65 protein-coding genes and 1 riboswitch (1 of these 66 cut by a window edge) are annotated in these 56,425 nt (G+C 44.8%); of the genes, 4 read left to right on the top strand and 61 right to left on the bottom strand.

What is annotated here, in order from left to right; all coding sequences use genetic code 11:
- The 23 genes from AB4Z45_RS27055 to AB4Z45_RS26945 form a co-directional block, all read right to left on the bottom strand.
- A protein-coding gene (locus AB4Z45_RS27055) for a hypothetical protein (protein ID WP_441912620.1) crosses the window boundary here: on the bottom strand, positions 1–175 show its start. 578 nt of this gene lie to the left of the window's left edge; only the first 175 of its 753 coding nucleotides appear in the window; the start codon lies at positions 173–175; its stop codon lies beyond the left edge, outside the window.
- Positions 176–302: 127 nt separating this feature from the next.
- Positions 303–650, bottom strand: coding sequence for a 2Fe-2S iron-sulfur cluster-binding protein (locus AB4Z45_RS27050; protein WP_441912619.1), 348 nt, complete (start codon positions 648–650; stop codon positions 303–305).
- Complete coding sequence (locus AB4Z45_RS27045) at positions 638–1,252, bottom strand: nucleotidyltransferase domain-containing protein (RefSeq protein ID WP_441912618.1); 615 nt, start codon at positions 1,250–1,252, stop codon at positions 638–640. The genes AB4Z45_RS27050 and AB4Z45_RS27045 overlap by 13 nt, the downstream gene beginning before the upstream one ends.
- A gap of 32 nt (positions 1,253–1,284) precedes the next feature.
- Positions 1,285–1,581: a 2Fe-2S iron-sulfur cluster-binding protein gene (locus AB4Z45_RS27040; RefSeq protein ID WP_441912617.1), complete on the bottom strand. Its 297-nt coding sequence runs from the start codon at positions 1,579–1,581 to the stop codon at positions 1,285–1,287.
- A gap of 55 nt (positions 1,582–1,636) precedes the next feature.
- Positions 1,637–1,816 carry a DUF2768 family protein gene (locus AB4Z45_RS27035; RefSeq protein ID WP_076271353.1) on the bottom strand — a complete coding sequence of 60 codons (180 nt, stop codon included), beginning with the start codon at positions 1,814–1,816 and terminating at the stop codon, positions 1,637–1,639.
- Positions 1,817–1,952: 136 nt separating this feature from the next.
- Complete coding sequence (locus AB4Z45_RS27030) at positions 1,953–2,228, bottom strand: stage VI sporulation protein F (protein ID WP_076271354.1); 276 nt, start codon at positions 2,226–2,228, stop codon at positions 1,953–1,955.
- 81 nt (positions 2,229–2,309) lie between these two features.
- Positions 2,310–3,344 carry an NAD(P)H-dependent glycerol-3-phosphate dehydrogenase gene (locus tag AB4Z45_RS27025; protein WP_441912616.1) on the bottom strand — a complete coding sequence of 345 codons (1,035 nt, stop codon included), beginning with the start codon at positions 3,342–3,344 and terminating at the stop codon, positions 2,310–2,312.
- Positions 3,345–3,354: 10 nt separating this feature from the next.
- Positions 3,355–3,951, bottom strand: a complete 597-nt coding sequence (plsY, locus tag AB4Z45_RS27020) for a glycerol-3-phosphate 1-O-acyltransferase PlsY (protein ID WP_076271355.1) — start codon at positions 3,949–3,951, stop codon at positions 3,355–3,357.
- A 12-nt stretch (positions 3,952–3,963) separates the two neighbouring features.
- Entirely contained in the window at positions 3,964–5,286 is a 1,323-nt protein-coding gene (gene der / locus AB4Z45_RS27015) for a ribosome biogenesis GTPase Der (protein ID WP_441912615.1), read from the bottom strand.
- A gap of 77 nt (positions 5,287–5,363) precedes the next feature.
- Positions 5,364–5,543, bottom strand: a complete 180-nt coding sequence (locus AB4Z45_RS27010; RefSeq protein ID WP_076271357.1) for a capping complex subunit for YIEGIA — start codon at positions 5,541–5,543, stop codon at positions 5,364–5,366.
- Complete coding sequence (locus tag AB4Z45_RS27005; RefSeq protein WP_441912614.1) at positions 5,536–6,453, bottom strand: YIEGIA family protein; 918 nt, start codon at positions 6,451–6,453, stop codon at positions 5,536–5,538. The genes AB4Z45_RS27010 and AB4Z45_RS27005 overlap by 8 nt, the downstream gene beginning before the upstream one ends.
- On the bottom strand, positions 6,453–7,097 hold the full coding sequence (locus AB4Z45_RS27000) for a YphA family membrane protein (protein ID WP_441912613.1): 645 nt from the start codon (positions 7,095–7,097) through the stop codon (positions 6,453–6,455). The genes AB4Z45_RS27005 and AB4Z45_RS27000 overlap by 1 nt, the downstream gene beginning before the upstream one ends.
- Before the next feature lie 195 nt (positions 7,098–7,292).
- Positions 7,293–8,528, bottom strand: coding sequence for a 30S ribosomal protein S1 (gene rpsA, locus AB4Z45_RS26995; protein ID WP_076271360.1), 1,236 nt, complete (start codon positions 8,526–8,528; stop codon positions 7,293–7,295).
- Positions 8,529–8,609: 81 nt separating this feature from the next.
- Positions 8,610–9,188, bottom strand: a complete 579-nt coding sequence (locus tag AB4Z45_RS26990; RefSeq protein ID WP_339203291.1) for a lysophospholipid acyltransferase family protein — start codon at positions 9,186–9,188, stop codon at positions 8,610–8,612.
- A gap of 3 nt (positions 9,189–9,191) precedes the next feature.
- The gene (cmk, locus tag AB4Z45_RS26985; protein ID WP_441912638.1) at positions 9,192–9,860 is read right to left on the bottom strand and encodes a (d)CMP kinase; all 669 of its coding nucleotides are present in this window, start codon (positions 9,858–9,860) and stop codon (positions 9,192–9,194) included.
- Between the two features lie 171 nt (positions 9,861–10,031).
- Positions 10,032–10,229 (bottom strand): hypothetical protein, encoded by a 198-nt coding sequence (locus AB4Z45_RS26980; RefSeq protein WP_076271362.1) that lies wholly within the window; start codon positions 10,227–10,229, stop codon positions 10,032–10,034.
- Between the two features lie 53 nt (positions 10,230–10,282).
- Entirely contained in the window at positions 10,283–10,939 is a 657-nt protein-coding gene (locus AB4Z45_RS26975) for a flagellar brake protein (protein WP_441912612.1), read from the bottom strand.
- A gap of 58 nt (positions 10,940–10,997) precedes the next feature.
- On the bottom strand, positions 10,998–12,350 hold the full coding sequence (ypeB, locus tag AB4Z45_RS26970; protein WP_441912611.1) for a germination protein YpeB: 1,353 nt from the start codon (positions 12,348–12,350) through the stop codon (positions 10,998–11,000).
- Between the two features lie 103 nt (positions 12,351–12,453).
- Positions 12,454–12,615, bottom strand: coding sequence for a hypothetical protein (locus tag AB4Z45_RS26965; RefSeq protein WP_179089937.1), 162 nt, complete (start codon positions 12,613–12,615; stop codon positions 12,454–12,456).
- Between the two features lie 74 nt (positions 12,616–12,689).
- Complete coding sequence (gene prsW / locus AB4Z45_RS26960) at positions 12,690–13,385, bottom strand: glutamic-type intramembrane protease PrsW (protein ID WP_076271365.1); 696 nt, start codon at positions 13,383–13,385, stop codon at positions 12,690–12,692.
- Between the two features lie 15 nt (positions 13,386–13,400).
- On the bottom strand, positions 13,401–14,651 hold the full coding sequence (locus tag AB4Z45_RS26955) for a Glu/Leu/Phe/Val family dehydrogenase (protein WP_076271366.1): 1,251 nt from the start codon (positions 14,649–14,651) through the stop codon (positions 13,401–13,403).
- A gap of 136 nt (positions 14,652–14,787) precedes the next feature.
- Positions 14,788–15,402 (bottom strand): genetic competence negative regulator, encoded by a 615-nt coding sequence (locus tag AB4Z45_RS26950; protein ID WP_339203296.1) that lies wholly within the window; start codon positions 15,400–15,402, stop codon positions 14,788–14,790.
- 203 nt (positions 15,403–15,605) lie between these two features.
- Positions 15,606–15,929 carry a hypothetical protein gene (locus tag AB4Z45_RS26945; protein WP_339203298.1) on the bottom strand — a complete coding sequence of 108 codons (324 nt, stop codon included), beginning with the start codon at positions 15,927–15,929 and terminating at the stop codon, positions 15,606–15,608.
- A 177-nt stretch (positions 15,930–16,106) separates the two neighbouring features.
- On the opposite strand from AB4Z45_RS26945, the gene AB4Z45_RS26940 reads away from it, so the two are divergent.
- Positions 16,107–16,964 (top strand): polysaccharide deacetylase family protein, encoded by an 858-nt coding sequence (locus AB4Z45_RS26940; protein ID WP_441912610.1) that lies wholly within the window; start codon positions 16,107–16,109, stop codon positions 16,962–16,964.
- Here AB4Z45_RS26940 and AB4Z45_RS26935 read toward each other — a convergent pair.
- Positions 16,954–17,187 (bottom strand): hypothetical protein, encoded by a 234-nt coding sequence (locus AB4Z45_RS26935; RefSeq protein ID WP_076271370.1) that lies wholly within the window; start codon positions 17,185–17,187, stop codon positions 16,954–16,956. The genes AB4Z45_RS26940 and AB4Z45_RS26935 overlap by 11 nt on opposite strands.
- Positions 17,184–17,777 (bottom strand): CPBP family intramembrane glutamic endopeptidase, encoded by a 594-nt coding sequence (locus tag AB4Z45_RS26930; protein WP_441912609.1) that lies wholly within the window; start codon positions 17,775–17,777, stop codon positions 17,184–17,186. The genes AB4Z45_RS26935 and AB4Z45_RS26930 overlap by 4 nt, the downstream gene beginning before the upstream one ends.
- A 111-nt stretch (positions 17,778–17,888) precedes the next feature.
- Between AB4Z45_RS26930 and AB4Z45_RS26925 the strand changes: the two genes are divergently transcribed.
- Entirely contained in the window at positions 17,889–18,809 is a 921-nt protein-coding gene (locus AB4Z45_RS26925; protein WP_430057898.1) for a hypothetical protein, read from the top strand.
- A 15-nt stretch (positions 18,810–18,824) separates the two neighbouring features.
- Here the strand turns inward: AB4Z45_RS26925 and AB4Z45_RS26920 are convergent, their stop codons facing one another.
- A complete protein-coding gene (locus AB4Z45_RS26920) occupies positions 18,825–19,151 on the bottom strand; it encodes a rhodanese-like domain-containing protein (RefSeq protein ID WP_339203303.1) in 327 nt (108 codons plus the stop codon).
- Positions 19,152–19,391: 240 nt separating this feature from the next.
- On the opposite strand from AB4Z45_RS26920, the gene serA reads away from it, so the two are divergent.
- Positions 19,392–20,984, top strand: coding sequence for a phosphoglycerate dehydrogenase (serA, locus tag AB4Z45_RS26915; RefSeq protein WP_441912608.1), 1,593 nt, complete (start codon positions 19,392–19,394; stop codon positions 20,982–20,984).
- Between the two features lie 131 nt (positions 20,985–21,115).
- On the opposite strand, the gene AB4Z45_RS26910 is transcribed toward serA, so the two are convergent.
- From AB4Z45_RS26910 to ald, 33 genes are all read right to left on the bottom strand, one after another.
- A complete protein-coding gene (locus AB4Z45_RS26910; protein WP_441912607.1) occupies positions 21,116–22,582 on the bottom strand; it encodes an ATP-binding protein in 1,467 nt (488 codons plus the stop codon).
- Positions 22,583–23,299: a response regulator transcription factor gene (locus AB4Z45_RS26905; RefSeq protein ID WP_053376699.1), complete on the bottom strand. Its 717-nt coding sequence runs from the start codon at positions 23,297–23,299 to the stop codon at positions 22,583–22,585.
- A gap of 27 nt (positions 23,300–23,326) precedes the next feature.
- On the bottom strand, positions 23,327–24,586 hold the full coding sequence (gene ccsA / locus AB4Z45_RS26900) for a cytochrome c biogenesis protein CcsA (protein ID WP_339203306.1): 1,260 nt from the start codon (positions 24,584–24,586) through the stop codon (positions 23,327–23,329).
- On the bottom strand, positions 24,583–26,241 hold the full coding sequence (resB, locus tag AB4Z45_RS26895) for a cytochrome c biogenesis protein ResB (protein ID WP_441912637.1): 1,659 nt from the start codon (positions 26,239–26,241) through the stop codon (positions 24,583–24,585). Before resB ends, ccsA begins: the two co-directional genes overlap by 4 nt.
- A gap of 17 nt (positions 26,242–26,258) precedes the next feature.
- A complete protein-coding gene (locus AB4Z45_RS26890) occupies positions 26,259–26,789 on the bottom strand; it encodes a redoxin domain-containing protein (protein WP_441912606.1) in 531 nt (176 codons plus the stop codon).
- Between the two features lie 88 nt (positions 26,790–26,877).
- On the bottom strand, positions 26,878–27,624 hold the full coding sequence (locus AB4Z45_RS26885; protein WP_054026970.1) for a pseudouridine synthase: 747 nt from the start codon (positions 27,622–27,624) through the stop codon (positions 26,878–26,880).
- 54 nt (positions 27,625–27,678) lie between these two features.
- On the bottom strand, positions 27,679–28,182 hold the full coding sequence (locus AB4Z45_RS26880) for a spore maturation protein (RefSeq protein WP_179089938.1): 504 nt from the start codon (positions 28,180–28,182) through the stop codon (positions 27,679–27,681).
- A 25-nt stretch (positions 28,183–28,207) separates the two neighbouring features.
- Complete coding sequence (locus AB4Z45_RS26875) at positions 28,208–28,870, bottom strand: nucleoside recognition domain-containing protein (RefSeq protein WP_441912605.1); 663 nt, start codon at positions 28,868–28,870, stop codon at positions 28,208–28,210.
- 70 nt (positions 28,871–28,940) lie between these two features.
- A complete protein-coding gene (locus tag AB4Z45_RS26870; RefSeq protein WP_441912604.1) occupies positions 28,941–30,137 on the bottom strand; it encodes a D-alanyl-D-alanine carboxypeptidase family protein in 1,197 nt (398 codons plus the stop codon).
- Positions 30,138–30,266: 129 nt separating this feature from the next.
- Positions 30,267–30,749 (bottom strand): GerW family sporulation protein, encoded by a 483-nt coding sequence (gene ytfJ, locus AB4Z45_RS26865; protein ID WP_441912603.1) that lies wholly within the window; start codon positions 30,747–30,749, stop codon positions 30,267–30,269.
- Entirely contained in the window at positions 30,722–31,414 is a 693-nt protein-coding gene (locus AB4Z45_RS26860; RefSeq protein WP_441912602.1) for a DUF2953 domain-containing protein, read from the bottom strand. Before AB4Z45_RS26860 ends, ytfJ begins: the two co-directional genes overlap by 28 nt.
- A 58-nt stretch (positions 31,415–31,472) precedes the next feature.
- A complete protein-coding gene (scpB, locus tag AB4Z45_RS26855) occupies positions 31,473–32,075 on the bottom strand; it encodes an SMC-Scp complex subunit ScpB (protein ID WP_076271382.1) in 603 nt (200 codons plus the stop codon).
- Positions 32,044–32,823, bottom strand: coding sequence for a segregation and condensation protein A (locus AB4Z45_RS26850; RefSeq protein ID WP_339203315.1), 780 nt, complete (start codon positions 32,821–32,823; stop codon positions 32,044–32,046). Before AB4Z45_RS26850 ends, scpB begins: the two co-directional genes overlap by 32 nt.
- A gap of 35 nt (positions 32,824–32,858) precedes the next feature.
- Complete coding sequence (ribH, locus tag AB4Z45_RS26845; RefSeq protein WP_053376708.1) at positions 32,859–33,329, bottom strand: 6,7-dimethyl-8-ribityllumazine synthase; 471 nt, start codon at positions 33,327–33,329, stop codon at positions 32,859–32,861.
- A gap of 22 nt (positions 33,330–33,351) precedes the next feature.
- Entirely contained in the window at positions 33,352–34,587 is a 1,236-nt protein-coding gene (locus AB4Z45_RS26840; protein WP_441912601.1) for a bifunctional 3,4-dihydroxy-2-butanone-4-phosphate synthase/GTP cyclohydrolase II, read from the bottom strand.
- 915 nt (positions 34,588–35,502) lie between these two features.
- A complete protein-coding gene (ribE, locus tag AB4Z45_RS26835; RefSeq protein WP_430057908.1) occupies positions 35,503–36,162 on the bottom strand; it encodes a riboflavin synthase in 660 nt (219 codons plus the stop codon).
- Between the two features lie 95 nt (positions 36,163–36,257).
- Positions 36,258–37,355: a bifunctional diaminohydroxyphosphoribosylaminopyrimidine deaminase/5-amino-6-(5-phosphoribosylamino)uracil reductase RibD gene (ribD, locus tag AB4Z45_RS26830; protein WP_441912600.1), complete on the bottom strand. Its 1,098-nt coding sequence runs from the start codon at positions 37,353–37,355 to the stop codon at positions 36,258–36,260.
- Positions 37,356–37,574: 219 nt separating this feature from the next.
- Positions 37,575–37,783, bottom strand: a riboswitch (FMN riboswitch).
- Between the two features lie 33 nt (positions 37,784–37,816).
- Positions 37,817–38,248, bottom strand: coding sequence for a peptidylprolyl isomerase (locus tag AB4Z45_RS26825; protein WP_441912599.1), 432 nt, complete (start codon positions 38,246–38,248; stop codon positions 37,817–37,819).
- Between the two features lie 53 nt (positions 38,249–38,301).
- Positions 38,302–39,633 carry a diaminopimelate decarboxylase gene (gene lysA / locus AB4Z45_RS26820; RefSeq protein ID WP_076271388.1) on the bottom strand — a complete coding sequence of 444 codons (1,332 nt, stop codon included), beginning with the start codon at positions 39,631–39,633 and terminating at the stop codon, positions 38,302–38,304.
- A gap of 131 nt (positions 39,634–39,764) precedes the next feature.
- Positions 39,765–41,411 (bottom strand): spore germination protein, encoded by a 1,647-nt coding sequence (locus AB4Z45_RS26815; RefSeq protein WP_441912598.1) that lies wholly within the window; start codon positions 41,409–41,411, stop codon positions 39,765–39,767.
- Between the two features lie 25 nt (positions 41,412–41,436).
- On the bottom strand, positions 41,437–41,865 hold the full coding sequence (locus tag AB4Z45_RS26810) for a stage V sporulation protein AB (protein WP_441912597.1): 429 nt from the start codon (positions 41,863–41,865) through the stop codon (positions 41,437–41,439).
- Positions 41,858–42,508 (bottom strand): stage V sporulation protein AA, encoded by a 651-nt coding sequence (locus AB4Z45_RS26805; RefSeq protein WP_076271391.1) that lies wholly within the window; start codon positions 42,506–42,508, stop codon positions 41,858–41,860. The genes AB4Z45_RS26810 and AB4Z45_RS26805 overlap by 8 nt, the downstream gene beginning before the upstream one ends.
- 114 nt (positions 42,509–42,622) lie before the next feature.
- The gene (sigF, locus tag AB4Z45_RS26800; protein ID WP_054024324.1) at positions 42,623–43,378 is read right to left on the bottom strand and encodes an RNA polymerase sporulation sigma factor SigF; all 756 of its coding nucleotides are present in this window, start codon (positions 43,376–43,378) and stop codon (positions 42,623–42,625) included.
- 19 nt (positions 43,379–43,397) lie between these two features.
- Complete coding sequence (gene spoIIAB, locus AB4Z45_RS26795) at positions 43,398–43,844, bottom strand: anti-sigma F factor (RefSeq protein ID WP_076271392.1); 447 nt, start codon at positions 43,842–43,844, stop codon at positions 43,398–43,400.
- Entirely contained in the window at positions 43,841–44,194 is a 354-nt protein-coding gene (gene spoIIAA / locus AB4Z45_RS26790; RefSeq protein WP_076271393.1) for an anti-sigma F factor antagonist, read from the bottom strand. Before spoIIAA ends, spoIIAB begins: the two co-directional genes overlap by 4 nt.
- A gap of 345 nt (positions 44,195–44,539) precedes the next feature.
- Positions 44,540–45,733, bottom strand: coding sequence for a D-alanyl-D-alanine carboxypeptidase family protein (locus AB4Z45_RS26785; protein ID WP_339209679.1), 1,194 nt, complete (start codon positions 45,731–45,733; stop codon positions 44,540–44,542).
- A gap of 320 nt (positions 45,734–46,053) precedes the next feature.
- Positions 46,054–47,385 carry a pyrimidine-nucleoside phosphorylase gene (locus AB4Z45_RS26780; RefSeq protein WP_441883335.1) on the bottom strand — a complete coding sequence of 444 codons (1,332 nt, stop codon included), beginning with the start codon at positions 47,383–47,385 and terminating at the stop codon, positions 46,054–46,056.
- Between the two features lie 36 nt (positions 47,386–47,421).
- Positions 47,422–47,580 carry an aspartyl-phosphate phosphatase Spo0E family protein gene (locus AB4Z45_RS26775; protein WP_083682665.1) on the bottom strand — a complete coding sequence of 53 codons (159 nt, stop codon included), beginning with the start codon at positions 47,578–47,580 and terminating at the stop codon, positions 47,422–47,424.
- Between the two features lie 109 nt (positions 47,581–47,689).
- On the bottom strand, positions 47,690–48,529 hold the full coding sequence (locus AB4Z45_RS26770; protein ID WP_441912596.1) for a purine-nucleoside phosphorylase: 840 nt from the start codon (positions 48,527–48,529) through the stop codon (positions 47,690–47,692).
- A 57-nt stretch (positions 48,530–48,586) separates the two neighbouring features.
- A complete protein-coding gene (gene deoB / locus AB4Z45_RS26765) occupies positions 48,587–49,780 on the bottom strand; it encodes a phosphopentomutase (protein WP_441912595.1) in 1,194 nt (397 codons plus the stop codon).
- Positions 49,781–49,829: 49 nt separating this feature from the next.
- Complete coding sequence (xerD, locus tag AB4Z45_RS26760) at positions 49,830–50,720, bottom strand: site-specific tyrosine recombinase XerD (RefSeq protein ID WP_441912636.1); 891 nt, start codon at positions 50,718–50,720, stop codon at positions 49,830–49,832.
- A gap of 115 nt (positions 50,721–50,835) precedes the next feature.
- Entirely contained in the window at positions 50,836–51,069 is a 234-nt protein-coding gene (locus AB4Z45_RS26755) for a DUF4227 family protein (protein ID WP_441912594.1), read from the bottom strand.
- A gap of 80 nt (positions 51,070–51,149) precedes the next feature.
- Positions 51,150–52,295 carry an alanine dehydrogenase gene (gene ald / locus AB4Z45_RS26750; protein WP_441912593.1) on the bottom strand — a complete coding sequence of 382 codons (1,146 nt, stop codon included), beginning with the start codon at positions 52,293–52,295 and terminating at the stop codon, positions 51,150–51,152.
- Positions 52,296–52,852: 557 nt separating this feature from the next.
- On the opposite strand from ald, the gene AB4Z45_RS26745 reads away from it, so the two are divergent.
- Positions 52,853–53,704, top strand: a complete 852-nt coding sequence (locus tag AB4Z45_RS26745) for a S8 family peptidase (protein WP_441912592.1) — start codon at positions 52,853–52,855, stop codon at positions 53,702–53,704.
- Positions 53,705–53,754: 50 nt separating this feature from the next.
- On the opposite strand, the gene fur is transcribed toward AB4Z45_RS26745, so the two are convergent.
- The gene (gene fur, locus AB4Z45_RS26740; RefSeq protein WP_441912591.1) at positions 53,755–54,228 is read right to left on the bottom strand and encodes a ferric iron uptake transcriptional regulator; all 474 of its coding nucleotides are present in this window, start codon (positions 54,226–54,228) and stop codon (positions 53,755–53,757) included.
- 92 nt (positions 54,229–54,320) lie between these two features.
- Positions 54,321–54,941, bottom strand: a complete 621-nt coding sequence (gene spoIIM, locus AB4Z45_RS26735) for a stage II sporulation protein M (RefSeq protein ID WP_339203331.1) — start codon at positions 54,939–54,941, stop codon at positions 54,321–54,323.
- Between the last annotated feature and the right edge of the window lie 1,484 nt (positions 54,942–56,425).

Raw genomic sequence — 56,425 nt, 5'->3', positions numbered from 1 at the left:
GATCAATCGCTGACTGAACATTACGAACTGCTTCTTTGGGAGCAACTTGGTTTTGCTTCATTTGACTTTTCGGATACATACAGCCCGATAAAGCAAATAGCAAAACAATTAAAGCAGAGAATGCTGCGAACTGGCGTATGTAACGTGGCAGCCTTCCCATAAATAATCCGTTCATTTTTTTGTAACCTCCTAAAGGTTTGCGAAGCAAACCTGCTTCGTAAGGATATGCTTAGGTTTGCGCAGCAAACCCGCTTCGTAAGGATATGCTTAGGTTTGCGCAGCAACCTACTTCGTCATTCATCCTACCATAGATCATCGTTTTCCTCTGCTTGCTTTGCGAGCTGTCTTGCAACTGCCGCTCGCAGCGGATCTAATGGAATTTCCACATCCACTTTCCCAGCTACCCTAGCTTGGCATGATAAACGCTCATGATTTTCGTCTAATCCAGACAGCTTGTTTCTCTCCACATCACCAATCGGCTGCAGCTGGCTTCCCGGCCTCACAGTGACCTTGCACATGAAGCAAGCAGCTTTGCCCCCGCAACGTGTGCGAATCGGTATATTCGCACGTCTGGCAGCGTCTAACAGCGTTGTGCCTGGCTTCACCTTAATGCTCTTCCCCGATGGCCAAAAAGTAACTACTCCGTCCATGACAAGCCACCGGCCTTTCGATAAGACAACAGCTGATGAAGAGTACGCCTTGCCTCAGCGGTGAATGTATTGTTAGTTTCAATCGCAAGGAATGCACCTTCATGCTGAGCAGGCGCTTTTGCAATCGCTTGAACGATTAAATCAACGCGATCCATCCGATCTCGCAAAAAATTAAACCACAGCTCATGCGCAAGCGGAACGATCGCTACTGAATAATTAGCATCGTTTAACAGCACTTTCTCTGAGAAAGGCATCAGTAATTTATTAACCATCGTCTCATACTTACAGCCTTGAGCACTCACCTCGAACCCGCCGACGAGCTCAACCTGTATTCCTTGTATTATAAAATGGCTAAGCGTTGATCGATACATATCTGTCACGCTTAATGTTGGTTGATCCTGGGCAAAAGGCTTAAGAGCATCATAAATTTCTTGTACATTCTGTTCATCACAATAAATGTCCAAATCACGCGGTTCGTTTGACAGTTCAAGTCCTCGAAGCATTAGACTGGCGCTTCCGCCAATAATCCACTGCGCCTGACTTGATTCTGTCGCTTTTTTAACGGCAGCCAGCGCTTTATGAATGCGTTCATTTTCTGACATCGCTGGCACTTCCTTCATCAGTAGCTTATGCATTAAAAATAAGGCTTGTTGGCTGCTGCGATTTTCGCATCAGTACTTTTGACGATGGCCTGGCAGCCGAGCCGGTAGCCTTCTTCAAACTCCTCCGGCTCAAGACGGTCCCACTCCTCGTCCGTAATGCCTTCAAGATGCTCCATGCCTTCTGTTACCAAGCAGCGGCACCGGGCACAGGTTCCTCTCGCGCAAGAGAAGCTCCAATCAATCTCATGCTTAAGTGCATGATCAAGCAGCGACAAGCCTTCTTCTGCTTTTACAACAGCTGTTTTGGTTCTACCCTTTAATTCAATCATTGTATGTCAAAATCTCCCTTTTGTTAGTGAACGACCGTCCCCTATGTAATAATTTCTAAATAATGGATATAAGTCCGCATACAAAGCCAATGATTAGAACAATAAATGCAATTAACGATAGAATAAATTTCACTGCGCCTTTCGTTTTCAAACGAGCAAACGTAATTAAAAGGGCCGCAATCGCCATCATCCCAATGCCGAATAGCGAAACCCACATTTTTGTCATAGCATCCATAGAAATTCCATTCTCCTAATCTATATCATAATGAATTCTCACCCATTATAACATCGCACAAAAAAAAGGACAAAAGCTGACAGAACACTTTACCGAATAAAATATTCGGGGCGCTCCACGCTTTTGCCGCATTTTTTTATTTTTTTATCATCATTTTCATGATTGCTTCCATGTTGCTGGCGCTCATGCCGCTGGCTTTGACAGCTCTTACGATATCATTAATCGTAGATTCCGTAACCTTGACCTTAGCCACTTCCGACACTTGCTTAATCAGCTTGCGAAGCTCAGCTTCGTCAGTCATCGTCTGTGCTGTAACTCCGCTGGCAAGCTTTTTGACTGAGCTCTCGGAAATTCCTTTGCCCGTCTTTTTATTGATCGAATTGAGAATGTCCTTGGAGAAATCCCTCGCCATACTCTACACCTCCAGCATGCGCATGTGTATTGCTCCATGCATCATATGAGCCGGCAAGAAGATTGGTGTAGGCGCTGGTCCTTAGCCTAACTCTTCGATTTCATGCGTCCGCAGCCTGCCCATCAAATGCTCAACGGCAGTCCTAGGCGCTTTGTTCGCGAACAATACCTCATATAACTGAAACGTAATCGGCATCTCAACATCGTACTCTTTAGCTAAACTGTAAGCCGCACGCGTCGTACGTACACCTTCTACGACCATTCCCATCCGAGTAAGCACGTCATCTAGAGGCGTGCCATCTGCAAGCATGTAGCCAGCACGCCAATTTCGACTGTGCTTGCTTGTGCAAGTAACGACAAGATCGCCGACGCCAGCTAATCCTGCAAAAGTGAGCGGATTCGCGCCCATTGCCGTTCCAAGCCTGCTGATCTCCGCTAGGCCACGGGTTAATAAAGCAGCCTTGGCATTGTCGCCAAACTGAAGCCCATCCGTCAAGCCTGCACCTAATGCAATAATGTTTTTGATGGCTCCAGCCACTTCCACACCAACGACATCCGGATTTGTATACACTCGGAAATGCGTATTCATGAGCGCATCCTGGGCTTGCTCAGCTGCTTTCAAATCAGTTGAAGCAACAACTACTGTAGTAGGCTGCTTCAAAATAACCTCTTCAGCATGGCTTGGTCCTGATAAAACAACAAGCTGTTCCATCGGCCTGCCAAGCTCTTCCGAAAGTACAGTCGTCATCCGCTTCAAAGTATCTGTCTCAAAGCCCTTTGTTGCATGAACAACAAGCGTCTTATCCGATAGAAACGGTGCCGCTTGCTTAGCAACCTCGCGCATAGCGCCAGAAGGCGCAACGAACAAAGCGAGCTCTGCATCCTGCAGTGCATCCTTTAAATCCGTAGTTGCATGGATTAGCTCAGGAAGCTTTACTCCAGGCAAAAACTTGCTATTCTCATGGCTGAGGTTAATGTTCTCCGCTTGTTCCGTACTGCGCGTCCATAGCTTTACATGATAGCCATTTCTCGCGAGTACAGAAGCAAGAGCAGTGCCCCAACTTCCAGCAACCAGCACTGCCGCATTTTTCATTGTTGATGAATCCAGCTTTGTCATGCGACGCTCACTACCCTTTCTTTGCACCTAACTTGTTTTCCGTTCCTTGAAACAGCTTTACAATATTCGACCGATGGCGTACGAATGCAAAAATACATATCAGAAGACTTGCACAAAGTAAAGGAACCGAATAATAGAACAAAGTAATAAATAATGGCGTTAAAGCAGCAAACAATAATGAGCCAAGCGATACGTATCTGGTCAAAGCAATTGTCGCAATGGCAATGGCTCCTGCACAAAGTGCAGGCACGAAAGCAAGGGTCGCAATGACACCTACTGTCGTTGCAATGCCTTTGCCTCCTTTAAAGCGGAACCAAATCGGCCAGTTATGGCCAATGATTGCGGCTAATCCGCACAAAACTGGAATCCAGTCGTTTTCACTAAGAGCGCGGCCAATAAATACAGCTGCTACCCCTTTGCCGATATCGAGTAAAAACACCAGTAAGCCCGGCCCTTTGCCGAGCACCCTGAGTGTATTCGTAGCACCAGCGTTTCCGCTGCCATGCTGACGTATATCGATACCTTTCACCCATTTGGCAATAACGATGCTAAATGAAATTGAGCCTAACAAATAGCTTAAAGCAACCGCGATTACTCCGTATAACAAGCTACTTCTCCCCTAATCTTCTTCGGACTTACGACGCGAGAATATGCGTATAGGAGTCCCTTCAAAATTAAATGCAGCACGAATTTTATTTTCCAAATAGCGCTCATACGAGAAATGCATAATTTCCGGATCATTGACAAAAACAACAATTGTCGGAGGTTTGATCGCTACTTGCGTAACATAGTTGATGCGTAGACGCTTGCCTTTGTCGGATGGCGGCGGATTAATTGCTACTGCATCCGAAATGACGTCATTAAGAAGATGAGTCTGAATGCGCATTGCATGCTGTTCAGAAACATGCTTCACAACAGGCAACAGCTTATGCAAACGCGTTTTGGTTAATGCTGATAAATAAACGATCGGTGCATAAGACATGAACAAGAAATGATCACGAATATTTTGCGAGAAGTTTTGCATCGTCTTCTCGTCCTTTTCGATGACATCCCACTTGTTCACAACAAATATCGATGCTTTTCCTGCTTCATGAGCATAACCAGCAATATGCTTGTCCTGCTCGATGATGCCTTCTTCACCGTTAATCAGCACTAGAACAACATCTGCGCGTTCAATCGCTTTCATCGCACGCATTACGCTGTACTTCTCTGTTGACTCATACACTTTGCCGCGTTTACGCATGCCGGCTGTATCAATGAGCACATAACGCTGCCCATCACGTTCGAAAGGTGTATCAATGGCGTCGCGAGTCGTACCTGCTACATTGCTTACAATTACGCGGTCTTCGCCAAGCAGTGCATTCACTAGAGATGATTTCCCTACGTTAGGACGGCCGATTAATGCAACACGGATGACATCCTCATCGTAGCCATCATCGGTTAGATCCGGAAGCAAAGCGACAGCAGCATCAAGCAAATCACCGATACCTAGTCCATGCGAGCCGGATATTGCGATTGGTTCACCAAAGCCAAGTCCATAAAACTCATAAACTTCATCCATGCGGCCATGATTATCAACTTTATTAACTGCAAGCACAACGGGCTTGCCCGAACGGAATAGCATTTGAGCAACTTCATCATCCGCATGCGTCAAGCCTGTTTTCGCATCCGCCATAAAGATAATTACATCTGCTTCTTCAATTGCGAGTTCAGCCTGCATACGCACAGATTTCATAATTTCATCTTCGCCATCGATTTCAATACCGCCAGTATCAATAATGCTGAACGGTTTTCCATTCCATTCTCCGGTGCCATAAAGCCTGTCACGAGTGACGCCCGGTTTATCCTCAACAATTGCTAGACGGTCGCCGATGACCCGATTAAAAATCGTGGATTTCCCCACATTCGGACGACCGACAATAGCGATAACGGGTCTTGCCATGTTTGTTTTCCACTCCTTCAAAAATACTCACGCTATCCATCATAGCAAAAAAGTGCGTTCTTGGCTAACTTTTCATATTATCGGTGATTGACCAGTATGATTGTACCGTTCTTTAAATCATGCGCACTCGCATCCAAAATCTTCTCGAGCAGAAACGAGGTTTCTTCCAATTTATCTACATTTTCTGCAATAAAAATCGGCGCTCCGCCACTAACCGCATCTGCATGAATGGATACCACAGCTAAGATTTCAGCCATTTTTCTCTGCCCCTTTCTTGTTCACAGATGCTTCTGTCGGCATGCGAACAGCAGATTCCAAAATCGGCACTCGCATGATAACTGCTTTCCCTTTATCTGCATCCAACTCCTGTGGCAATATAAATACAGCCAATCGTCCATCCTTCATATCCAACTTCGCCATAGGTATTAAAGCAGGCTCTCCATCATCGCGGTATACCCCTAAAATCGTAGCCAAATCGTAAAGAATAGCTTGCCGTTGACCAAGATTGCTTAAAGTAACTTTGCCATTTGAGTTGAAGGGAGTCAAAATAAACCCCATGCCACGCGATGCAATGATTTCTTGGTTGCTCTTCAAACCTACGTTCATAATATAAACGTTATCAACAAACAAATCCGGGCCATCCACTCGAACTTTTGCGGCTTGCACCTCAGCAATATGGGAGACAGCTTTGCCTGATTTCAGCTTCTCAACGATTAAGAGCGAGATAACTCCCGCTATCATCCCTACCCATATATTTACTAATATCCCAAATAGACTTGTAAGCAATGCCGTCATAATAACTAAGTAATTTCGCCCTTCAAAAACCATGGCGATTCCTTCAATATATGTCGAACCGCGTCCTACCAGCTCCATACTGTCGATTTTCGTCAACGTTTCGCGTTCCATTTTTCGCACATCTCTAAATTGCTGAGCAGCTAATGTAAGGAAAGTAATTGCAGTGTAATCTTTGTTAAACAGCGCCGGCACAGCAACAGCTCCTAATGCCGCTGCAATTACACCTAATGATATATGGATGATTCGTCCATGAGGATAGGTTGGATACTGGCGATAATCCGTTCTAAGCATGAGCAAGCGTGAGATCAGGCCAAAGGCAATCCCAAGGAGAACACCGACCAAATATTTGTTTTCAACGAGAAAATGCTGCATTAGGATGGACGTCCTCCCTTTATATGCCAAAGTATTACGCTGAGCTTGGAAAACACAAATCGAACCGATTTTAGCAGCAAACTGCAAATCATAGCTGTAGCCAGCGCAATCCAAAAACTGTCCCACCAAGCTAAATTGCCAATATGAGCGGTGTGTGCTCCAAATTGAAGGACAGTGTTAAACGTTTCGCCAAGTACCGCTCCCCAGACGATCATCCCAAATTGATGTTTTACATGCGAGGTAAACGCGCCGCAAAAAATTCCACAAAGCAAAGGAGCATCCCAGCTCGGATCAATCCAATGAAAAACGGGATCAAAGCTATACATTTTGCGGATGAACCCCCATATGACAGCAATCATTATTGTGCACAATATTAAGTACCCTAGATAACTCCAATCCTCGGCTTTCTTAAATGCGAGTATGCCTAACAGCAATAGAAGACAAACACTCATATGAAGCTCAACCTGAATATGGCCTTGTAACGGCTTCCACCAAAACGAAACACCCATCAGTGCGATTAACGCAATGCTAAGAAGCGACAACATACGACGGCTAATATCGGGAGCTATAAACGGCTTCCAGCCTGTCGTAATAAGGATAAACATAATAATCATAATCCAAATCGACATATATCCGGGATTCAACGTTATCTCACCTCTTGTACCCCCTATTATGCACCAAAAAAAAGGAGCTATTCCTGCGAGTTTTCGCAGAAATAGCTCCTTTTTGTAAATATAAGAAAGTATATCGTTTGCTTCTACTTATCTTACATTTCTCCGTCAAAGCTGCCTCAGCATCCAGAGGACGCTGAAGGCGTTTTTGATTGATATAAAATGATATTATTTAAGGTTTTTAAGCTTGTCGCCGAAACGCTCTGCAAGTGAGTAGCTCATGCTCTCATTGCTCAAGCTTACATTCGGGTTATCGATTTTCTCGATTTTTGGTGAACGTGGTGCACGATCAGGTCTAGCGCTAGGAGCTGGTTGCTCAGGCGCTTCTTCTGTTTCTTTGATGCTTAGGCTAACGCGTTTTTCAGCAGGGTTGAAGTCAAGAACTTTCGCTTGAACTTCTTGGCCTTCTTGAAGAACTTCGTTAGGTGTAGCAATGTGACGGTGTGCGATTTGCGAGATGTGAACAAGACCTTCAACGCCTGGAGCGATTTCAACGAAAGCACCGAATGGAACTAGGCGGCGAACAGTACCTGTTACGATATCGCCAATTGCAAATTGACCACCTGCAGAATCCCAAGGACCTGGTTGAGCGGCTTTCAAGCTAAGGCTAATTTTTCCAGCAGCTGGATCAACTTTAAGTACTTTAACCCGTACCGCTTGACCTTCAGAAACAACATCCTTCGGATGTGCAACATGCTGCCATGACAACTCGGATACGTGAACAAGGCCGTCAATGCCACCGATATCAACAAAAGCTCCGAACGGTGTAAGACGTTGAACCGTACCATCAAGTTCTTGACCTACTTCAAGCGCAGCAATAACTTGCTTTTTGCTTGATTCGAATTCAGCGTCAAGCACTTCTTTTTGAGACAAGATCACTTTGTTGTTCTCACGATCGATTTCTTTGATCTTAACGCGAAGCGTACGACCTTTGTAACCTGCGAAATCTTCAACGAAATGACGCTCAACCATTGATGCTGGAATAAATCCGCGAACGCCTACGTCAGCAACAAGGCCGCCTTTTACAACGTCAGCTACAGCAACTTCAAATACTTCGCCGCTCTCAAAACGTTTTTCAAGAACATCCCATGCTTTTTCGCCGTCAACTTGACGTTTTGAAAGCACCAGCTTTTCTTTCTCGTCGTCGATGCTTACAACTTTAAGCTCAACCTCTTGACCGATTTGAACAGCATCCGCTGCGTTTTCAATCTGCACTGCAGAAAGCTCACGAACCGGAATAACACCGTCATATTTATATCCAAGGCTTACATAAGCTTGGTTATCTTCGATTTTGACGATCGTACCTTTAACGGAATCGCCTTTTTTCAAAGACACGAAATTATCCAAAGCGTCTTGGCTTACTTCTTCCGCCACGGATTCTTGCACATTAGTTTCTTCTGACATTGAAATAACCTCCTCAGTTCTAACCACAACTTTATTTAAATCCGCAATCGCCTAGAGCGAAAGCAGCATTTAAAACATAACTTAACGATTGTTTGCAGCTAACTCGCGAATGCGAGCCATAATGGCGTCTGTTACTTGCTCAAGCATATCGGGCGATGATTCTTCAATAATTGCAGTAAGATCAATAGGCTTGCCGTAACAAACGATTATTTTGCTGAATGGTCTATATTTACCGACAATGGCAACAGGAACGACTGCTGCGCCGCTGCGAACAGCAATCATGGCTGCGCCCTTCTTGGCTGCTCCAGACTGATTATTGCGAGAGCCCTCCGGGAAAATACCCATGACATTGCCTTCTTTCAGCAACGTGATCGCAGACTTGATAGCGTCCTTGCTCACACCGCCGCGTTTGACTGGAAACGCGCCAAACGAACGAATAAGAGGCCCAAATACGGGAACTTTAAATAATTCCTCTTTCGCCATAAAATAAACCTTGCGTTTCACCTTGACTCCAACCGTAGGCGGATCAAAGTTACTCAAATGATTTGAAGCGAGAACAACTGGTCCGTCGGCTGGAATATTTTCCGTGCCTCTAGCTTCTAATCGAAATAACACCGTGTAAATAACACGCAGGAGAAACCTAAAAATAAGATATGACATAGTTTACTTCGCCTCCGCCAATTTGGTTCGGCTTAATTTCACAATTGCATGAATGACTTCATCAATTGTCATGGCGGTGCTGTCGAGTACAATAGCATCCTCCGCACATATGAGCGGTGAGATGTCACGTTGCTCGTCCAAACGATCTCGTTCAGCGATCTCCGCTTCCAATTGGGCAAGCGAAATGGTTTGAGTGTCCACTATTTCACGGAAACGGCGAAGTGCCCGTTCCTTAACGGATGCAGTCAGAAAAATTTTCAGTTCCGCATTTGGCAGCACATGTGAACCAATATCACGGCCATCCATTACGACGCCTTTACGCTCTGCAAGCTTACGCTGCAAGTCGCCAAGAACTTCACGTACCGTTTCATTCGCAGCAATATGAGACACTTGAAGCGTCACTTCGCGCGAGCGAATCAATGCGGTTACATTTTCACCATTCACAAATACCGACTGGCCATGTTCACCAGGTTCAAGCTCAATCTCTAATGCTTTTACTAGTTCAGCAAGTTTGGCTGACTGGTCCACCTTTACTTCTGCTCGCTGGGCGCTTAGTGTTACTGCGCGATACATAGAGCCTGTATCGATATACACATAGCCAAGCTGCTCGGCGACTTTCCGTGCAACCGTGCTCTTGCCCGCGCCTGCCGGCCCGTCAATTGCAATGTTCATACGGTCGCTGTCACCTTCGTGATGCACCACCTAAGGTCAACCCCCTTTTAGTAGAGACGGCTGGCCGAATGCATGTAAGAATGCGACGCAAACCTCTCAAGAAAAAAGCAGGCTTTGCCTGCGAACGTGAAAATTATACCACACTATATACGCAGATGCAAAAGCTGAGCGTCAGTTCATATGGGTTCCTTCCCACTGATCTACACCCGTCAGCCAATATCTAACCGTATCATTTTGCAATGCTGCTTGTGAGCATACGAGTAAAATAACGAGCGTAATGATGATTTTCTTCAATACGCTGCTTACTTCATCCGTTAGTTTAATCATTTTTTTGCGGTTTGTTTTTTTATGTAACAAATTTCGTGTCATATGAATAACCCCTCCCTCTTTCTGGGTAGTTTTCCATATTAAACGAATGTTATTCAACGATTGCGATATTCCAGCTGCTTCTCAAAGCAGTACCTGATAACCTTTTGCCGCTCTGAATCATTGATGCTCACATATTTAATCATAGCCTGCTTCCTTCCGGATTCAAGCTGGACAACACGTACGACTTCCCCACGGAAAAAAGCATGTTCAATGGTCCCGTTCTTAAATGGAACTAGCAACCAGCACTCTAGTACTTGTTCAGGTGCGATCTGCCATTTCCCATCACAAATAAAGGAGATTCCTCCACCGCCAACATCATCGGTTTCACATACAAACCGGATGTTGCTTGACATTTTAACAGCAATCTCAAGTTCAGCAGATACGCGCAAGAAGCTGCGTCTTTGAACTTTAGTAATGCGATCCAGTTCAGGCCTGCGAATTTTTATGAGTTTAACAACGCCATCCTCTTTGAATCCAAGGACATGTGAATCGAAATAATTTTTTATGCCATCCTCTGATACAAAATAAACAGAAAGCTCATCTCCTAAAAAAAGGCGCTTGTACCTTCCTGATTTCTCGCTGATTGGAATTTCTATTAGTAAACCGTCCTCTTGCTCATCGGCAATACGGGACTTGTATTCAATCGCTGCTTCCTCTTCGTCTGACGATGCGATCTGATAGTAAAGCATTTGGTTCACTTTTGGCAACAAATTGACTCCCCCCATTTACATGTCATTATAACACGTCGATTTGAGGGGAGCCATATCGTTATTTGTCAGAAGCTGCCTTAGAATCTGCGTGAGACATTTCCTCAATCGATTCTTCCGTGCCGGTTTCTGCATTGATATATACGCGATAAATCGAACCGTTCATTTGCCCCGTATATTCATAGCAAAGAGCCTCTTTGCCTAAATCGTTGAAGATGATCGCCATTTGCTCTGTTTGCACCTTCATCTCCGGATTTAGCGCTTTCCTTGCCTCAGCTTTTGTAATCTTTGGACTAGGGATCTTGCGAGTGTGATGTTGATACACATAATCATTAGCTTGCAAGCCTACCGTCTGCCCTTTATCAAGAGCAACCTTCAAGGTCAATTTATCAGGGTAAATAAGAACCCCGTTCTGCGTGCCTACATAAGTAAATGCACCTGTGTTTTGATATTTGTCGTAGCTAATAGCTTTCATATCCTTAAATCCGTGTTTCTTCAAGAAGGAATCAGCCGATGCTTTTGCCTCTTCAAAAGTCACTTTCGCTTCTCCAATATCACGCGAATTCAAAAAATAGAGAAGCTGGCCGCCTTTTTCAGTAAAATCCATTTGAAGCGTACTGTCCTTGCCTTCTTTAACCGTTGCTGAGAACGAAGCATATTCAGTTCCCTTCGCATTTTCAACAACACGGATGTCAGCATTAGGAACATCAGTAAACTTAGCCGCTTCTTTTTTAATTTCTTCAGCGGTCACCATGTTTCCGCCAAGCATTTTAATCGTACGCTTCTGATACATGCTGCTAACAGAAGGGCCCCAATTGATTTCTGGATATTCACTTACCTTCTTGTCTACCGATCTAAAGCCGTCAATGATAATGTTAGGGTCACTTGCGTTTTTGGCAGCTGCGATTTCAGCGTCCATCCAGCGCAGACGGTTGTTCAGCACATCCTTCTGCATCTTTGACAAATCCTTCGATATTTCCTGTGAATTCGTATAGAGCGTCTTAAGCGTCTTGAATTCATCAGGCGAAAGCGGCTGCTTCGTCAAGTCGCGAACAGATGTCTTATATGCAAAGTTTGCAATGCGCGACAGGAAGTCTTCTGCTTCATTGAAAGGAAGCATTGATACAGGAAGCTGGTTGATCTCATTTTGCGCTTGGCTCGTTAAACGCCATACATTGACAAGCCCTTTGCGATGAAAGGCTTGTGAGGTGGAGTTAACAGCTAGCGTGTTGCCTAATTGCTGATGGAGCTGCTCAACATGGCTAGTCAAATCGTGGAACGCTCGTTGATATTGGTTTTCAGCCTTTATCAAAACTGCGTTTTTCTCTTGTTGCTCTTGATAACCCCAGTAGGCAGCGCCGATAAACAGCACTGTCATAATGGGAAATAGAATTGAACTGAGTCGACGGTACATAATACAAAAGCTCCTTTCTTGTGCAAAACCTGGTTTTAGTTTGGTTTGCCCAAGGGAGCTTTATGCATCCATCTATTTATTTGTCATTGCTGCATGTATTTCCCTAAAATACGCTATGCTCTTCAATTTCCAGATCATTTGCATTGTTGCAAATGCACTGCTTAAAGCCAGTATCAATCGAATCTTTTTCTCTTCGTCCGCGAAGCACAAATTTTTCTCCGCATAGATTGCATCTAATCGTTACCTTTATTCTTGCAGCCTCCATAAGCCCCTCCTTAGCCATTATTCGAACGCCATCATTTCAGGCATTACAATATAATGTAAGTATGGACGGATCGACTACAGTTTAATCTCATCTTCACGGACCATAAATCGAAAGGGCGACCGTGCATTCGCATGACTCATTTTGCGCAAGCCCCATATCCAAAGCACGATCATAAACGGAATAATAAAATACATCCAATTTGTGCGCAACGTAATCATGATCCAATCGTAAGTACCATGTAGAAGCACTGGCAGCAAAAGTGAAATGCCTAAGAAATAGACGGTTTTGTTTTTTGGAGCAAACTTCGCTTTCCCTAAATAATAGCCCATCATTATGCCGAACAAGGCATGGCCAGAAACGGGAAGCAGCGCCCTCACGAGAAGCGTGCCGAACGTTGCAGGCGAGTAAATGGCATACAAGACATTTTCTAAGGTTGCGAAGCCAAGCGAAATGGCTGATGCATAAACGATTCCGTCATAAGGCTCGTCAAATTCGGTATGGTTGTAAATGACATGATACAGTACGAACCATTTTACGAACTCTTCTACGCCTGCGGATTCGCCAAAGGCAAATATGAGCGAGTGATCGCCAAGCCAAAGCTGAAGTCCCCGCTGAATAACCATGATCGGTACAACGACAAGAATGCCTAGCACAAACATTCTTGCTACCATGTGGATAGGCTCCGCTTCATAACGATCTCTCAAATATAAATAAGTAAGCAGCGAAACGCCTGGCGCAACAGCCGCAGTCAAAACGGAAAACAACAGCATTCTTCCCCTACTTTCTTACACCCAGCCACGATAGCGTACAGCTTCAGCCATTTTGCGAACACCGGCCATATAAGCTGCAAGACGCATATCGACCTTACGGGTGCGGTGTATTTCATACACTTGGTTGAAGCCCCTTATCATCATAAGCTTCAGCTTATCATCCACTTCTTGTTCATCCCAATAATAGCCTTGATTATTTTGCACCCATTCAAAATAGGACACGATGACGCCACCGCTGCTCGCGAGCACATCCGGAATAAGCAAAATGCCTTTGTCCGACAGGATTCGCGTAGCTTCCAGCGTCGTTGGGCCATTCGCTGCTTCTACTACGATGGTTGCTTTAATGAGATGGGCATTTTGTTCCGTTATTTGATTCTCGATTGCCGCAGGCACAAGCACATCACAATCGAGCTCGAGCAGCTCAGCATTCGTAATTGTGTTCGTAAACAAGTTCGTTACATTGCCAAAGGAATCTCGACGATCGAGCAAATATTCGATATCGAGTCCTTCTTTATTATACAACGCCGCGTTCACATCGGAAATACCTATCACGCGCGCACCGGCCTCATGCATGAATTTGGCAAGATAACTTCCAGCATTACCAAAGCCTTGAATGACGATTCGCGCATCCTTTATGTCTATATTTTTCATGTTCAAAGCCTCATGGATCATCATAACGACCCCTCTGGCTGTAGCTGTCTCTCTTCCTTTGGACCCGCCAAGCACAAGCGGCTTCCCTGTTATAAAGCCTGGAGAATCAAATTCACGAATGCGGCTATACTCGTCCATCATCCAAGCCATAATCTGTGAATTAGTCATCACATCAGGCGCAGGAATATCTTTGCTTGGTCCTACGATTTGGCTGATGGCCCGCACATACCCTCGGCTTAAATTCTCAATTTCTCGGAAAGACATCGTTCTTGGATCGCAAATAACGCCGCCTTTACCACCGCCATAGGGCAGATCAGCAATTCCACATTTTAGACTCATCCAAATGGACAACGCCTTAACCTCGTTTTCAGTGACGGCTGGATGAAAACGCACACCGCCTTTTGTAGGTCCTACCGCATCATTATGCTGTGCTCGATACCCCGTAAACACTTTTGTTTTGCCATCATCCATCCGAACTGGAATACGGACGGTCAGAAGCCTCATGGGCTCCTTCAATAAATCAATCATATCCTGATCATAGCCAAGCCTGCGCAGCGCTTCTTCAATAACAATCTGAGTAGAATGCAACACATCGTTTGCTTCTTTATCACTCATTCCAATCACCGCCTTTGTCTACATCTAATATGAGCGCCTTTTCCTTCGTATATTCCATTATTATGTCATGCTACATGCAAGAAGAGCATCGTACAGACAAAATCAGCCTGCAGATGCTCTATCCGTGTACATTTGATTAAAAACTAAAATGATTACATATTTCCCTTACCGCTGTTTCGGGTATAATCACTTTTCCGTACTCTTCCAGCATGGCGTAGGTTACCGAAGTTGCTTCACCATACTCAGCGAGCAATGCAATAACAGCGTTATGCCTGGAAGCCTCGATAAGAGCAGGTTCCAGCGCTAATATATATTTGCCATGATAGGAGTACAAACGTCCGTCTTCCGTAAGCGTAGAGCTTAGCAATTGCTTGCAAACCGATATGACATCCTCAAAATCGCGGAAAGAGTACATCACAATATCGCTTTGCTCAAGCGTCACTTCCATCTCGTATATTTCGTCTTCCGTGTCGTCATCTTCAGTTGGCCTATCGCCTGCATGACTGTTCATTTTGCCACGGGTGACAATCACTACCATACCTTGAGCGGGGAGGGCAAACACTTCGACCGCTAATGGGCCGCTGGCATCGAATCCAAGTTCACTATATGCTTGATCCATCATTTCACTGAATAGTTCGTGTACTTTTGGAATTTCGCGCCACATGTCGTCCTTCTGGATCCCCCGTTCCAGCAGGTCGTCGAACGTCAGGAAAATCCGAATCTTATCCTGGCTCAGTCGTTCGATTTTCATGACAGGATCCTCCTCTGCAGCATCTGTTGTAATAGCGTATGAATTTCTAAGTAAGATGTGATCAAATTGACCAAATCATGCTATGTAACTACTTTATCATGTCTTTTCACTGATTGCACTAATAATGAACGAAAAAAAGAATCGTTTGATCGCATCGCATTTCTGCTTTGCGTCCCTACGATTCTGCATGCTTGCTGCTTTACTTAGTGGGAAAAGGCTGACGATTCCGCTTTGATCTTGTCCGCTTCCTTCTTCAATGAGGGATCGCTGTTTACGATAGCCTCAATTTGTCCCCAAGCGGCTTCGGATTTTACGGCGGTATCGTCTGAATGCTTTGGGGAAAGCGCAGACGCATTTTCCTTGACAGATTTACTCATCATTTTCGCAACAGAATTGCGTGCAACATTGGAACAAACGTCAGAAAACGCATGTGCTGCCCATGATACTGCTCCAGGCTTTCTGCGCGAGAGATATACCGTTGCTGCTGCGCCAATTATTCCACCGACTAAAAAGCCACTTAACCTCATGATCTCGAACACCTCTTTCCTAATTCATCTTGCGTATTCAGTTGTTAGTTTGACCGACAATCAGAAGCACCATTCCATATAAAATAAGGAAATCATCCTTATCCTTCTATTAGGCAAATATGATACAATGATGTCGTTTCAGCAGCATTTACATCAAAATAATGGAGGGCAAGCATCATGAAGCGTTACCTGCCTATAATCATTCTGCTTCTCGGGTCGCTTCTAACGGCCTGCAGTGCGCAGCAGCAAAACGAGAGCCTGCAGTCTTCAACTGAAGCCACTGAGACAGCAGCCGTACCCGAGACTTCACAAAGCTCAAACAATGCAATAAACGATGATACAGTCGTAACGAGTGAGGAACCTACGCCAACCGCTTCGAGTGAGCAGGAAACCGGCATAACAGCACTATATCGAATGAGCGAAGCCTATCGCTTCGTACCGATTGAGGAGAATACATCAAGCAAGGTTGTTTTGCTTACTTTCGATGATGGGCCAAAAGACGAAACCGTCTTAACCAGCATGCTCGATACCCTTGATAAACATAAGGCTAAAGCGATTTTTTTCGTAAATGGTTATCGGGTGAAAAAAAATCCCAATTTGTTGAAGCTCATTGATGAACGCGGACAAACAATCGGCAACCACTCTTGGGATCATAATGATTTAAAAAAAGAAGCTAAAGAAGTCGTTGAACAGCAAATCGGCGATGTTCAAACAGATGTCGAAGCTTTAATAGATAAAAAACCATTGTTTTTCCGCCCTCCGTACGGCTCTGGCGGTGATACGGTCAAGGAAATTGCAAAAAACCACGGCATGCTTTACATGACGTGGTCAAATGGTTCCCTTGATTGGGATAAAACGGCTAAAAACAAGCCTGAGGTTGTCATTAAAAATGTGCTGGAGCAGCTGCATCCCGGCGCCAACATACTTATGCATGAACTGCAGTGGACTGCCGATGCTCTTGATGAGTTGCTCACCTCACTTGAAAACAAAGGCTACGGATTCATTGATCCAGCCACCATTGAGGTCACTCGCTAAATTTTAAGCCATACCAAAAAAGTCCACCAACTAAACTTACAAACAATAGGAACAATAAATTGTAATAAAACTTTGTAACCTTATTCATTTGTGTAGGATGTTTCTTTCGCCGAGGCGGCAGAGCTTCTCCCTGATTGGAATCCGTTCCGATGATGGACGGCTCTGCCGTCTCTTCATGCTGTGCTGAAGCTCTCGAATTTCCAAACTTTTCTTTCCTGCTCATGACTCCCTCCTGAATCTTATAATTAAACCCATGATGAAATCGATCAAAAAGTGTGCAATAATCGGTGCCCAAATCGTACCTGATTCCATATAAATCCAGCCTAAGCCATAACTAATCGAAAATACGAGTCCGGTGGGAATCCAATGTTTTAAATACCTTACATGAATAGTAGCAAAAATTATGCTTGTCCAATAGGGACCTATGGCATGCTGAATCGCCCCGCGAAAGAGCAATTCCTCACAAATAGCTACAACTAAGGAAATAACTGCAATATGCCAAACCTTCCGCGTCCGAAAAATACGATCATTTACTCCGCCATCATCGCTTGCTTCTTCTGGAACAAAGCGCGAAATAAGCAGGTCGACTATGATAACTGCTGCTGCCAAGCCTGCACCCCAAAAAACAAAAACAAGCTCCTTTGGAGGCGTAAATAAAGCAATCACATTTTGATGCTGAAATAAAACCCATATTAAACCGATAATAAAAGTAAATGCTTGCGTAGCATATAAATTGATTAACAGCATGCGGTCATCAAGCTCATCAACGGACACCTTTCGAATGCGAATATTGCGAATATCAAATTTCTTCATAGCTTCCCGCCTGTCTGGAACGTTCATATTTTCTTTTTCGACCTTTTCACCTATACTGGTAGAACAAATCGACAGAATTATTTTTTTACATAGAAGGAGATAGAGATAGAGATGGAAAAAAAATTAACGACAACCGCAATGTTATTCAGTGTTGGATTTGTATTTCTACTTATTTGTACCGTTGGAGCCTTTTTCTATGGCATTCAAATTGGCACTGAAAAGACTAAAGCCCGCTATGTGAATGAAGCAGATGACGCAAAAACAACAACCGCTTCAGCAACCCCTTACCAGCAACAAGACTTGGTATCGTTCTATCATACTGTATTTCTTCCTTATCGTGAATTTCAAAACGAATGGTTCGCAGCTATGAACAAATTATCGCAAGGAAAGTCATTTGAAGCAACTTCTATGTTTAAAGATTTGGCAAGACTTGCTAGCGCCAAAGCAGATGAAGCAAGCTCGATTGATATGCAAAAATCTCCACTGCTCGGAGAAGCTCAGGTTAGTTACATACGAAGTCTTAAACTATTTAATGAAGCTGCTGTCAACGCAGCGGCTAGTGCAAAGAAATTATCCTTTAATGAATTAATGAAAAATGTCGAACAAGATAAAACCTATCTCTCTGCCGCTCAATTTGCACTAAACGCTCAGCAGCAATATTACTCCGCTATGCTGAAATGGTCAGCAACGGTAGATCTTGATATTCCTTCAGAATACAAGGCTCCAGCTCTGCTGGAACTGTCAGCATGGAAAAACTTTAACATTACGATAAAAAACAAAGTAATGGCTGATCAGCTAATGACTCGCAAAAAACTTACTGCCTATTATCCGCAGGATTTAACAAGTCGAGTAGATGAGCTTGTCCAATCTGGACAAGCAACCAAGTTAAAATTGCATTCCGTATCTGCTGTTGTTGATTTACTGATTAATACGGAAGCCGTTCGTTCAGGTGACTTCAATGAGAGCAAATCAAGGCTTTATCAACAGGCACTTCTACCGCAGCTGCCTTTTTTCTACCCTGAAACAAATTAAATTTCAGTTCCTTTGTTAATCATATTGAAACCCTTGTAAAGAGGCTATAGCCGCCATCCCACCGGTAACGTTGTGAAGGCTGCTGTAGCCTTTTTCTTCTAAGTAATTGCAAACCGCTACACTTCGTACGCCATGTGCGCAGATGATATAGATAGGCAGCGTGTCGTCAAGCTCATTCAGTCGCACAGGAATCGTGTTCATTGGAATTAATTTTGATGTCTCCAAATGATAAAACTCCCATTCAAACTCTTCTCTTACATCTATGATTTGACTTGCTTCTACTTGTCCATTCCCTAGCAGTTCAAGCAAAAATTGCGGTGTCACATCCTGCCATTTCGTCATGAATAAAGACCTCCAATGTCGTAAATTGTTGCTAATGATGCTTGAATCATAACGAAATTTTCACAATTCAGCAAGTTTGAGGATTGCTTTTGTCCACCACATTGCTTTAAAATAGAAAAGTCTAAGTTCGATGATCAAACTCTCGACCCGCTGCTGCACAACGGTGCCGGGTAGAGGGTTTTTCTGTTCATATTAAGCGAAGCCTAATAGCTTCGCCCCATTTTAGGAGGCATACTTCACATGTTTAAAGTGTTAGTTTCCGATCCAATCAGCGATTTGGGCATTCAGCAGCTTGTTGATGCGTCAGATGTCGCAGTCGACAAAAAACCTGGACTCAGCGAAGACGAATTAGTTGCAATTATTGGTGAATACGATGCGTTGCTAGTACGCAGCCAAACCCGCGTAACAGCAAAAATTATGGAAGCTGGCAAACAGCTTAAAGTAGTTGGCCGTGCAGGTGTTGGCGTCGATAATATTGACCTAGACGCAGCAACTCAGCGCGGTATCATTGTAATCAATGCACCAGACGGCAACACCATTACAACTTGTGAGCATACATTTGCTATGATGATGGCGGTAGCCCGTCATATTCCACAAGCGTACATGAAAACCGTTAATGGAACATGGGACCGCAAATCCTTCCTAGGCGTTGAGCTTCGCGGCAAAACACTAGGCGTACTCGGTATGGGACGTATCGGCAGCGAAGTTGCCAAACGCGCAAAAGCCTTCGGCATGGATATTTTGGGTTATGACCCGTTTATGACAGAAGAAAGAGCAACAAAAATCGGCGTGAAGCTTGCTAGCGTGGATGAAATTGTTAGAGGTGCAGATTTTATGACTGTACATACACCTTTAACGCCTGAAACTCGCCATATGATCGGCAGAGCTCAATTTGAAGTGATGAAGCCCGGCATGCGAATTATAAACTGCGCGCGCGGCGGCATCATCGATGAGATTGCTTTGGTTGATGCAGTGGATGCTGGTATTGTCGCTGGCGCCGCATTCGACGTATTCGAAGTGGAGCCTCCTGCTAATGACCATCCTTTCTTGACACATCCAAAAATTATCGTAACTCCGCATCTTGGCGCTTCGACTGTTGAAGCACAAGAAAACGTTGCGATTGACGTTTCGGAGCAAGTGCTTCATATTCTCCGCAGCGAGCCATTTATCAATGCGGTTAACATGCCTCCGATTCCGGCAAACCTGCAAAGCATTCTTCAGCCATACTTTACACTTGGCGAGAAGCTTGGCAACTTTATTGCACAATCGACTGAAGGTGCAGTTACCGAAATCGTTGTTGGTTATGCTGGAGAGCTCGCAGAGGTTGATACGCAGCCACTTACTCGTTATATCGTTCGCGGCGTTCTAGCGCATCACCTTGGCGCAGAGCAGGTTAATGTGGTTAACTCCCTTCACCTTGCGAAGGTGCGCGATGTAAACATCGTCGTTCAAAAATCGCATGCTTCGAAAGACTTTACGAACCTGGTAACCGTGTCCCTCCGTACGAAAAAAGAAGAACGTATTGTTTCCGGCACATTGCTCACTGGATACGGACCTCGTATTGTCCAAATCGACAAATTCCCAGTTGATGTGACGCCTGAAGGAAACCTAATCCTAATCTCGCATAACGATAAGCCTGGTATTATCGGACGAGTTGGAACGCTTCTGGGCAACAATGACGTTAACATTGCAACGATGCAAGTAGGTCGTCAGCTTGTTGGCGGCTCCGCAATCATGGTTCTGCGTGTGGATAAAGCGACACCTAAGGAAGTGCTTGAGCAGCTAACAAGCATGCCTGAGCTAAACACAGCGAAAGAAATTACACTTTTTTAAATAAATTTGTTTACTATATAGGAGAAGAGCCTGCCGATTCATTCGGCAGGCTCTTCTTTTGTTTCACGAACAACAAGAATTATCTTCTGCTTTCTACAAAAAAAGCGCCCCCAGCAGGAGCGCTTTGACAACTATTGATGAGCTTCGACAGGAAGTAAGATTGTAAACGATGTGCCTGTGCCCGCACTGCTTTCGACTACAATTCGACCCTGATGAAGATCGATCAGATTTTTTACGATGGCAAGTCCAAGTCCTGTTCCACTTGATGAGCCGCGTTTACGCGCTTTATCCGCCTTATAGAAGCGTTCGAAAATAAAAGGCACATCCTCGGTTGGAATCCCTTGCCCCTCGTCTCTGACGCGAAGCTCCACATACTGTCTTCCGTTTACGTTTGCATGCTGACCTGAAATAGTAATCGACTTGCCCGATGGCGTATGCCGCAATGCGTTATCAAGGAGGTTAGTCAATACTTGCTCCAATCTATCCTCATCTGCTTCCTTTACAAGCAGCGACTCATTGGGCAGATCCGCGACCAACCTCACCTCGCGTTCCTTCGCATACACCTGGAATTTCCGATGTACCCGCTTCAAGACATGAGCGAGATCTGTCTCTTGGAAGTTCATATCGACGTGGCCGGCTTCCATTCTAGCGATATCCAGAAAATCATTTACGAGTCTGCCCATTCGCAGCGACTCGTCATAAATGACTTGAACGAGCTCCTTGCGATCTTCCTCCGACACGACAATATCATCAAGCAAAGCTTCACTATAGCCTTGCAGCATCGATAGCGGCGTCCTGATTTCATGTGAGATGTTAGCTACAAAATCTCGTCTCAGCTTCTCAAGCTTATGCTCCTCCGTTACGTTACGGATAACGGCAACAGCCCCGCGAATAACATCCTTCGACTGCAGCGGAGCCATTACAACTGACCACACGCTGCTTAGAACATGAACCTTATCGGTAACATCCCTGCCCTCTTCCATCACTCTTTGAAACAACTCGCGGAGCGGCATTGGAACCTCGGAATATGCAGTCGGGCTCTCGGACTCATCCTCTTGCCAGACAAGCTCTACCCCTGACCACTGATTGATTAGCAAATGACCAACTGGATTCGTAAGTATGACTTTACCTTCCGCGTCGAAGGTAATGACTGAATCCCCCATACTTCGCAAAATGCTCGCAAGATGGTTTTTCTCATGATTGATGTCATGAATCAGCTTATTCAGCTGCTCCGTCATATGGTTAAACGTATCCGCAAGTTCGCCGATCTCATCACTGGAGCGTATATGAACTCGGGTTGTATAATTCCCTTGAGAAATCGATACCGCTGCATCCTTTAGTTGAAGCAGCGGCTGTTGAATTTTTTTGGATAAGAAGAAAGCAAAAAATGTTGATAACAAAAATCCGACAATCGCTGTTACAACAAAAAGCACTTTCACCTGATGCGTATTGTTTTCTTTAAACCAGATGTCAACATATTGAAGTAAAAATACGCCAACGATAAGCAATACGACAGCAACAAGCAGCATGATTGTCGCCCAGAGCTTTCCAACTACACTGCGGTACAACTTGCCAATCGAACGATGCCACAAGCTCATTTACTTAGGTACCTCTAGCTTATAGCCGACTCCCCAAACGGTAGTAATCATAGATGCCGCATCAGGAGACACTTTATTCAATTTCTCGCGCAATCGTTTTACATGGGTGTCGACAGTCCGCAAGTCACCGAAAAACTCATAGTTCCATACATCCTTCAAAAGCTCTTCACGAGAGAACACTTTATCAGGCGAAACTGCCAAGTAATGCAGCAGCTCATATTCTTTAGGCGTTAAGCTTACCTCTTGTCCACCGGCCGTTACACGGTGAGCATCATGCTCAATAACCAAATGAGGGAATACGATGTTGTTGCTTGAATTAATTTCTTTTGTTAAGAACGCAGTAGCCGAGGATCGTCTCAAGATAGCCTTCACTCGGTAGATAACCTCGCGTGGACTAAAAGGCTTGACGACATAATCGTCCGCGCCAACCTCAAAGCCCTGCACACGGTTCATTTCTTCACCTTTAGCCGTTAGCATAATGACAGGAGTAGCCTTCACTTGACGCAGACGGGAGCACACTTCTACGCCGTCGATTCCTGGCAGCATCACATCAAGCAGAATGAGCGCGTAATCCGTATTTGAAGCTAATCTTAGGGCAGTTTCTCCGTCTTCTGCCTCGTCGATTGTGTAGCCTTCCTTCTCTAAATACATTTTGAGCAAGCGACGGATCCGTTCTTCATCATCTACGACCAATATACGGCTTGAATAATCAGACATAGGGCAATTCTCCTCTCAATCTAAGTTCTAAACACCAGAATAGGAATGCAAACCTGCAATGACGAGGTTAACCCCAACGAGCGTAAATAGTACAACCACAAAGCCGATTACAGCGAGCCATGCAGAAGGTTTTCCCTGCCAGCCGCGCGATAAACGGAAATGCAAATACGCACTATAGTACAACCATGTAATTAAAGCCCAAACCTCTTTCGGGTCCCAGCCCCAGAAACGGCCCCATGCAATATTGGCCCATATCATTGCGAATATTAATGCACCGAGTGTAAAGATCGGAAATCCAATTGCGATGGATCTGTAGCTGATTTCATCCAAATCTTCTGGATCTACACCATCCATAACAGGATGTATGACCGCTCCAAGCGGCTTTCTGAATACTAAGCGCAGCAAGCCATAAAGCAAGGAGCCTGCAATAATCGTCCATATAACGGTATTAAACTTGCGTCCTGAATTTGCGCCTTCCATCCAAGATGGTGCTTCGAATAATGGCTTGCTCATGCCGAGGAATGATTCATATTCGACCACCTGGCTGTTATAAGGTTTAACAATTGGCGGCAGTGTATAATTTACTGTCTCCGAAGTTGTCGACTCTATTCCCTTGGCATCAATAGTAGATGTTTCTTGAATAAATTTCGCTTCATAGCCCATTCCGCGGAACGCGAATACAGCGACGATAAAACCTACAATTAGAATAATCGTATATAAAGAGAACTCGACCCAGAACTGCGATCTTTTTGCTTCTTTTGTTTTGCTTTTGAAATCAACCACTCTTAGCAAATACATGAGGCCGGCAGCAAAACCAACGGCAAAAAATGCTTCGCCTAGAGCGGCTGTCGTTACATGTACTTTTAGCCAGTAGTTGTTTAGAGCCGGTATTAGCGGCTGTACCTCTTGCGGAAACACAGATGCATAAGCAACAATAATTACCGTTAACGGCAATGAGAACATGCCCAGCAGCGGTTTTCTGTAAATACTGAAGACAATCGTAAATGCAATCATGATTGCCATTCCAAGGAAAGTCATGAATTCATACATATTGCTCGTTGGAATTTGGCCGCTTCCAGCCCATCTTGTAAAGAAGAAGGTCAAATGCGATGCAAGTCCAAGACTCGAAGTAATGAATGCAATTCGTCCCCAACGCTTCTCATGCTGCAAAGGATCACGATTGCTCCATTTCTTACCCGCAATGGCAATGACATAAAACATAAATGCGAAGCAATACAGGAAAAATGCGACAATAAATGCGTCGCTGCTAAAATCGACTAAGCTCACGCGTTGTTCCCTCCGTTATCTAGCGACTTCGGATCTACGGTTATCCCTATTTTTTTAAGGGCTCCCGCTACATCTGAGCGCATACCGTACCAGTTTTTATTCGTATGAGCGCCCAATGAAAGCTCTCCATTGTCCACTCGCAGCCAAATTCGGCGGTGCTGCCAATAGGACCCCATCAGCAAGCCGAGCATGGAGAACACTGCACCTACCCAAACATATGGCAGTGCCTTATCCATCCTTACGTTCAAGTAAGTGGATGCTTCAGAGAAATCTACATTTTCCATGCCGTCCACTCGAATTTCTATCTTATCCGCGATACCGTGATTAATGGCATCCTGCGAAAATTTAACTTTATCCTTTTGCATTGGGAAATACATATACGGCTCACCTTTTGGATCAAGTCCTGGACCTTTAACCGTGTATACGAACGCCGGAGCAATTGGATCACGTGACAAAGTCGTTGGCTCGCCATTGTCGCCAATTGCAAATTCCATGTAATTCGCATATAAATCAAGGGTGTATGGCCCGAGCTTATGCTGCAGCGCTGAATCCTTCATTGGAAGGTCGAACGGACCATATTTCTCTCCCGTCGCTTTATCTATGAGAATTGGATGCACAGCGTTCAATCGAGGCGTTGTATCATAATCAAATTGATACAGCTTTAATCCTTTGTACTTAAGCGGCTCGTTGACAATAATATTATGCCGCTCTACTTCTTTAAGCTCTGGTTTCTTTGTTTGGTCACTGCAGTTGCTAACGCATTCATAAAGAACCGCTTTTGTCTCAAAAAGCTTCGCACGGGTTATTCCTTTAAGCTTGTCCGGCAATTCCTCGTCTTTATAATACTCTACAGTAAACTTTTCGTTTTTAACATAATAATTCGTATTCGCTATTTGGACCGTATCCCCATCAGGGACCATTATGTAGCTATCCATTTGCCAGCTCGGAATGCTTCTTGCCAATATGGCTAATAGAAACAAGATAAGGCCGATGTGATTGATGTAGGGTCCCCAGCGGCTAAAACGATTTTTCTCCGCAAGCAGCGCAGAGCCATCTCGATGAATGCGATAACCTTTGCGCTTCAGCTGCATGCCGAAATTTTCAACCCATTTTTCCTCATCGCCTTCAATCTGATATTTAAATACCGTCTTCTGACGATGAATAAACTGCAGATGCTTGCGAATTTGCTGCTTGCTGAGAGCCCGATAAAGCGGGAGCACACGATCCAAGCTGCAAATAACGAGTGAGGTGCCAATCATCACAAGCAAGCCAATGAACCACCAGGATTCGTACGTATGCGATAATCCTAGCAAATAATACATTTTGCCAAGAAATCCATACGTTTCTTCATAATGAACGGATGGATCTAAGTTATTTATGAATGTGTTTTCCTGTGGATAAATTGTTCCAAGCATCGCAGTCAAAAAGGTAATTACGATCAAATAAATCGCAATTTTGACTGACGAGAAAAAATTCCATATTTTATCGATATAATTGGGATTGCTTTTTTGCGATCGACGAGCAACACCATCGTAACGCATTTCTAACGGCAAATCGGAAACCGTATCGTTTACAAGCGGTTTGCCGCAGCTTTCACATAGTACGGTGCCTATCGAATTTTGATGACCGCACTCACATTTTGTGTTTTCAACCACTAACACAATAATACCTCCTACAGCTGAAGAAGCCGTTCAATCCGTTCATCAATTTCCTCTTCCGTCATGCCTCCTACTTTTATTTCCATAATCGTCCCATTTGGATTAATGAAAAAAGTAGTAGGGTATGACTTTAGACCATAGCTTCGTTCTGTTTTGCGATTTACATCGCGCAGAATCGGATAGTTCAAATCAAAACGACGGACAAAATTGTTCACGGTCAACGTGTCCTCGCTTAAATTTATAGCTAAAATCACAAGGCCTTGATCCTTCCATTTCGCGTACTGTCGTTCAAACTCCGGCATTTCCTTCACGCACGGTGGACAGAATGTGCCCCAGAAATTAATGACGACAGCTTTTCCCTCATAATCAGACAGTTGTTTAAGATTTCCATCTAAATCAACAAGCTCAAATGCAGGCGGCTTCCCGCCTTCCTTTAAAGGTCCTTTGTCATCCGCGTCAAATAAGGTAGATCCAATTGCGTACCCACCTATGATCAAGACGGCAATCAAAATGACAATTTGTACCGTCTTGCGCGATTTTCCCATAATTGTTTTTCACCACCAGCTTCTTTCTATGCAGCCACGAATATTACCATTATAACGAAAAGTCGACGGCAATTACTGCCGCCGTCGATTACTTTTTATGAACTTTATGTGTCTTGCTTTGCGCTATCGCAAGCAATTCTTTAATTTCCTGAGGCGTGAGATGACGATACTTTCCTCTGCCTAGGTTTTCAAGTCCAACTTCGCCAAAACGAATTCTTTTCAGCCTAATCACCTTATGTCCAATAGCTTCAAACATCCGGCGAACCTGACGGTTCCGGCCTTCAAAAATCGTAATTGTAATCGTTGCTTCATTTCCGTCCGTGTCTACATCATGATATTCCACTTCTGCAGGCGCGGTCATGCCATCCTCTAGCTTAATCCCTTTTTGCAACTGCTCCAATGCCGTTCCATGAGGAACGCCTTTAACGGTCGCACGGTATGTTTTGGGAACATGATGACTTGGATGTGTTAACAAATTAGCGAATTCGCCATCATTCGTTAGGATAAGAAGTCCTTCCGTATCATAATCCAATCGACCGACCGGATATACTCGCTCTTTAATACCTGGCAAGAAATCAGAAACCACTTTGCGGCCTTGTGGATCTTTGGCGCTAGTTATGACTCCCTTGGATTTGTTAAGCATGAGATAGAGCTTCTTCTCGCTCCGAATCGGCTTGCCGTTAACCGTAATTGCATCAACCGCTGGATCAGCCTTAACGCCTAGCGTCGTAACCTTCTCACCATTAACCTCAACCATTCCTGCCAAAATCATTTCTTCACATTTGCGACGGGATGCAATTCCCGCTGCTGCTAATATTTTCTGTAAACGTTCCAATGCTTTCACCTCAATCTCCATCATAACGATATGAAGGAGAAAGTACAAGCTTCACTAGCCGAATATGTATAAGCAAATGAAAATTGCTGCGAAAAAACCTACTATATCGGAAAATAAACCAACTTTTAACGCATATCGTGACTTTCTTATTCCAATCGCTCCAAAATATACAGTAAGCACATACAGGGTTGTATCCGTGCTGCCTTGAATAGTGGAAGCAATTCTGCCGATCATAGAATCCGGGCCAAAGTTTTGAATAAGGTCAGTCGTGAAGGCTAACGAGCCTGCGCCAGTCAAAGGCCGCAAAATCCCGAGCGGCAGCACCTCACTTGGAATACCAACCCAATCAAAAAGAGGTCGAACTGTAGAAAGCAGCAATTCCAAGGCTCCAGATGAGCGAAACATACTGATAGCAACCATCATGCCAACCAAATGAGGAATGATATTAATCGCTGTTCCGAAGCCATCTTTGGCTCCTTCAACAAACGTTTCATAGACAGGTACTTTGCGTCTTAAAGCTGCATAAAGCGGAATAAATACGATAATGGCAGGAATCATCCATGCGGATAAGCTTGTAAAAATATTATACAATTGCCTCACCTCCGGAAGCTGGTGAAGCTGCAGTCTTCTTCTCAGGTGGTCGAGGTGGCGATGGCGTTATAGGCGGCGGTGGAGACTTTCTTCGATACCAACGGTCAGCAAGTATTGCAGCCGTAGTAGCAACAAATGTCGCTGCCAGCGTTGTACCGATAATTTCAGCAGGGTTAGCTGAACCATAATTCATTCGAATGGCAATAAGCGTGGTGGGAATAATCGTAATGCTGGATGTATTTAGAGCAAGCAGCGTGCACATCGCTGGAGTTGCTGTAGCAGGATCAGGATTAAGCTTCTGAAGTTCCTGCATTGCTTTTATTCCCATTGGCGTGGCTGCATTTCCTAACCCAAAGAGATTAGCGCTTAAATTACTCATTATATATCCGAGAGCTGGGTGATTGGGAGGAACGTCAGGAAAAAGCTTCCGCACCACAGGCCCGAGCATTCGAGCAAGTGTGCGCAGCAGCCCTGCATCCTCCGCTATTCGCATCATGCCAAGCCAAAACACCATGATACTAATTAATCCGAAGCTCACGGTGACACCCGACTTGGCTCCCTCGAAAGCTGCTTGTGTTACCGCATCCATCTTACCCGTTATCGCAGCTACTACAACGCTCGCTACGATGAAAAACAACCAAATCCAGTTAACCATTTAGGTCGCCTCCCCCTCTACGCACCTATACTGTTTTGCAAGCAATCAGCGTCTCCCGCGCAGATTGCTGCTAATGCTCAAATAATGCATCTAATACTTTAATAATAGAGCCAAATATCGGCCCACGCTGATCATGCTTGTTTGCTTTTTGAAAATCAGCCAGTGATTGTAATGATTTTTGTGATGTCATTGAAAGTTGAAGTCTGCTGCTGTTTGGATCATACACAGGAACAGCACCAATTTGCTGCTCGTTTAAATACCATTCCAGAAATCCGCGCTCTCCTAACAAATATCGTGTTGTTCCTGCTTCAAGCAGCACAAGACGTGATTGAACATTTCCCGTTTCCTGCTCTTCCAGCGGGTATTTAAAAGATTGTCCAATAGCATAAGGGTAACCAGAAACTTGCTGCCCTTTAACTGCTATCTCTTTAAGCGGATAATGACCAAAACCCCAATCGAGCATTTTCCGGTGATCTGCCCAATCATCGCTGTCATTTATCGTCACAGCAGCAAGCTGTTGACCATTCCTAGTGGCGGAGCTAACTAAGCAGCGCAATGATTTTTTGGTATACCCCGTTTTTACACCGTCAGCACCCTCATACATCGTTAGCATTTTATTTTTGTTCGTGTAGCTGTACTCCCATTTCTCATGCGGATTAGGCACTTTTTTTACGCGCGTGCTTACGATTTCTGCAAATACGTCATTTTTCAAAGCATATGCAGTCAGCTTGGCCAAATCATTAGCTGAAGAATAATGCTCATCATCATCCAGCCCATGCGGATTTTTAAATTGCGTATGTTTCAAACCTAGAAAGGTCGCTTTCTCATTCATTAAATGAACAAAACCTTCCTCCGATCCTCCAACATGCTCCGCGATTGCCGTTGCCGCATCGTTGCCGGATCTGAGCATCAGACCATACAACATATGATGCAAACTCATTTCTTCGCCAAGCTGAAGATAAATCGAAGAACCCTCTTTACCAACTGCTCGTTTGCTTGTCTTCACCATATCAGTCAGCTTTCCATGATCTATTGCAACAATAGCTGTCATGATTTTCGTTAAGCTTGCTATCCGCATCGGGGTATCGCCATCACTGCTATACAAAACTCTGCCTGACTCGACATCAATTAGAGCCGATGCTTTGGCATTCGTATACAGCTTGCTTGGATTTGCGCTAACTGGGGGCAAAACGCTTGTCCCAACCAATAAAGCAGATAACATTCCAACTGCAACAAATCGTTGCAGTTTTTTGAAATTCATTTTCATACTTGCCCCTCCCGCAGCGATAGTAGATAAAGCTTGTGTGTGCGTATTTCAGTATATGCCTGTACATGTGGCTCTAGACGAAAAGTAGCTAACAAAAATGAAAAACTGCCCTCTCGGGCAGTTATGTCATCAGTTGTGTTCGTTTGCTTCGACACGTTCACTGATCACAGTTTGAGACGTATCCGTGTATACACCAGTACTCGTAGGCTGCTTCATCATCGATTGCAGCTTATCAAATACATGCGGAGCTGAGTCGATTACCCGCTCAAGCAGATGTGTTTGATTATCGAGCGGAACAATTTTTACGCCATGTGTTCCTACGACCAAGAAAGCAATTGGCGTAATCGACACRCCGCCACCGCTACCGCCGCCGAATGGAAGTGAAACAGAAGCATGCTGTGCATCAGATTGAAAACCGTTCTTATGATCGGCATCATCTAATCGAATGTCACTGCCTCCTGCTACAAACCCAAAGCCTACTTTGGAGATCGGCATAATAATACTGCCATCCGGCGTTTGGACAGGGTCGCCTACAATAGTATTGACGTCAACCATCTCTTTAATATTTTCCATTGCGGTTTGCATTAAGCCTTGAATAGGATGTTCTGCCATACCTTGACGCCTCCTTTCAATTTCCTCATCCGAACTAAAAGCTGCAGTCCGGCAAGAATAGCATAACCGAAGCGGATTTGAGCTATGCATGACCATTCCGTTGTAAAAGCAGATCGTTGATAAATAGGCTGAACCATCATTTTCGGCTCCGTTTTGAGCTTAACCATTTGGGACAATACGCCAATGATCGATGTTTTTATAGACCAGACAAATCCAGTCGTCATTGCCGTCCACATCGCATCACCGGTTCCTACTGAGGTTGACCAGTTCCATTCTAAAAGACGGACCTTCGTAAGCGACTTTCTAACCCATCCGGTTAAGTTTTTCGTCATTTGTAACACTTGTTTTGTTCTTTCCATGAGATGAGCTATTTTTTCTGCGTCAATGTCCTCGTTATATTGTTTCCAAGTGTCAACGGCCACATTCTTTTTTGAAACCTGTTCCTTAAGTTGGATGGAGGTTCCTGTGAACTGAATAATCGGCACTTTAAAGCGGTATCTGAGGATTCCAAATAAGGCCTTAATATTCAACTCAAAATCATCGTTGTGATCTATTCTCCTCAGATGGCCTCTTAATTCGACCTGCGAAGTGAGGCAGACGACCAAAATGAGCAAAAAAAAGAGACCGACCGCCGTCATCCAACCGTAGGGGTAACCGAGCATCATGATGCTTCCTCCGTTTCCCTAATATGGGTTGAATATAGTATGACCCGGCGGCCAAATCTCATTCTTTTATTTCTTCAATTGTCATCTGCGTGCCATCTAATCTCTCGAATAGCAGCTGGGTTTGTTCCTCCAAGGCATCATCGATATCAACGCTGCCTGGTTCTGGCAATTCTTTTATGGACGGCAATCCAAAATAATCTAAAAATGATTTCGTCGTTCCGTACAAAATAGGTCTGCCAATCTGCTCTGCGCGGCCAACCTCTTCGATTAAATCCTTTGATACAAGCGATTGAATCGCCCTGTCACTCTTTACGCCGCGAATTTCTTCAATCGATATTCTTGTTATCGGCTGGCGATAAGCGACGATGGACAGCGTTTCTAATGCAGCTTGTGACAACTGCGATCTCGTAGGAGTGTATGCCATACGCTCAAAATAAGGCGCATGCTCCAAATGAGTCGTCAGCCGATAGGATGCTGCCACCTCTGCGATTTGAATACCGCGCCCCTCGCGCTCCAAATCGCGCTGCAAGTCATAAACCAAATCGGAAGCGAGCTCCGCATCCAGCTCCAAAATATCAGCCAGCTGCCGCTTCGTAAGGCCTTCATCACCTGCCATAAACAGCAGGCCCTCAATAATTGTCTTCAACTTCGGATAATCCAATTTGCGACGACTCTCCTCTCCAATGAATGACGATGTCGTCAAATAACTGATGCTGAAAACAACGAATATGTTTCATTTTCATTAATTCCAGAATGGCGAGAAAAGTAACCACGATTTCATGCCTGTCCATGTTCTCGCGAATAAGCCGTGAAAAACGAACCGTTTCGAATTGCTTGAGCACCTCGACAATGTCCCGTATACGATCCTTAACGGAAATCTCGTCTCGATGTATGGTAGCAACGACATTACGCCTTGAAGCGCGGCGCAGCGCCTTTTGAAAGGCAGTAATCAAATCCGACAAGTGAAGCCCCTCAACCGGATTAACAATCTCTTCCTTCAAAAATGGCGTCATATCCTCAGGTTCCCTTGAATAGACAAGGCTGCGCTCGAATTCCTTCTCGCGCAGCTGCTCGGCTATTTGTTTGAATTTCCGGTATTCTACGAGCTTCTGGATGAGCTCATCGCGTGGATCCAATCCGTCATCCGGCCAATCCTCATAGTCTTCCTCAAATACAGGCGGCTTTGGAAGTAGCTGCTTGCTCTTTATCGCCAAGAGGGTTGCCGCCATAACTAAAAATTCACTCGTGACCTCAAGCTCGAGCTCTTTCATCGCATGAAGATAATCCATATATTGAATCGTAATCTCACTGATAGACACCTCATGGATATCGATCTCCGCCTTGTCGATCAAGTGAAGCAGCAGATCCAGCGGCCCCTCAAAAGAATCCAGCTTATAAAGCACTGACACTTACATTTCCTCCCGCCTAGCCTTATCTTCGCTGCTTAGCCTTGCAATTGTTTGGTAAGATTCGCCATTTCAATTGCGCTTGTAGCAGCCTCATAACCTTTGTTGCCTGCTTTTGTGCCTGCACGCTCAATGGCTTGTTCAATCGAATCAACAGTCAATACTCCAAAAATCGTCGGAATGCCTGTTTTCAAAGCGATAGCCGCAACACCTTTTGCTGCTTCGTTGCAAACAAAATCGAAATGCGGTGTTGAACCACGAATAACAGCGCCAAGCGTAATGACAGCATCATACTTTCCGCTTTCCGCCATTTTTTGAGCGATTAAAGGAATTTCAAACGCTCCCGGCACCCATGCTACCTCAACATCTGAATCCTGTGCGCCATGACGTTTGAAAGCATCAAGTGCGCCTCCAAGCAGCTTGCTTGAAATAAACTCGTTAAAACGTCCTACTACTACTCCATATTTTAAACCTTCTGATACTAAATGTCCCTCATAAATTCGTGTCATTTGTCATCTTCCTTCCATTATTTTAAATGATGTAGTCAATATCTTCAAAGCTAAGTAAATGACCAAGCTTAGATTTCTTTGTGCGGAGATAACTTTTATTATCTTCCTTTAACTCCATTTGTATTGGAATACGTTCTACAACCTCTAGTCCGTAGCCTTCAAGACCTTTAATTTTCCGAGGATTGTTCGTCATCAACCGCATTTGGCGAACGCCAAGATCCTTCAAAATTTGTGCACCTATACCATAATCGCGCAAATCCGCCGGAAAGCCAAGCTTTAAATTAGCATCTACCGTATCAAAACCTTCTTCTTGCAGTGCATAAGCCTTCAATTTGTTAATCAGACCAATGCCTCTGCCCTCTTGGCGCATATAAAGCAGAACGCCGCTGCCCGCTTCTTCGATCTGTTTAAGCGCCGCTTCAAGCTGCGGTCCGCAGTCGCAACGATGCGAATGAAAAACATCGCCGGTTAAGCATTCAGAGTGAACCCGCACAAGCAAGGGAAGTTCAGGATCGATGTCGCCTTTAACGAGTGCGATATGCTCTTTGTTATCCACTAAATTTGTATAAGCAATAGCACGGAAAGTGCCAAAATCAGTTGGCAGCTTCACATCAACCGCTCGCTCAACAAGCTTTTCTTTCTCGTTGCGATATTGAATCAGCTCTTGAATCGTGATGAGCTTCAGATTGTGCTTTTCTTTAAAGACAAGCAAATCTGGCAAACGAGACATCGTGCCGTCTTCATTAATGATTTCACAAATCGCTGCTGCAGGCGCCGAGCCGCACATGACCGCCAAGTCTATAGCCGCCTCTGTATGTCCAGCACGGCGGAGTACGCCACCAGGTCTTGCAATCAAGGGGAAAATATGACCTGGCCTGCGAAAATCTGCTGCTTTTGTCGTTGGATCAATTAACGCTTTAACCGTTTCTGAGCGTTCAAATGCGGAAATCCCAGTAGTCGTTCCAATATAATCAACGGAAACGGTAAATGCCGTACCATGATAATCGGTATTATGCGTAACCATTGGCGGAAGGTCAAGCTGGTCTGCTCGCTCTTGCGTAATTGGAACACACACAAGACCTCTTGCCTCTGTAATCATAAAATTAATGACCTCAGGCGTCATTGTATCAGCAAGTGCAATAAGGTCGCCCTCATTTTCCCGATCCTCGTCGTCAACGACAATAATCGGCTTGCCAAGCTTAAGATCAGCCAAAGCAGCTTCAACTGAATCAAATGGTTTTTTATCTGTTTGTTCCATATGGGTTTCCCTCCTTTGTGACAACCAAACCTTTATAAGGCTTCTACCTTGCCTTCAAAGGTTATTTAAAAGATCAAAACCAGTTTAAAACCAAACCTTAAAGGTTGATACCAAACCAAACCTTAAAGGTTGATACCAAACCAAACCTTAAAAGCTTTTCGAACCCACCCAAACCCTCCCTTCCAAGGGAGGGCCCCAAGGACTGCGTCCTCTGGACACCTGCAATTGGACTAACGTAGGCATGACTCAGGTGGCTGTGTGCTAACATTGGTTAAAGATCGCTTTCGTCCCTGCGGGACACGCTTACTGTTTGTGCAGCCTAGTTGTTAGTTCAATTACATAAATAAACTAAATACCTGTTAGTTAGGGCTTCATCTCTACTTCAAACGCTATTCCAAACCTTAAAGGCTTTTCGAACCCACCCAAACCTTCCCTTCCAAGGGAGGGCCCCAAGGACTGCGTCCTCTGGACACCTGCAACTGGACTAACGTAGGCATGACTCAGGTGGCTGTGTGCTAACCTTGGTTAAAGATCGCTTTCGTCCCTGCGGGACACGCTGGCTGCTTGTGCGTTCTAGTCTTAGGTTACTTTAACTTTTGACAAAGTCGATAACTGCTTTCATTTGAGTTAGACCACATACGTCCCTATTAGGCACTTTTAATGCTTACGCTCAATAGTTAACTGGAAAAACTCCATCTAATTCACCTGATTAGCCGTTTATTCTTTAATTAGCTGGAATTTCTCACGTTATTTCAGCTCATTATTCGAACTTGAGGTGTATCTGTCCAATTTACATGGAGTATTTCCTGTTAATTGAAATCTAGAGCTGATTAGAACAAAATGAACAGTAGGTTTTACCGTTACATTGAAAACTTACGAGTTGGGCAAGGAAAGCTAACCCATTTTCATATCGACTTACAAAAAACCATTTTCCATAAGAAAAGATGTAGTGAGCTTGGCTTTGGCTGGCAATGCTTCTGGCTGCTTGAAATGAAGCAGGTGATCGACGTACTTGCCGATGACATCACATTCGATATTAACGGTATCGCCTGCACGCTTATGCTGTAAGGCCGTTTCACCTAATGTGTGTGGAATAATCGATACGGATAACGTATGTGATGATGTATCCACTACAGTGAGGCTTATGCCATCAATTGTGATCGAGCCTTTTGGAATCACATAACGCAGCATGTCTGCGTCGTCGATATGGATTTTATAAACAACAGCATTAGCATCCGTTTCTCGTGAAGTTATTTTCCCGGTTCCATCAACATGCCCCTGAACGATATGACCGCCAAAACGTCCGCCAGCTTGCATCGCTCTCTCTAAATTCACTTGTTCACCAGCACGAAGCTGATGAAGATTAGACTTGCGATAAGTCTCAGGCATCACGTCAGCTGCAAATGATGCACCGTCAAACGACGTTACCGTTAAACAAACGCCATTAACCGAGATGCTATCACCCAGCTTAACACCATCTGTTACAAGGGATGCTCCGATGACTAGCCTCATCGCTTCGCCTTGCTTCGTGATTCCTTTCATCTTTCCCACTTCTTCCACTAATCCGGTAAACATGGGTTTCCTCCTCAAAGGTTCGCTAATGCAGCAAACCTACTTCAAAACAACATAAATCCTGCGATTAAGCCAGAGATTTGTTCATGGCCTTATCCTTAATAAACTGGATATCCCGAGACGCAAATGTCCTCGCCGGCCATTTCTACGCTTACTCGATCTAGGGAAATAGCATCGGCCATTTTTTCGAACCCAGCGAAAGTAAATGTACCTGGTGCATCCAAGCCGCCGATAATCTTGGTCGCGTAATACAGCATGATTTTATCAATAAGACCTGCCTCTAACATTGCACCATTTAATTGACCGCCGCCTTCAAGCAAGATTGAGCCGATTTCAAGTTCCCCCAGCTTCTTCATCCCTTCACTAAGATCTACTTTTGCTCCCGTACCGCAAATGATGACCTCAATCCCTGCTGCTTCAAGCGCTTGTCGATTGTCCAAGCTTGCTTGGCTGGAAGTTAAAACAATCGTTCTAATTGAGCGATCAGTTACAACTCTGGCATTAAGCGGCAGCCTCAGTGCTGAATCCACGATAATACGTATCGGATCAATTGCAGGGACAGATGCTCTCGTATTGAGCAGCGGATCGTCCGCAAGTACTGTTCCTATGCCAACCATAATGGCTTCATGCTGATGACGCAGCGTATGAACCTGTTCGCGAGCAACTGCACCAGTCACCCATCGGCTATCGCCTGAATGGGAAGCAATTTTGCCATCAAGCGTACTCGCAGTTTTTAAAGTAACGAATGGGAGGCGGGTCGTAATGTACTTATTAAATTTTTCATTCATTTGCTGCGATCTTTGCTCAAACACGCCAACCGTAACGTCGATCCCTTCTTCACGAAGCCTTGCAATGCCTCGGCCTGACACTGCTGGATTGGGATCGCCGCTTGCGACTACAACCCTTGCAGCTTTGGCATCAATGATACGTTCACAGCATGGCGGCGTCTTTCCAAAATGGCTGCATGGCTCTAACGTTACATAGACGGTTGCTCCTTCAGCCGCATCTCCCGCCATCTGAAGCGCATGCACTTCAGCATGACCGGTTCCTCGTTTTAGATGCGTGCCAATGCCGACAATCGCACCATCCTTTACGACGACGCAGCCGACAACAGGATTAATGCTGGTTTGACCCGAAGCTTTTGCAGCCATATCCAACGCTAATCCCATATAATATTCATCATTTAAAATGTCCATAAACAAAAAACACCCCCATCGGCATACGATCCGACAGGGGTGATGAAAGATAAAACGAGAACTACGACAAAACCGATCGATGTTGTCGGCTTTGAGAGCCGTCGCTATCTTATGTCGCAAAATTGCGAAATCGGTTTGTAAAGTACACTAAATAAACTAACCTATTATGTATGTGAAATAAAACACATACAAATAAGCAGTAAATTGTAGCTGTCGAAGCATCCCCTTCTCCCATCCAGACTGTACTGTCGGTCCCGGAGTTTCACCAGGTCCACCGTTCTAATCGTATTCTATCCAAATGATCTTGGATAAAATGCCGTTTAAACCGGGTCACGGACTGACGAGAGGCACAGAAATTCGGTTATCCGATATTCTGTGCCTTCCCGATCACCGCCGGTTAGGAATTTCACCTGACCCCGAAGGATTGCTGCACTTACAATATTATAGTTAGTATCTTAACATTAAATCGTTTCGACTTCAACCTTTTCCATTTTGTCTCCGCCTTTGAAAGCATCAACAAACTCCATACCTTTTGAAACCTTGCCAAAAACAGTATGTCCGCCATCCAAATGCGGTTGTGGTGCATAACCGATATAGAATTGGCTGCCGCCTGTATTGCGACCAGCATGCGCCATTGCTAGTGAACCGCGCTCATGCTTATTAGGGTTGATTTCACAATCGATTTGGTATCCAGGACCGCCTGTACCTGTTCCGTTTGGACATCCGCCTTGAGCGACGAAACCTGGGATAACACGGTGGAAAGTAAGACCGTTGTAAAATCCTTCGTTAGCAAGCTTTTCAAAGTTTGCTACTGTGTTCGGCGCGTCTTGCTCGAATAGATCGATAAGAACCTCTCCGCCGTTTGCTAGTGTGATTTTTGCTTGTTTAGCCATTGCTGCATCTACCTTTCTTTTATCCGAATAAGACTACGTTACCAATTTCGCTCTTATTTCGCAAGCGATGATTTTTGAAGTCTTGCCGGAATGACGTCATTGCAAACGATATTTTCAAGCGATTCACGCTTAACAGCAAGGTCTGCCTGACCATCTTTTACGAAAACGACAGCCGGACGACGAATGCGGTTATAGTTGCTCGCCATTGCATAATTATAAGCACCCGTACAGAAAACAGCAAGTAAGTCGCCATTTTTTGCTTTAGGCAATTCCAAATCCCAAATGAGCATGTCGCCACTCTCGCAGCATTTGCCCGCGATGGAAACCGTTTCTTCAGCAGCTTCATTCGCACGATTAGCGAGTACTGCTTCATATTTGGATTGGTATAGCGCTGGGCGAGGGTTGTCCGTCATGCCACCGTCTACTGCAATGTATTTGCGTACACCTGGGATATTTTTGCTTGTACCAACTGTATACAAAGTTGTTCCTGCATCGCCAACCATACTGCGGCCCGGCTCTACCCAAATCTCAGGCAATGGGAACTCTGCATCTGTAAACTTCGAGATGATAGCGCCAGTAATTGCCGCAACATATTCGCTGATTGGCAATGGTGTGTCGCCATCAACATAACGAATACCAAAGCCGCCGCCAAGATTGATTACTTTAAACGTTAGGTTAAGCTCATTACGAATCTCAACCGCGAAATCAGCAACCTTGTCCACAGCCATACGGAAGCCTTCAACTTCGAAAATTTGTGATCCAATATGGGAATGAACGCCCAAAACAATCAGGTTAGGCAAAGCAATCGCTTCTTGAATCGCTTGTTTCGCTGCGCCATTGCCAAGGTCGAAACCAAATTTCGAATCCGTTTGTCCAGTAGAAATATAGTCATGCGTATGTGCTTCAACGCCAGGCGTGATACGAAGCAGAATGTTTACTTTCTTGCCTTTATCGCCAGCAAGAGCATTCAGAAGCTGAAGCTCCATGAAATTGTCAACTACAAAGCAGCCGATACCAGCATCAAGTGCCATGTTGATTTCCTCAGGCGTTTTGTTGTTGCCGTGGAAATGGATACGTTCAGCAGGGAAGCCTGCTTGCATTGCTGTGTAAAGCTCACCGTCGGATACAACATCCAGCGACAGCCCTTCTTGCTCAGCAATCGCACACATTGCCATTACACTAAACGCTTTGCTTGCGTATGCGACTTGAAATCTAAGACCTGATGCTTTGAAGGCTTCTACATACTCGCTTGCGCGCTTACGAACAAGAGCCTCATCCACAATATATAGTGGCGTACCAAACTGTGCAGCCAAATCAGCTACATCACAGCCGCCAATTTCCAAATGTCCTTTTTCGTTAATATTACTAGTTCCATGCAGGTACATAATTTCCCCTCAGCTTTCTTCTATCTGCATGCAGATAGAACGGATAGAATTTGCATTAATAGGTTTAGTATAACGCAATCTACCCGGACTACGAAATGGATAAATCCACATTTCATTTGCATTTTATGAATCTACTCTGTATTCGGCATCTTATCGCTCTGCTGAGGCCGCAAAATATTTGGGCGCTGCCGGTTGTACAGGACTGGCTGACGGATGATAATGCTCCAAAGGGCGTGCATATCAAACGGTATAATGGGCCACATATACGGACGGTTGAACGAGCGCTCTACAATCAGTATCAGCAGGATAACCGTCGTAGCAATAACAAAGCCAGGCACACTGAAAGCAGCCACCGACACAATCAGCACGAGCCGTACGATTCGATTGGCTAGTCCAAGCTCATAGCTTGGTGTTGCAAACATGCCGATCGCTGAGATCGCCATATACAAAATAACCTCATTAACAAAAACGCCAGTCTTTACCGCAATATCGCCAATGAGAATCGCTGCGACTAATGACATAGCCGTTGCAAGTGAGGTAGGCGTATGAACGGAAGCCATGCGCAGCAAATCCACCCCAATCTCAGCTATCAGAAATTGTACGACTAATGGCAGTTTGCCTGTCTTACTCGGACCAATAAACTCAAGAGCAACAGGCTTCATTTCCGGATGCATGACGAACAGTAGCCATAACGGCAGCATAAACAACGATGCCAAAATACCTATAAATCTCACCCAGCGCAGATAAGTGCCGATAAACGGTGTTTGTCGATTCTCCTCTGCATGCTGCATAAGATCGGTATAAGTAGTCGGCAGCGTCATAACACTTGGCGAAGTATCGACGAATACAGCTACAGCACCCTCCAGTAAATGTGCAGCTACCGTATCTGGTCTTTCTGAATATCGAACAAGCGGGAAAGGATTCCAGCCCCTTTTTACAGTGGACTCCTCAAGCTGCTTGTCCGCAAGCGGCAGGCCGTCTATTCTCACCATAGCGATTTTGTCTTTGACGGACTTAAGCAGCTCCTTGTCCACAATATCGTCGATATAAGCAATACAAACGTCCGTTTGTGTCCGATCGCCCACCCGCACAATTTCATATCGAAGCTGGGGATCACGCAGCCGTCTGCGAACAAGCGAAATGTTGACCATCAACGTTTCTACAAAGCCATCTCTGCTGCCGCGTACAACTTTCTCAAGCGAAGGCTCCTCTGGTCCTCTTGCGGGGAAAGCCTTCGCATCAATCATGAGAACACTGGATTCACCATCAATAAACAATGCGGTTACACCGGATAACACGCACGTCAGCATGTTATTCCAATCGTCTTCCTTTATGACCTGCGCCGCAGGAACATATAAATCAAGGAAAGAATGAAAGGCATCCGCAGACAAATCCTCGGGTTGGAGATACGTTAATCGCTTGAGCACATCTGACAGCAGCGTATCCTTAACCAAACCATTCAACGACAACATTGCTGTGCGCTTCTCGCCAAACGTCATCTCTCTCACAACAACGTCGAAGCTTACTTTATAACCGATCTCATTTTCCAATCTCATCAGAACTTCATCCAAATCGCTCGGAATCGGAGTTATGTCCTTATTGCCGTTCTTATTGGATACAGCTGTGCTGACATTGTTTTTTTTATTTCCACTACCGAATGATGTTTTGTTTCGAGCAACTCCCGATTCCTCTTTCTGTTGATCCTCATTGACTTCTAAAAACGGAGGCCTTCCATTTTGGTCATTATCGTTGTCATGATAATTTTCATTGTCATTCATGTTAGCTCACCCCATCTTTACTGTATCACCATTGAAATACTAACCAATCGAATAATGAGCCCAACGTTTTGCCTAGAACCATTGCCATGACGAGACTGACCATATAAGCAGATAAATTCATTCTTTTGGCCAAAATCGGGAGCACATTCATTACCTCAGTCAAGGCTGCTGCGAGCATTCCTACAAACATACCATCAATCAGCCCTGTCGCACTTAAAAACAGACCCGAAGGCAGCGAAAGCTTCCAGCTCATAAAATCAGCAAAGGTCCAGTACAGCGAACCGGATATGACGGCAGTCTCAAACCACACCGACATTCGGTAAGCATTAGCAACTTGAGCGAGCCGCGGAATGAGATCAAGGACAATTAGCAACGCTACCAACCCGCTGCCTACAGCAAGACCCCCTGCCAAGCCTAGCAGACCAATAAAAATATTAGCAGCAGCACTAATCATGCTTGTTCCCCTGCGTTTGATCGTAATCCGATTTTTTACGCATTTCGTCGGCGATGACATAGGCATTTACATTTTCTTGATACATATAGAGCTCAACTTCAAGCGGGTTAGGCTCCTCATTGAATCGTTTTCGGAATAAATGGTTGAAAAACAATACCATCCCAAGTCCGATGCCCAGAGAATAAGGGATTTGAAACCATAGCGGATGCTCCGTGCGCTTCCCCGTTATCAGCTCGACAATTCGGATATGAACCTCCTTCATACTGACATCCGTATGAAAGTTCATAATCGCAAGGCCCGCTCCAAAGAACAGCAGCAGCCACGAAAAAATAAGCACTGCAATACGCGGTTTTACTGGCTTCTCCGCCACCATAACGAGCACTTGGGGGTCACCATAGGCTTCTACAGTTAAACCCGGCTCAAGCTCTCTTATCGCTTTGACGATTTGAAGCAAGTCTATAACGACGCGATTGCCATCCGCCTTCTTGTGCTCGTAAAGTACAAGCCCCTTCAAGCGGTTCTCAAGCAAGTCATCCTTTGCGAGCAGCCTCGCTGCTTGGCCTAAGGAAACACGTTGATTCGGTTTCATGTATATCCGTTTTTTCAGACGCAGATAGAGGACCGAATGGTTTGGTTTTGCCATTTGTCAACTTCCCTTCTGCTGATACTTTGGTGTATGTTTCCCTTTTAGTATGATAAAAGGACGATTCGGATACTCATGCAAATTGAGGTAAAAAATAGAAAAAACCAAACCGCCTTAAAGGGCGATTTGGTCTCGGATGGACTGCAATATTTTTTTCTCAAGCCGTGATACCTGTACCTGTGATATACCAAGCCTGCTCGCTACTTCGGATTGCGTTTTGTCACGGTAATACCGCAAATATACAATCAATCGTTCACGCTCGCTTAGACCTTCGATGGCTTCCACAAGCGCAAGCTTGTCAAACCACCGATCCTGAGATTCATCGGCTATTTGATCCATCAGCGTGATAGGGTCCCCGTCATTTTCAAACACAGTCTCGTGTATCGAAGTTGGCGGCTTATTCGCTTCTTGAGCGAATACAACATCTTCTGGGGTAATGCCCAGTCGCTCCGCAACCTCGCTAATGGTGGGCAATCGACCTAACGTTTTGGAAAGCTCATCCTTCATTTTGCGCACCTTATTGGCGGTTTCCTTGAGGGATCTGCTAACTTTCAACGTACCATCATCGCGTAAAAATCGCTGAATTTCCCCAATGATCATGGGTACTGCATAAGTTGAAAACTTAACATCATAAGACAAATCAAATTTGTCTACTGATTTAAGCAATCCTATGCAGCCGATTTGGAACAAATCATCGGGCTCATAACCACGATTGATGAACCGCTGCACGACTGACCAAACTAGCCGAATATTACACTGTACGAGTGTATCCCTTGCAAGCGTATCGCCGGACTGACTTAACGCAATAAGCCGCTTCACTTCCGCGTCATCCAAGTATGGCTGGGCCGTCTGCTTTAGATTGACATCCATGAGGTTCAACCCCTATACGCTAATTGTAGAGCGCTTTTTTCGATTCAATTCGTTTAAGCATTGCTACGCGTGTGCCGCCGTCTACCTGACTTGAAACCTCAAAACGATCCATAAAGTTTTCCATAATCGTGAAGCCCATTCCAGAGCGCTCAAGCTCAGGCTTCGACGTATAAAGCGGTTGACGAGCAAGCTCCAAATCTTCAATACCGCGACCGTTATCCGACACCGTTAAGGAAACCGAATCTCCTTCAATTCTTGCCTCTATTTTGACCTGACAAGTAGGATCGTTCTCGTAGCCATGTATAATCGCATTCGTTACAGCCTCGGACACAGCCGTTTTCAAATCATTCAGCTCCTCGAGCGTCGGATCCAGCTGTGACACAAATGCCGCTACTGCGATTCGTGCAAAGGCTTCGTTTTCCGATCGGGCGCTGAAGGAAAGCGTCATTTCATTGGAACCGTTCATGACACCACCTCCAAACTAGAAATTGCGGTACGTTCGTTTTCATGAATCGTCAGAATTTTGAACAGACCCGACATTTCGAATAGGCGATGAACATTCGGATTCACATCGCAGACGACCATTTTGCCACCCTTGCTCTTCACCTGCTTATATCGGCCCAATATGACGCCTAGACCGGAGCTGTCCATAAACTGCAGCTCCTTCAAGCTAAGAATGACATGCTCGCTGTTACCGCGAAGTAGAGCCTCTTCCATCTTAAAGCGTACGACATCGGCAGTATGATGATCCAACTCGCCCCGAAGCCTTACGATCAGCACATTGCGGTATTGCTCCAATTCTGCTTGCAGACTCATTATGCTGTTCATCTCCTCTAGGTTTTTTCAAACACAAGCAAACGTCTTTGGCGTCTTTCGGACGCTAAAGCAGCTTTGACGGTGAACCATAAGGCAAGAATAAGAAAACGATATACTTGCTTATTTATTAAGAAAGAATAGGTCATACCTATGTCTCTCCTAACCTTTCACCGTGAAACGTGGACTGATCTGCGGTGAGTCAGGTTCAGCCGTTTACACTTGCCGAGATAGAACTAGCAATTCTCCAAAATGCTTCACGATTCCTGCATGCCGACAAAACTAGAAGCATACCGCTAACAGCTGACAAAAAACGAGTCGCTTTCAGACATAAAGTTTATGTGTTTGTTACGCAAATAGACCAGAGAAAGAACGCTTCAACAATTTCCACCAGCCTGCCCGTTCAACAGACAAGGGGGCATCCACATCAAATTCTTTGAGCACTTGATCGCCTTGATAGACAACAAGCTTGCCAATCGGTTGACCGATTTGAACTGGCGCCTTGAGCGGACCCGCAATTTTCAGCTCATAACGGATATCTTTAGTTGGACTGCCCTTTTTAAGCAGAACGCTGTACGCATGCTTAGCGACAAGCGGAAGTTCCGCGGCAGTGCCCTTCTCGATTTTCAGCGTCCCCATCGACTCGCCTTCTTTAATAATCGAGTGATTCATATACTGCGCGAAAGTGTAATCGAACATTTGCGACACTTCAGCATTTCTGGTTTTCGTATCCGGCTCTCCCATTACAACAGCAATGACGCGCATGTCATCACGCCTTGCTGTAGCCGATAGGCAATATTTTGCTTCACTCGTGAAGCCAGTCTTCAAACCATCAGCGCCACTATAAAAACGTACTAGCTTATTCGTATTTACGAGCCAGAAAGGTTTCGCGGACGTCTTCCTTAAATAATCCTGATAAAGCCCTGTATATTTGGTTACTTCCGAATGCTTTAACAGCTCCCGAGACATCACCGCAATATCATGCGCCGATGAGAAATGATTAGCTACAGGCAGGCCGTTTGGGTTAGAAAACTGTGTATCGTTCATGCCAAGCTGCTGGGCCCGCTCATTCATCATCGTTACGAATTGCTGCTCTGTACCCGCAAGCTTCTCTGCCATTGCCACGGATGCATCATTCCCTGATGCAAGCGCTATGCCCTTAATCATATCGTCTACGGTCATTTCTTCTCCCGGCTCAAGAAAGATTTGAGAGCCGCCCATAGAAGCTGCATATTCGCTCGTTTGTACCTTGTCTGTAAGTTTAATCTTGCCGTCATCAAGTGCCTCCATAATAAGCAGCAGCGTCATTATTTTGGTGATACTTGCAGGCGGTAGCTTATCATGGCTATTTTTTTCGTAAATAACCGTCCCGCTATCCGCATCCATAAGGATGGCAGAACGAGCTGAAGGTGCTAAATTAGCGTTAGAGGCCTGACTTTGCGGCGCAGGGGTCGGACCGGGAGCTGGTGTTGGCTCCACAGCAGCAAAAGCAGCTGTCGGCAGCACAAGCGCGAATGCAAGAATGATTATACAGAGCTTCATAGTACGATTTACCAACTAAATCTCCTCCTGTAAAAGTTTTGAGAAGCAAAACTCGCTTCGTAAGCATTTGCTTAGTTCTGAGATGCAAAACTTGCTTCGTAAGCATTCGCTTAGTTTTGAGAAGCAAAACTCGCTTCGTAAGCATTCACTTAGTTTTGAGATGCAAAACTTACTTCGTAAGTGTTCTAAGCTGCGCAATTCGCATATATTTCTCTTTTTAGTGTTGACTCTTAAGTTGGAAATTATTCCATCAGCTAGAGTTAATTGAAACGCAAAAAAATCCGCCCCCAAATTGCGGAGCGGATTTCATAATAAAATATTTAATTATACCTAGTAATGCCTTCTGCTGTTATTACGGATAATAGCAATGGACGAGACAGCGGCTTCTCCGAAGATATCGTATATGCTTGCTTTACTCGCTCAGCAACTGCAAGTGTGGATTCATTTGATTCACGTACATGAAGCAGGGCAAGCGTATCACCAGCATTTACAGGATCTCCAAACTTCTTGCGAAGCGTGACTCCAACGGCGTAATCAATTGAAGCGTCGTATGTCGCCCTTCCTGCACCAAGCAGCATAGCGGCTATCCCCAGCTGTTCGGCTTCAATCGCGTTGACAAAACCAGAGTCCGAAGCTTTCACTTCTACAATGAAAGGCGCTTGCGGAAGCTTAGTTGGATCATCAACAATTGAAGCGTCCCCACCCTGTGCAGTAATAAATGCTTTGAACTTATCTAAAGCAGCTCCGCTTGCTATCTGATCGCGCAGCAGCTGCTTCGCAGACTCCACAGAATCGGATTTCCCGCCTAAGATAACCATATGGGCCCCAAGCGTTAAACAAAGCTCTGTAAGATCCTCAGGGCCATTTCCTTTGAGCGTTTCAATTGATTCTTGTACTTCCAACGCATTTCCGATCGCAAAGCCAAGCGGCTGATCCATATCACTTATAACAGCAGCCGTATTCCGTCCGACCTCTGTTCCGATATCTACCATCGCTTGCGCTAATTGCTCAGAATGCTCTAGTGTTTTCATAAATGCTCCACTGCCTGTTTTGACATCAAGCACGATGGCATTAGCGCCTGCAGCAATTTTTTTGCTCATTACTGAGCTTGCGATAAGTGGAATGGACTCTACTGTAGCGGTAACATCACGTAGGGCATATAGCTTCTTATCCGCTGGCGCAAGATTTCCGCTCTGCCCTATGACGGATAAACCAATATCGTTCACCTGCGTCATAAATTTCTCGCGTGAGAGCTCCGTACGAAAGCCTTCAATGGACTCCAGCTTATCAATCGTGCCGCCAGTGTGGCCTAAGCCTCGACCGGACATTTTGGCAACAGGAATGCCTACGGATGCGACTAATGGCGCAAGGATCAAAGTTGTTTTATCCCCAACGCCTCCTGTGCTATGTTTATCGACTTTAATTCCGCTAATAGGACCAAGATCGACCTGATCGCCTGAATTAGCCATTGCAAGCGTTAAAGCTGCTGTTTCTCTAGGCGTCATCCCTTGAAAAAAAACAGCCATCGCCCATGCTGACAGCTGATAATCCGGGATATCGCCACGAGAATAACCATCAATTAAAAAAGTTAACTCAGAAGCGGTCAGCTCGCCGCCATCTCTTTTCTTCTGTATAAGATCTACCGACCGCATTTGTCCCTCTCCATTCACCATTACGTTGTTGATCCGTTATAATGCGCGTCGCTCCCTCTGCACCTGGACAATAATCTCATCTAAAGTCTGGCTTAGTACAAGCACGTCCAAGTGCTGAAGGCTTTCATTCAATAGAGCTGCTTCTATCATTTTTTTACGCAACTGCTCCATCTGCGTGAGAACTTGCTTGTCCATGTCATTGTCCACTCCATCTTTCTTTGATCATGGACATTATACGACGAAACGTAAAAAAAACACTGTCATATTGAGTCGACGAATATATTACAATTGTGTTACGAATTTGTTACATTTTCGCAATCAATGCATTAACTAGACCTAAAAATTGGGACTTGACACGTTCTGTCGTTTCCATAACTTCTCCATGCGACAGCGGTTGATCCAAAATACCCGCTGCCATGTTGCTAATACACGATATTCCAATGACCTCAATCTCTGAATGACGCGCTGCAATGACTTCGGCAACAGTCGACATTCCGACAGCATCAGCTCCAAGAACCCGCAGCATTCGAATTTCTGCTGGTGTCTCATAAGTTGGTCCAAGCAGACCTGCATACACACCTTCACGAAGTGTAAAGCCTTGCTCTTTTGCAATATCTCTTGCAACAGCGCGGAGACGCTTGCTGTATGCCTCAGACATATCTGGGAACCTTACGCCAAGCTCGTTGTCGTTTGGTCCGATTAACGGATTTTTGCCAGTCATATTCAAATGGTCTGAAATCAACATTAGGTTGCCTGCTTCATAATCCATATTGACTCCGCCAGCTGCATTGGTAACAAGCAATGTCTTCACGCCTAGCGCCTTCATGACACGTACAGGAAAAGCCGTTAGTTCCGGACCATAACCTTCATACATATGAAAACGACCGCGCATCAGCAATACCGTTCTGCCCGAAAGTGTACCAATGAGCAGCTCGCCCGCATGTCCTTCAACAGTGGAAATCGGGAAATGAGGAATATCATGATATTGAATCGTAGTCGCATTTTCCAAATAGTCTCCAAGCACGCCAAGTCCCGAACCCATAATTAATCCAATTTCCGGTCTTTGCTCTGTTTGAGCCTCGATATATTGTGCTGCTTCCTTAATGTTTGCTGCTGTTAGTCCTGCCGAAGTAATTGTTGTCATTCTATTTCCTCCTAAAAGTATGTTCATAAAACGATTTGTACCCATATTTAAAAATAATTACTCATGTTCCCGTGTAATAAGCTCAGACAGGAAGCTGGTTCCGTTAGGAGGTGCTACAACACCAAAATTATCGGCTATTGTTGCTCCAAGATCTGAGAACGTAGAACGTACTTGGAGAGGCCCTGGCTCGTTAAAAGCAGGACTCACGAGCAATACTGGTACGTATTCACGAGTATGGTCTGTGCCTGGATGTACGGGATCATTCCCATGATCCGCAGTCACGATAAGCAAGTCTCGCTCGCCAAGCTGTTTCTCAAGCAAAGGAATTGCTACGTCGAACTCTTCCAAAGCTGAGGCGTAGCCAATTGGATCGCGGCGATGGCCATAAAGCGAGTCGAAATCTACAAGGTTCGTGAACAGAAGGCCTTTAAAAGGCTGCTTCAGTTGTTCGATCGTTTTGTCGATGCCGTCCGCATTGCTTTTTGTCGGAGTAGAAGCTGTAATGCCTTCTCCGTCAAAAATATCATTGATTTTCCCAATTGCAATGGAATCGAAACCAGCGTCCTTCAACGCATTCAATACTGTTGGCTGTGGAGGCTTCACCGCGTAATCATGACGATTAGGCGTTCGTTTGAAAGCTCCTGGCTCGCCAATATAAGGTCTTGCGATGACGCGCCCTACTGTGAAGCGCTCGTCCATTGTCAGCTCTCTTGCTATTTCACAAGCGCGGTAGAGCTCCTCCAGCGGAATGATGTCTTCATGCGCAGCAATTTGAAATACACTATCAGCTGATGTATAAACAATCCATGCGCCAGTTTCCATTTGCTCGGCACCCAGCTCATCGAGTATGTCTGTACCGCTTGCTGGTTTGTTGCCAATGACTTTTCGGCCTGTTCGCTCCTCGAATGGAGTAAGCAGCTCAGGAGGAAAACCGTCCGGAAACGTTTGAAATGGCACTGTCATTTCTAGCCCCATAAGCTCCCAGTGACCAGTCATCGTATCCTTGCCAACGGACACCTCAGCCATTTTACCATAATAAGCTGCGGGAGCTTCTGAAGATGGACTCCAATCATGGATGCTCGCTATTCGATCAAGCCCCCATCTTCTAAGATTCGGAAGCTGCGTTGACGGTGCTTTTTCTATGATATGGCCTAGCGTATGTGAGCCAAGATCACCGAATGCCTCAGCATCTGGCAGTTCACCTATTCCAACGCTATCCAATACGATTACTGTTATTCGATCAAATCTCATATGTATGACTACCTCCTCTGTAATTGGGATTTATCGATGTCGACCTTTGTTAAGCACGCGGATGAGCTCGGGAATAAACTTCTTTCATTCGCTCATTGGACACTTGGGTATACTTGAGCGTAGATGATATATCCGCATGTCCTAGCAGTTCCTGAACAGAACGAATATCCGCTCCGTTATCGAGTAAGTGTGCTGCTACGGAATGTCTAAGCGTGTGTGGCGTAATCTCTTCTTCAATCCCAGCTTCCTTCGCGTACTTCTTTATCGTCTTCCAAAATCCTTGTCTTGTCAAACGTGTTCCTAGATGATTTAGAAACAACGCCGATTCAGACGCTCTTTCTGTCAGCAATTCATCACGGCCGTATTGCAAATAGTCTACAATTGCCTCCGAAGCTAACTTCCCGAAAGGAACAAGCCGTTCCTTTTGGCCTGTACCCATACATTGAATAAATTCTAGCTGCATATTAACATGCTCAATATTAAGCGAGACAAGCTCTGACACTCTAATTCCTGTTGCATAAATGAGCTCCAGCATGGCTTTGTCACGTTTGCCGGCAGCACTTGAGCAATTCGGCGTCTCAAGCAGCTTATTCGTCACAGAGACGCTTAATATGCTTGGCGGCTTCTTCTCCTGCTTTGGGGCCTCCATATAGATAGACGGATTGCTTTGAATAACGCCCTCTGCAAGAAGAAAGTGAAAAAATGCTCGTACTGACACGATGTGCCTGGATACCGTAGCGGCTTTCCTGCCCTGTTCCTTCAAGTGGAGCATATACCTCGACATGTGATGCCGCTTCACAGCAGTAAGCTCGGTCAAGCCTTGCTGGCCAACATAAGCTATAAATTGATTCAAATCCCGCTCATATGAAGAAAGCGTATTTGCTGACAAACCTCGTTCTACCCGCAAATGTTGAATGTAGCGATTTAAATGAGCCTTCATTGGACTTCCTTTCACATAAGACACCATTCTAACATGCTTTTCTACAAAAATATTCAACATTCGACTCTATTAATCCTGCTTGAGATCGTTTATCTGCACAACCTTAACAATCCCTTTACTCCCCATACCAATAAAACCAGCGAAGCCGATCAGCAGCATCTTTACTGTCTGGAGAATTAGGGTCCGTCACAAAAACCTTCATGGCATGCCCTCTAGGCTCACGATAAGGGTGTATAGGAGAAATCGCGTCGGCAAGCCAGCGATAGCCCCCTGTGACGACAAAAAGCAAAACTACAAAAACAAAAATAAAGAAAATACGGCTCGTCCATCTCCGTATCGAGAAAACCATGTAAACCAGCCTCCTTCATTAGCCGATACGTTGTCACTTGTCCATCCGTATCACCATATGAGGAGGCAGGTTCTATTATGTCAATCATCCTTCAATTGCTCGTAAGGAACGTTATTCAACAAATTTTCTATTGGCATATAAGGCTGATTAGTCGCTGTAGCAACCGGCTTATACGTTACTTTGCCTGCATGAGTATTCACGCCTTTTTGCAGCGGCAAGCTTTTTTGAACAGCGTTCATGCCATTATTCGCCAAATCAAGCGCATAGGAGCTCGTTACGTTCGTTAAAGCGATGGTCGACGTCCGCGGTACTGCGCCTGGTATATTAGCAACGGCATAATGAACGACCCCGTGCTTCATATAGATTGGATCTTTATGCGTTGTCGGCCGGTCTACCGTTGCAATCGATCCGCCTTGGTCGACTGCTACATCGACGATTACTGCACCTTTTTTCATACTTTGTACCATCGGTTCTGTTACCAAATGTGGTGCGCGTGCACCTGGAATAAGAACTGCCCCTATAAGCAAATCTGCTTTTGCAACAGCCTCTGCAATATGATATGGACTCGACATCAGCGTATGAATTCTTCCGCCAAAAATATCATCCAAATATCTCATACGGTCCGCACTTTTCTCCAAAATAACTACATTTGCACCCATCCCCAGCGCAATTTTCGCCGCATTCGTCCCTACGATACCGCCACCAATAATGACGACCTCTGCTGGTGGAACACCTGGAACCCCGCCGAGCAGCACCCCTCTTCCACCGTTAAACGCTTCTAAAAACTGCGCACCTACCTGCACTGACATTCTGCCTGCCACTTCACTCATCGGCGTAAGCAGCGGCAGGCTGCCGTTTGCAAGTTGTATCGTCTCATAAGCGATACCAGTCACTCCACTATCCACGAGCGCTTTCGTTAAATCAGGGGCTGCGGCCAAATGCAGGTACGTAAACAGCAACAAGCCTTCGCGAAAATAACCGAACTCCTCAGAAAGAGGCTCTTTCACCTTCATAATCATTTCCGCTCGCGTCCATACCTCTGCTGCGGTCGCAACGATCTCAGCACCTTCACGCTCGTAATCGCTGTCTTCAAAACCACTGCCGCTGCCCGCTCCTGTTTCTACAAGCACTTTATGCCCAGATCCTGACAACATCGTAACGCCAGCGGGAGTTAAGGCAACACGGTACTCGCTTTGTTTAATTTCTTTTGGTACGCCTACAATCATGCCCATTTCCTCCTCTAAAGCTTTGTGATTGTTGATGCTTAAATAACCGCTTTCTATGTTGTATGAGAGTTCAGTAAGGAATGATCGTCCTTTCCGTGAACTTCACAGCAAAATATATGTAGAACATAAGCTTCATTTCTATACTTTGTTATATTTCGAAAAATATGTGTCAAATTGACAAGTACCCATACCGAAATACGTCCTATCCCATAGACTGAAAAAGGAATTGCTTGATTAGGGGGGTTCTAGGTCCATTGTCAAAAATAAAAGGTATATTTAAAAGCTGTATTTCTTGTAAATCGTCTCAAAACACCAATCGGAAACTAATAACACTCCAATCAGCTAAATCCTATAAACGCTGTCTTCGGCATCTCAAACAACTCGGAATTACCCCGTTCAAAACCGTCTCAAAAAGCCGAATCATCGGTTGTCATTTTCATAAAAACTCGTCTTTACAGTCACTCTTGAGTCTTCCGCAAGTTAAGATTGTCGAAAAAGATTTCAAAATCCGCGCTCACGGCCTGCGTATTAATAATCCAAGGAAACACAGCTATGCAATGCCCCTGCTCACGCCAGCTACAATACCCGCAATTTTGCCATGGAACATTATTCGAGTAAAAGCACCCGAAGCATGGGCTACAACACGGGGAAAATCCATTAATGTCGCTATCCTCGACACAGGAATCGCCAATCATCCCGACTTGAATATCGCTGGCGGGATTAATACAATTAACGGCGGTTCTTACGCTGACGATAATGGTCATGGCACCCATGTGGCAGGCATCGTCGCAGCAGCGGGTAGAGCAGGCAAATCATTGGGCACCGCTCCTGAGGTCAATTTGTATGCGGTTAAAGCGCTGAATGAGGACGGAGAAGGATTTGTTTCGGATATTATTGAGGGAATCAATTGGTGTGTCAAAAATCGCATGAATGTCATAAATATGAGCTTTGGCGTACTCGGCTCTGAAAGCAGCGATACGCTGCACAACGCGATAAAACGAGCAGCGAAGCAAGGCATCATCATCGTCGCATCTGCTGGCAATGAGGGGCGTGCAAGCGGAGTTATCGACGAACCGGCATCTTTTAAAGAAACGATAGCGGTAGCGGCTACGACAAAAGCAAATAAAATAGCTACTTTCAGCAGCAGAGGCAGCGGGATCTCCGTTTCAGCCCCCGGCGAAAATATATTATCCACATGGCTTGGCGGTAAATATAAGAAGCTATCCGGTACAAGTATGGCCTCACCTCATGTTGCAGGCGGTGCAGCCTTGCTGCTTGCAGCAAGGCCTCGGCATAGTCGCTACGCGGTAAAAACAAGGCTGCAAAAAAAAGCGTTCAAGCTAAATAATTATAGTTCGTTTGCACAAGGTGCTGGTTTAATGCAGCTTGATCATATTTTTAAAGCTTAATAGAATGCCAAAACGGCTTGCCGTCCAGTTACGCTGGGCAGCCAAGCCGTTTATGATTGATTCTCATTTGGGTTTGCAAGGTCGTTTTTCTCTTTGCATCGATGACAAATGCCTTGAAAATCAAGGCGATGATCAAGCACAAAAAATCCGTATTCCTGCTCTAGCCTCTCTTCTAAAGGCAAAAGCCAGTCATCCTTGATTTCATCCATAGTTCCACATTGTACACATATGAGGTGATGGTGGTGATGTTTATTGCTGTCCGTACGAAGATCGTACCGCGCTACCCCGTCGCCAAAATTCAATTTTTCGACAACATGCATTTCACTAAGCAATTCCAATGTCCGATAAACCGTTGCAAGTCCGATTTCTGGAGCTTTATCCTTAACTAGCATAAATACATCTTCAGCGCTAAGATGGTCATCTTCATTTTCAAGTAAAACTCGTACCGTTGCTTCGCGCTGCGGGGTTAATTTGTAGCCCTGCGACTGCAACTGTTGTTTAATCTTATCAATCCGGGCTTCCATGATTTCCCCCCTACCACATGACTGCGCCTTTTTCAGGAAAGGTTTCCTCTCATTATAGGGGCTAACATGCCGTAAAGTCAAACATTTTGGTGTCAGATTGTGGCGCTAACGGACGCGAGAAGGGGCGAAACCCAACTGATTAATGTTGGTGAAATATAAGCCTCTAACAAAGCTGCTCCTGCAAAAAGAAATAGCATCAACACAGCTGTTGATGTAAACGAGCCCAGCTCAGGCGCAAGTTCCCCCTTTTGCCGAAGGAGCCTATTTTTGATAACGAACATGGAGAAGGATATTGCAGCAGCACTCATGATAACCATTGCCGGTATTGCAATAATATTCTGAGGCGCGATAGAGACCAGCGAGAACAGTACTCCCTTCCACGCATATTGATTGATCAGCGTCCCTACCGAAAACCCAACTAATGCCCCTTTCAAAAAATTAAGCGCGAGCACTCCCGGTATGCCAATCACCGTAATTCCGAGCAGCCATAGTACAAGCAGCCACTTGCTATGGAAAAAAAACCGATCCCAAAACGAATCCGCAGCTCCAGAACCGATGCCCTGATTGATCAGTTGAACATATTGATCTACATCTTGAGCAAGATCCTGCTGCTGCTCCAGCGTCAGTGCATTGACCATCAATGCGCCGAAGATGACACCTACGATAAAAAGAACCGACACAAAAACGTATAACGACAATTGATTTTTGGCCATGGTCACCGGACCTTTCGGAGTTGTTTGACCCCGCCCTAAAATTAGGGCCTTACTTTTAGATAGACCGTACCTATAGATAGGACACATCCTACAGTTAGGCTACAACCTTGATAAAGGACACTACCTATATTAAGGACTTCTAACACACTACATAAAGGCTTTTCGACCCCACCCAAACCCTCCCTTCCAAGGGAGGGCCCCAAGGGTTGCACCCTCTGGACACCCGCAATTCGACTAACGTTAGCGATACTCTGTGCGGATATGCTTGGCTTACTGTGGAGCGCTTTCGTCCCTGCGGGACACGCTGGAAGTTTGTGATTGCAGTGTATGCTGATCAATACTCGTTTTGAGCTACTTCAAAACTTCTTTTAAAACCTTCTAAAACTAATAGCAATGACTTGTAGCTTAGTTTTTTATTTTAGAGTTTTAGTTAAAACCCTTCCAAACTCTCCCTTCCATGGAAGATCCAAAAGGGTTGCACCCGCAGGACAACAGTAACTCGACAAACGTTGGCGGTACTCTGTGCTGGAACACATGGTTTAAGGTGGAGCACTTTCGTCCTTACTAGACACACTTGGAGATTGTCAGTTTCATTAGTTAGTTATTTAGTTTAGTTACAAACATATAGCCATATAGTAGAAAATTTAAAGGAATTTCAATATTATTGAAAACCAAGTTTCAATTTTTGGGTGTTTTTTTATAATTTGCGCTGATTATAACAATATAAATTTATGCTTCTAGAAATTGAGATCGATCAATGAATAGATTAGTTTAAAACAATAAAGATCCACTGCTCTAGATGCTAACGGACATCAGATACCTTATTTAGCTATTCTCCACCTTTTTTCTGATCTTACGGACATAGGATCTCTTATTTAGTTTTGAAAGCTTTGATTATGCTCCTTTTCATCCAAATAACGGAACTCATGTCCGTTAGTAGTCTGTTTATATCGATTTCTTCACAAATAACAGCTTTCATGTCCGTTAAGAGCGTATTTCACGACTCAAAAGCAACCTTGATATACACAATGAACCTTGCAGTGCTAAATACGAGAAGTGCGTCCCCAAAAGTAAGAGAACCACCGTAAACTAAAAAATTAACACTCAAAAACAAATATAAGAGCAGTTAAACATAAAGAAAACAATAAGCCAAAATTAGAAATATACAGCTTACGGTTCTAGAGTTCAGCAGTTCTACAGTTCTATGGTTCTAGAGTTCTGCAGTTCTATGATTCTAGAGTTCTAGAGTTCTAGAGTTGTTGAGTTGTTGAGTTCTTGAGTTCTTGAGTTCTTGAGTTCTTGAGTTCTTGAGTTATTGAGTTATTGAGTTATTGAGTTATTGAGTTATTGAGTTCTTGAGTTCTTGAGTTCTTGAGTTCTTGAGTTCTTGAGTTCTTGAGTTCTTGAGTTCTTGAGTTCTTGAGTTCTTGAGTTCTTGAGTTCTTGAGTTCTTGAGTTATTGAGTTATTGTTATTGAGTTATTG

It is taken from the genome of Paenibacillus sp. MCAF9, assembly GCF_052114265.1.
Lineage (GTDB): Bacteria > Bacillota > Bacilli > Paenibacillales > Paenibacillaceae > Pristimantibacillus.
The sequence above is the reverse complement of the archived record's forward strand: the minus strand, read 5'-3'. Positions and strand labels throughout refer to the sequence as shown.

Excerpts from the sequence above, each read along its gene's own strand:
- AB4Z45_RS27040 (WP_441912617.1), bottom strand. The coding sequence starts at position 1,581 with ATGATTGAATTAAAGGGTAGAACCAAAACAGCTGTTGTAAAAGCAGAA.
- AB4Z45_RS26755 (WP_441912594.1), bottom strand. The coding sequence starts at position 51,069 with ATGGTTTTCTCGATACGGAGATGGACGAGCCGTATTTTCTTTATTTTT.
- AB4Z45_RS26965 (WP_179089937.1), bottom strand. The coding sequence starts at position 12,615 with ATGGAGGCTGCAAGAATAAAGGTAACGATTAGATGCAATCTATGCGGA.
- AB4Z45_RS26840 (WP_441912601.1), bottom strand. The coding sequence starts at position 34,587 with ATGGAACAAACAGATAAAAAACCATTTGATTCAGTTGAAGCTGCTTTG.
- spoIIAB (WP_076271392.1), bottom strand. The coding sequence starts at position 43,844 with ATGAACGGTTCCAATGAAATGACGCTTTCCTTCAGCGCCCGATCGGAA.
- AB4Z45_RS26785 (WP_339209679.1), bottom strand. The coding sequence starts at position 45,733 with ATGAAGCTCTGTATAATCATTCTTGCATTCGCGCTTGTGCTGCCGACA.
- AB4Z45_RS26745 (WP_441912592.1), top strand. The coding sequence starts at position 52,853 with ATGCCCCTGCTCACGCCAGCTACAATACCCGCAATTTTGCCATGGAAC.
- ribE (WP_430057908.1), bottom strand. The coding sequence starts at position 36,162 with ATGTTTACCGGATTAGTGGAAGAAGTGGGAAAGATGAAAGGAATCACG.
- spoIIM (WP_339203331.1), bottom strand. The coding sequence starts at position 54,941 with ATGGCCAAAAATCAATTGTCGTTATACGTTTTTGTGTCGGTTCTTTTT.
- AB4Z45_RS26880 (WP_179089938.1), bottom strand. The coding sequence starts at position 28,182 with ATGATTCCTGCCATTATCGTATTTATTCCGCTTTATGCAGCTTTAAGA.
- ribH (WP_053376708.1), bottom strand. The coding sequence starts at position 33,329 with ATGACACGAATTTATGAGGGACATTTAGTATCAGAAGGTTTAAAATAT.
- deoB (WP_441912595.1), bottom strand. The coding sequence starts at position 49,780 with ATGAGATTTGATCGAATAACAGTAATCGTATTGGATAGCGTTGGAATA.
- lysA (WP_076271388.1), bottom strand. The coding sequence starts at position 39,633 with ATGTACCTGCATGGAACTAGTAATATTAACGAAAAAGGACATTTGGAA.
- ypeB (WP_441912611.1), bottom strand. The coding sequence starts at position 12,350 with ATGTACCGTCGACTCAGTTCAATTCTATTTCCCATTATGACAGTGCTG.
- spoIIAA (WP_076271393.1), bottom strand. The coding sequence starts at position 44,194 with ATGAGTCTGCAAGCAGAATTGGAGCAATACCGCAATGTGCTGATCGTA.
- rpsA (WP_076271360.1), bottom strand. The coding sequence starts at position 8,528 with ATGTCAGAAGAAACTAATGTGCAAGAATCCGTGGCGGAAGAAGTAAGC.
- ribD (WP_441912600.1), bottom strand. The coding sequence starts at position 37,355 with ATGGACATTTTAAATGATGAATATTATATGGGATTAGCGTTGGATATG.
- AB4Z45_RS26815 (WP_441912598.1), bottom strand. The coding sequence starts at position 41,411 with ATGAATGACAATGAAAATTATCATGACAACGATAATGACCAAAATGGA.
- AB4Z45_RS26910 (WP_441912607.1), bottom strand. The coding sequence starts at position 22,582 with ATGAGCTTGTGGCATCGTTCGATTGGCAAGTTGTACCGCAGTGTAGTT.
- AB4Z45_RS26950 (WP_339203296.1), bottom strand. The coding sequence starts at position 15,402 with ATGAAAATCGAACGACTGAGCCAGGATAAGATTCGGATTTTCCTGACG.
- AB4Z45_RS26905 (WP_053376699.1), bottom strand. The coding sequence starts at position 23,299 with ATGTCTGATTATTCAAGCCGTATATTGGTCGTAGATGATGAAGAACGG.
- AB4Z45_RS26775 (WP_083682665.1), bottom strand. The coding sequence starts at position 47,580 with ATGGACAAGCAAGTTCTCACGCAGATGGAGCAGTTGCGTAAAAAAATG.
- AB4Z45_RS26890 (WP_441912606.1), bottom strand. The coding sequence starts at position 26,789 with ATGGGAAAATCGCGCAAGACGGTACAAATTGTCATTTTGATTGCCGTC.
- AB4Z45_RS26810 (WP_441912597.1), bottom strand. The coding sequence starts at position 41,865 with ATGATTAGTGCTGCTGCTAATATTTTTATTGGTCTGCTAGGCTTGGCA.
- AB4Z45_RS26940 (WP_441912610.1), top strand. The coding sequence starts at position 16,107 with ATGAAGCGTTACCTGCCTATAATCATTCTGCTTCTCGGGTCGCTTCTA.
- AB4Z45_RS26930 (WP_441912609.1), bottom strand. The coding sequence starts at position 17,777 with ATGAAGAAATTTGATATTCGCAATATTCGCATTCGAAAGGTGTCCGTT.
- AB4Z45_RS26920 (WP_339203303.1), bottom strand. The coding sequence starts at position 19,151 with ATGACGAAATGGCAGGATGTGACACCGCAATTTTTGCTTGAACTGCTA.
- AB4Z45_RS26925 (WP_430057898.1), top strand. The coding sequence starts at position 17,889 with ATGGAAAAAAAATTAACGACAACCGCAATGTTATTCAGTGTTGGATTT.
- fur (WP_441912591.1), bottom strand. The coding sequence starts at position 54,228 with ATGGAAGCCCGGATTGATAAGATTAAACAACAGTTGCAGTCGCAGGGC.
- AB4Z45_RS27035 (WP_076271353.1), bottom strand. The coding sequence starts at position 1,816 with ATGGATGCTATGACAAAAATGTGGGTTTCGCTATTCGGCATTGGGATG.
- AB4Z45_RS27025 (WP_441912616.1), bottom strand. The coding sequence starts at position 3,344 with ATGACAAAGCTGGATTCATCAACAATGAAAAATGCGGCAGTGCTGGTT.
- AB4Z45_RS26980 (WP_076271362.1), bottom strand. The coding sequence starts at position 10,229 with ATGACACGAAATTTGTTACATAAAAAAACAAACCGCAAAAAAATGATT.
- AB4Z45_RS26805 (WP_076271391.1), bottom strand. The coding sequence starts at position 42,508 with ATGGCAAAACCAAACCATTCGGTCCTCTATCTGCGTCTGAAAAAACGG.
- AB4Z45_RS27030 (WP_076271354.1), bottom strand. The coding sequence starts at position 2,228 with ATGGCGAGGGATTTCTCCAAGGACATTCTCAATTCGATCAATAAAAAG.
- AB4Z45_RS27045 (WP_441912618.1), bottom strand. The coding sequence starts at position 1,252 with ATGTCAGAAAATGAACGCATTCATAAAGCGCTGGCTGCCGTTAAAAAA.
- AB4Z45_RS26990 (WP_339203291.1), bottom strand. The coding sequence starts at position 9,188 with ATGTCATATCTTATTTTTAGGTTTCTCCTGCGTGTTATTTACACGGTG.
- AB4Z45_RS27050 (WP_441912619.1), bottom strand. The coding sequence starts at position 650 with ATGGACGGAGTAGTTACTTTTTGGCCATCGGGGAAGAGCATTAAGGTG.
- AB4Z45_RS26870 (WP_441912604.1), bottom strand. The coding sequence starts at position 30,137 with ATGAAAATGAATTTCAAAAAACTGCAACGATTTGTTGCAGTTGGAATG.
- cmk (WP_441912638.1), bottom strand. The coding sequence starts at position 9,860 with ATGAACATTGCAATTGACGGGCCGGCAGGCGCGGGCAAGAGCACGGTT.
- prsW (WP_076271365.1), bottom strand. The coding sequence starts at position 13,385 with ATGCTGTTGTTTTCCGTTTTGACTGCGGCTGTTGCGCCAGGCGTTTCG.
- xerD (WP_441912636.1), bottom strand. The coding sequence starts at position 50,720 with ATGAAGGCTCATTTAAATCGCTACATTCAACATTTGCGGGTAGAACGA.
- ald (WP_441912593.1), bottom strand. The coding sequence starts at position 52,295 with ATGATTGTAGGCGTACCAAAAGAAATTAAACAAAGCGAGTACCGTGTT.
- AB4Z45_RS26780 (WP_441883335.1), bottom strand. The coding sequence starts at position 47,385 with ATGCGGTCGGTAGATCTTATACAGAAGAAAAGAGATGGCGGCGAGCTG.
- AB4Z45_RS26955 (WP_076271366.1), bottom strand. The coding sequence starts at position 14,651 with ATGAGTGATAAAGAAGCAAACGATGTGTTGCATTCTACTCAGATTGTT.
- der (WP_441912615.1), bottom strand. The coding sequence starts at position 5,286 with ATGGCAAGACCCGTTATCGCTATTGTCGGTCGTCCGAATGTGGGGAAA.
- AB4Z45_RS26770 (WP_441912596.1), bottom strand. The coding sequence starts at position 48,529 with ATGACAACAATTACTTCGGCAGGACTAACAGCAGCAAACATTAAGGAA.
- AB4Z45_RS26860 (WP_441912602.1), bottom strand. The coding sequence starts at position 31,414 with ATGATGCTCGGTTACCCCTACGGTTGGATGACGGCGGTCGGTCTCTTT.
- AB4Z45_RS27010 (WP_076271357.1), bottom strand. The coding sequence starts at position 5,543 with ATGGCTGAAATCTTAGCTGTGGTATCCATTCATGCAGATGCGGTTAGT.
- AB4Z45_RS26935 (WP_076271370.1), bottom strand. The coding sequence starts at position 17,187 with ATGAGCAGGAAAGAAAAGTTTGGAAATTCGAGAGCTTCAGCACAGCAT.
- serA (WP_441912608.1), top strand. The coding sequence starts at position 19,392 with ATGTTTAAAGTGTTAGTTTCCGATCCAATCAGCGATTTGGGCATTCAG.
- AB4Z45_RS26875 (WP_441912605.1), bottom strand. The coding sequence starts at position 28,870 with ATGGTTAACTGGATTTGGTTGTTTTTCATCGTAGCGAGCGTTGTAGTA.
- sigF (WP_054024324.1), bottom strand. The coding sequence starts at position 43,378 with ATGGATGTCAATCTAAAGCAGACGGCCCAGCCATACTTGGATGACGCG.
- AB4Z45_RS27005 (WP_441912614.1), bottom strand. The coding sequence starts at position 6,453 with ATGCAGCATTTTCTCGTTGAAAACAAATATTTGGTCGGTGTTCTCCTT.
- AB4Z45_RS26825 (WP_441912599.1), bottom strand. The coding sequence starts at position 38,248 with ATGGCTAAACAAGCAAAAATCACACTAGCAAACGGCGGAGAGGTTCTT.
- AB4Z45_RS26945 (WP_339203298.1), bottom strand. The coding sequence starts at position 15,929 with ATGAGGTTAAGTGGCTTTTTAGTCGGTGGAATAATTGGCGCAGCAGCA.